The sequence below is a fragment of the Lysobacter sp. GQ73 genome (assembly GCF_059758755.1).
This window is the reverse complement of the sequence record NZ_JCAXEE010000002.1, coordinates 860,803-916,043: the sequence shown is the minus strand read 5'-3', so window position 1 is coordinate 916,043 and position 55,241 is coordinate 860,803. Positions and strand designations below refer to the sequence as shown.

At 69.2% G+C, this 55,241-nt stretch carries 53 protein-coding genes, 2 pseudogenes and 1 riboswitch (2 of these 56 only partly in view); of the genes and pseudogenes, 31 read left to right on the top strand and 24 right to left on the bottom strand.

Features of this window, described 5'->3' with window-relative positions; genetic code table 11:
* The 9 genes from AC6CH2_RS08820 to AC6CH2_RS08780 form a co-directional block, all read left to right on the top strand.
* Positions 1-89: the 3' end of a DesA family fatty acid desaturase gene (locus AC6CH2_RS08820; protein ID WP_498268906.1), read on the top strand. 1,117 nt of this gene lie to the left of the window's left edge; the window shows 89 of its 1,206 coding nt (coding positions 1,118-1,206); its start codon lies beyond the left edge, outside the window; it ends in the stop codon at positions 87-89.
* A gap of 217 nt (positions 90-306) precedes the next feature.
* On the top strand, positions 307-456 hold the full coding sequence (locus AC6CH2_RS08815) for a hypothetical protein (RefSeq protein ID WP_498268905.1): 150 nt from the start codon (positions 307-309) through the stop codon (positions 454-456).
* A 51-nt stretch (positions 457-507) separates the two neighbouring features.
* Positions 508-678 (top strand): hypothetical protein, encoded by a 171-nt coding sequence (locus AC6CH2_RS08810; protein WP_435397349.1) that lies wholly within the window; start codon positions 508-510, stop codon positions 676-678.
* Between the two features lie 12 nt (positions 679-690).
* Positions 691-864, top strand: coding sequence for a hypothetical protein (locus AC6CH2_RS08805; protein ID WP_435397348.1), 174 nt, complete (start codon positions 691-693; stop codon positions 862-864).
* A gap of 269 nt (positions 865-1,133) precedes the next feature.
* Positions 1,134-1,472, top strand: coding sequence for a hypothetical protein (locus tag AC6CH2_RS08800; protein WP_498268904.1), 339 nt, complete (start codon positions 1,134-1,136; stop codon positions 1,470-1,472).
* 160 nt (positions 1,473-1,632) lie between these two features.
* Entirely contained in the window at positions 1,633-2,451 is an 819-nt protein-coding gene (locus AC6CH2_RS08795; RefSeq protein WP_498268903.1) for a kanamycin nucleotidyltransferase C-terminal domain-containing protein, read from the top strand.
* A gap of 160 nt (positions 2,452-2,611) precedes the next feature.
* A complete protein-coding gene (locus AC6CH2_RS08790; protein WP_498268902.1) occupies positions 2,612-3,610 on the top strand; it encodes a hypothetical protein in 999 nt (332 codons plus the stop codon).
* The gene (locus AC6CH2_RS08785) at positions 3,607-4,356 is read left to right on the top strand and encodes an ABC transporter ATP-binding protein (protein ID WP_498268901.1); all 750 of its coding nucleotides are present in this window, start codon (positions 3,607-3,609) and stop codon (positions 4,354-4,356) included. Before AC6CH2_RS08790 ends, AC6CH2_RS08785 begins: the two co-directional genes overlap by 4 nt.
* Before the next feature lie 730 nt (positions 4,357-5,086).
* Positions 5,087-5,193: riboswitch (glycine riboswitch) on the top strand.
* A 159-nt stretch (positions 5,194-5,352) separates the two neighbouring features.
* Positions 5,353-5,958 carry a trimeric intracellular cation channel family protein gene (locus AC6CH2_RS08780; RefSeq protein ID WP_435396534.1) on the top strand — a complete coding sequence of 202 codons (606 nt, stop codon included), beginning with the start codon at positions 5,353-5,355 and terminating at the stop codon, positions 5,956-5,958.
* Between the two features lie 18 nt (positions 5,959-5,976).
* Here AC6CH2_RS08780 and AC6CH2_RS08775 read toward each other — a convergent pair whose 3' ends face one another.
* The 3 genes from AC6CH2_RS08775 to AC6CH2_RS08765 all read right to left on the bottom strand — a co-directional run bounded on the left by AC6CH2_RS08775 (position 5,977) and on the right by AC6CH2_RS08765 (position 10,164).
* Positions 5,977-6,549 carry a uracil-DNA glycosylase family protein gene (locus AC6CH2_RS08775; protein ID WP_498268900.1) on the bottom strand — a complete coding sequence of 191 codons (573 nt, stop codon included), beginning with the start codon at positions 6,547-6,549 and terminating at the stop codon, positions 5,977-5,979.
* Between the two features lie 347 nt (positions 6,550-6,896).
* Positions 6,897-8,561, bottom strand: coding sequence for an MFS transporter (locus tag AC6CH2_RS08770; protein ID WP_498268899.1), 1,665 nt, complete (start codon positions 8,559-8,561; stop codon positions 6,897-6,899).
* A gap of 190 nt (positions 8,562-8,751) precedes the next feature.
* Positions 8,752-10,164, bottom strand: coding sequence for a DcaP family trimeric outer membrane transporter (locus AC6CH2_RS08765; protein ID WP_498268898.1), 1,413 nt, complete (start codon positions 10,162-10,164; stop codon positions 8,752-8,754).
* Positions 10,165-10,492: 328 nt separating this feature from the next.
* On the opposite strand from AC6CH2_RS08765, the gene acs reads away from it, so the two are divergent.
* Complete coding sequence (acs, locus tag AC6CH2_RS08760) at positions 10,493-12,445, top strand: acetate--CoA ligase (RefSeq protein WP_498268897.1); 1,953 nt, start codon at positions 10,493-10,495, stop codon at positions 12,443-12,445.
* Positions 12,446-12,769: 324 nt separating this feature from the next.
* Here the strand turns inward: acs and AC6CH2_RS08755 are convergent, their stop codons facing one another.
* Positions 12,770-13,150: an endonuclease domain-containing protein gene (locus tag AC6CH2_RS08755; RefSeq protein WP_498269107.1), complete on the bottom strand. Its 381-nt coding sequence runs from the start codon at positions 13,148-13,150 to the stop codon at positions 12,770-12,772.
* Positions 13,151-13,266: 116 nt separating this feature from the next.
* Here AC6CH2_RS08755 and AC6CH2_RS08750 point away from each other — a divergent pair, with 116 nt between their 5' ends.
* The 5 genes and pseudogenes from AC6CH2_RS08750 to AC6CH2_RS08730 all read left to right on the top strand — a co-directional run bounded on the left by AC6CH2_RS08750 (position 13,267) and on the right by AC6CH2_RS08730 (position 16,010).
* The gene (locus AC6CH2_RS08750) at positions 13,267-13,935 is read left to right on the top strand and encodes a response regulator transcription factor (RefSeq protein WP_031370625.1); all 669 of its coding nucleotides are present in this window, start codon (positions 13,267-13,269) and stop codon (positions 13,933-13,935) included.
* A gap of 61 nt (positions 13,936-13,996) precedes the next feature.
* Positions 13,997-14,461: an SRPBCC family protein gene (locus AC6CH2_RS08745; protein WP_498268896.1), complete on the top strand. Its 465-nt coding sequence runs from the start codon at positions 13,997-13,999 to the stop codon at positions 14,459-14,461.
* Between the two features lie 111 nt (positions 14,462-14,572).
* Positions 14,573-15,073: a hypothetical protein gene (locus AC6CH2_RS08740; RefSeq protein ID WP_498268895.1), complete on the top strand. Its 501-nt coding sequence runs from the start codon at positions 14,573-14,575 to the stop codon at positions 15,071-15,073.
* Positions 15,074-15,210: 137 nt separating this feature from the next.
* Positions 15,211-15,393 (top strand): annotated as a pseudogene (locus AC6CH2_RS08735) (oxidoreductase); the annotation flags it as partial.
* Positions 15,394-15,461: 68 nt separating this feature from the next.
* Positions 15,462-16,010, top strand: coding sequence for an SDR family oxidoreductase (locus AC6CH2_RS08730; protein ID WP_498269106.1), 549 nt, complete (start codon positions 15,462-15,464; stop codon positions 16,008-16,010).
* A gap of 12 nt (positions 16,011-16,022) precedes the next feature.
* Here AC6CH2_RS08730 and AC6CH2_RS08725 read toward each other — a convergent pair whose 3' ends face one another.
* The 3 genes from AC6CH2_RS08725 to AC6CH2_RS08715 form a co-directional block, all read right to left on the bottom strand.
* Positions 16,023-16,310, bottom strand: coding sequence for a hypothetical protein (locus tag AC6CH2_RS08725; RefSeq protein WP_498268894.1), 288 nt, complete (start codon positions 16,308-16,310; stop codon positions 16,023-16,025).
* Between the two features lie 354 nt (positions 16,311-16,664).
* A complete protein-coding gene (locus AC6CH2_RS08720; protein WP_498268893.1) occupies positions 16,665-16,976 on the bottom strand; it encodes a hypothetical protein in 312 nt (103 codons plus the stop codon).
* A gap of 125 nt (positions 16,977-17,101) precedes the next feature.
* Positions 17,102-19,588 carry a S8 family serine peptidase gene (locus AC6CH2_RS08715; RefSeq protein ID WP_498268892.1) on the bottom strand — a complete coding sequence of 829 codons (2,487 nt, stop codon included), beginning with the start codon at positions 19,586-19,588 and terminating at the stop codon, positions 17,102-17,104.
* A 299-nt stretch (positions 19,589-19,887) separates the two neighbouring features.
* On the opposite strand from AC6CH2_RS08715, the gene AC6CH2_RS08710 reads away from it, so the two are divergent.
* From AC6CH2_RS08710 to AC6CH2_RS08690, 5 genes are all read left to right on the top strand, one after another.
* On the top strand, positions 19,888-20,727 hold the full coding sequence (locus tag AC6CH2_RS08710; protein WP_498268891.1) for a DUF6689 family protein: 840 nt from the start codon (positions 19,888-19,890) through the stop codon (positions 20,725-20,727).
* A 71-nt stretch (positions 20,728-20,798) separates the two neighbouring features.
* The gene (locus tag AC6CH2_RS08705; RefSeq protein ID WP_498268890.1) at positions 20,799-21,683 is read left to right on the top strand and encodes a GAF domain-containing protein; all 885 of its coding nucleotides are present in this window, start codon (positions 20,799-20,801) and stop codon (positions 21,681-21,683) included.
* Complete coding sequence (locus AC6CH2_RS08700; RefSeq protein ID WP_498268889.1) at positions 21,680-25,015, top strand: protein kinase domain-containing protein; 3,336 nt, start codon at positions 21,680-21,682, stop codon at positions 25,013-25,015. The genes AC6CH2_RS08705 and AC6CH2_RS08700 overlap by 4 nt, the downstream gene beginning before the upstream one ends.
* Complete coding sequence (locus AC6CH2_RS08695) at positions 25,012-25,755, top strand: sensor histidine kinase (protein WP_498268888.1); 744 nt, start codon at positions 25,012-25,014, stop codon at positions 25,753-25,755. The genes AC6CH2_RS08700 and AC6CH2_RS08695 overlap by 4 nt, the downstream gene beginning before the upstream one ends.
* A gap of 38 nt (positions 25,756-25,793) precedes the next feature.
* A complete protein-coding gene (locus tag AC6CH2_RS08690) occupies positions 25,794-26,444 on the top strand; it encodes a response regulator (protein ID WP_498268887.1) in 651 nt (216 codons plus the stop codon).
* Positions 26,445-26,782: 338 nt separating this feature from the next.
* Here the strand turns inward: AC6CH2_RS08690 and AC6CH2_RS08685 are convergent, their stop codons facing one another.
* Positions 26,783-28,342 (bottom strand): amidase, encoded by a 1,560-nt coding sequence (locus AC6CH2_RS08685; protein WP_498268886.1) that lies wholly within the window; start codon positions 28,340-28,342, stop codon positions 26,783-26,785.
* Positions 28,343-28,563: 221 nt separating this feature from the next.
* Here AC6CH2_RS08685 and AC6CH2_RS08680 point away from each other — a divergent pair, with 221 nt between their 5' ends.
* Positions 28,564-28,983 carry an H-NS histone family protein gene (locus AC6CH2_RS08680; protein WP_498268885.1) on the top strand — a complete coding sequence of 140 codons (420 nt, stop codon included), beginning with the start codon at positions 28,564-28,566 and terminating at the stop codon, positions 28,981-28,983.
* 46 nt (positions 28,984-29,029) lie between these two features.
* Here the strand turns inward: AC6CH2_RS08680 and AC6CH2_RS08675 are convergent, their stop codons facing one another.
* Positions 29,030-29,875 (bottom strand): LysR family transcriptional regulator, encoded by an 846-nt coding sequence (locus AC6CH2_RS08675; protein WP_498268884.1) that lies wholly within the window; start codon positions 29,873-29,875, stop codon positions 29,030-29,032.
* 105 nt (positions 29,876-29,980) lie between these two features.
* Here AC6CH2_RS08675 and AC6CH2_RS08670 point away from each other — a divergent pair, with 105 nt between their 5' ends.
* Together AC6CH2_RS08670 and AC6CH2_RS08665 are read left to right on the top strand one after the other, a co-directional pair.
* Positions 29,981-30,475, top strand: a complete 495-nt coding sequence (locus AC6CH2_RS08670) for a lipocalin-like domain-containing protein (RefSeq protein ID WP_498268883.1) — start codon at positions 29,981-29,983, stop codon at positions 30,473-30,475.
* Positions 30,457-30,879, top strand: a complete 423-nt coding sequence (locus AC6CH2_RS08665) for a 5-carboxymethyl-2-hydroxymuconate Delta-isomerase (RefSeq protein WP_498268882.1) — start codon at positions 30,457-30,459, stop codon at positions 30,877-30,879. The genes AC6CH2_RS08670 and AC6CH2_RS08665 overlap by 19 nt, the downstream gene beginning before the upstream one ends.
* Before the next feature lie 95 nt (positions 30,880-30,974).
* On the opposite strand, the gene AC6CH2_RS08660 is transcribed toward AC6CH2_RS08665, so the two are convergent.
* Entirely contained in the window at positions 30,975-31,535 is a 561-nt protein-coding gene (locus tag AC6CH2_RS08660; protein WP_498268881.1) for a GNAT family N-acetyltransferase, read from the bottom strand.
* Between the two features lie 272 nt (positions 31,536-31,807).
* On the bottom strand, positions 31,808-32,698 hold the full coding sequence (locus AC6CH2_RS08655; RefSeq protein WP_498268880.1) for an AraC family transcriptional regulator: 891 nt from the start codon (positions 32,696-32,698) through the stop codon (positions 31,808-31,810).
* 135 nt (positions 32,699-32,833) lie between these two features.
* On the opposite strand from AC6CH2_RS08655, the gene AC6CH2_RS08650 reads away from it, so the two are divergent.
* The gene (locus AC6CH2_RS08650; RefSeq protein WP_498268879.1) at positions 32,834-33,589 is read left to right on the top strand and encodes an SDR family NAD(P)-dependent oxidoreductase; all 756 of its coding nucleotides are present in this window, start codon (positions 32,834-32,836) and stop codon (positions 33,587-33,589) included.
* Here AC6CH2_RS08650 and AC6CH2_RS08645 read toward each other — a convergent pair.
* Positions 33,577-37,086, bottom strand: a complete 3,510-nt coding sequence (locus AC6CH2_RS08645; RefSeq protein WP_498269105.1) for a NahK/ErcS family hybrid sensor histidine kinase/response regulator — start codon at positions 37,084-37,086, stop codon at positions 33,577-33,579. The genes AC6CH2_RS08650 and AC6CH2_RS08645 overlap by 13 nt on opposite strands.
* A 396-nt stretch (positions 37,087-37,482) precedes the next feature.
* Here AC6CH2_RS08645 and AC6CH2_RS08640 point away from each other — a divergent pair, with 396 nt between their 5' ends.
* On the top strand, positions 37,483-39,072 hold the full coding sequence (locus AC6CH2_RS08640) for a proprotein convertase P-domain-containing protein (RefSeq protein ID WP_498268878.1): 1,590 nt from the start codon (positions 37,483-37,485) through the stop codon (positions 39,070-39,072).
* Positions 39,073-39,495: 423 nt separating this feature from the next.
* Complete coding sequence (locus tag AC6CH2_RS08635) at positions 39,496-40,734, top strand: trypsin-like serine peptidase (protein ID WP_498268877.1); 1,239 nt, start codon at positions 39,496-39,498, stop codon at positions 40,732-40,734.
* 339 nt (positions 40,735-41,073) lie between these two features.
* On the opposite strand, the gene rpmG is transcribed toward AC6CH2_RS08635, so the two are convergent.
* From rpmG to AC6CH2_RS08585, 10 genes and pseudogenes are all read right to left on the bottom strand, one after another.
* A complete protein-coding gene (gene rpmG / locus AC6CH2_RS08630) occupies positions 41,074-41,238 on the bottom strand; it encodes a 50S ribosomal protein L33 (protein WP_031370656.1) in 165 nt (54 codons plus the stop codon).
* 13 nt (positions 41,239-41,251) lie between these two features.
* Positions 41,252-41,488 (bottom strand): 50S ribosomal protein L28, encoded by a 237-nt coding sequence (gene rpmB, locus AC6CH2_RS08625; protein WP_057916198.1) that lies wholly within the window; start codon positions 41,486-41,488, stop codon positions 41,252-41,254.
* Positions 41,489-41,916: 428 nt separating this feature from the next.
* Positions 41,917-42,252, bottom strand: a complete 336-nt coding sequence (locus AC6CH2_RS08620) for a lipid-A-disaccharide synthase N-terminal domain-containing protein (RefSeq protein ID WP_435395354.1) — start codon at positions 42,250-42,252, stop codon at positions 41,917-41,919.
* Between the two features lie 8 nt (positions 42,253-42,260).
* On the bottom strand, positions 42,261-43,001 hold the full coding sequence (locus AC6CH2_RS08615) for a glycosyltransferase family 2 protein (protein ID WP_435395353.1): 741 nt from the start codon (positions 42,999-43,001) through the stop codon (positions 42,261-42,263).
* A gap of 289 nt (positions 43,002-43,290) precedes the next feature.
* A complete protein-coding gene (locus AC6CH2_RS08610; RefSeq protein ID WP_498268876.1) occupies positions 43,291-44,256 on the bottom strand; it encodes an NAD-dependent epimerase/dehydratase family protein in 966 nt (321 codons plus the stop codon).
* Positions 44,257-44,371: 115 nt separating this feature from the next.
* Positions 44,372-44,803 carry a hypothetical protein gene (locus AC6CH2_RS08605; protein ID WP_498268875.1) on the bottom strand — a complete coding sequence of 144 codons (432 nt, stop codon included), beginning with the start codon at positions 44,801-44,803 and terminating at the stop codon, positions 44,372-44,374.
* Positions 44,804-45,140: 337 nt separating this feature from the next.
* Complete coding sequence (locus AC6CH2_RS08600; RefSeq protein ID WP_498268874.1) at positions 45,141-46,058, bottom strand: ParB/RepB/Spo0J family partition protein; 918 nt, start codon at positions 46,056-46,058, stop codon at positions 45,141-45,143.
* On the bottom strand, positions 46,055-46,873 hold the full coding sequence (locus AC6CH2_RS08595; protein WP_498268873.1) for a ParA family protein: 819 nt from the start codon (positions 46,871-46,873) through the stop codon (positions 46,055-46,057). Before AC6CH2_RS08595 ends, AC6CH2_RS08600 begins: the two co-directional genes overlap by 4 nt.
* A 490-nt stretch (positions 46,874-47,363) precedes the next feature.
* A pseudogene (gene rsmG, locus AC6CH2_RS08590) lies at positions 47,364-48,014 on the bottom strand (16S rRNA (guanine(527)-N(7))-methyltransferase RsmG); the annotation flags it as partial.
* Positions 48,015-48,205: 191 nt separating this feature from the next.
* Entirely contained in the window at positions 48,206-48,817 is a 612-nt protein-coding gene (locus AC6CH2_RS08585; protein ID WP_498268872.1) for a 4'-phosphopantetheinyl transferase family protein, read from the bottom strand.
* Positions 48,818-49,022: 205 nt separating this feature from the next.
* Between AC6CH2_RS08585 and AC6CH2_RS08580 the strand changes: the two genes are divergently transcribed.
* Both AC6CH2_RS08580 and AC6CH2_RS08575 read left to right on the top strand, forming a co-directional pair.
* Positions 49,023-50,408 carry an AMP-binding protein gene (locus AC6CH2_RS08580; protein WP_498268871.1) on the top strand — a complete coding sequence of 462 codons (1,386 nt, stop codon included), beginning with the start codon at positions 49,023-49,025 and terminating at the stop codon, positions 50,406-50,408.
* 328 nt (positions 50,409-50,736) lie between these two features.
* Positions 50,737-51,012, top strand: a complete 276-nt coding sequence (locus AC6CH2_RS08575; RefSeq protein ID WP_435395346.1) for a GlsB/YeaQ/YmgE family stress response membrane protein — start codon at positions 50,737-50,739, stop codon at positions 51,010-51,012.
* Between the two features lie 247 nt (positions 51,013-51,259).
* Here the strand turns inward: AC6CH2_RS08575 and xth are convergent, their stop codons facing one another.
* Positions 51,260-52,027 carry an exodeoxyribonuclease III gene (gene xth, locus AC6CH2_RS08570; RefSeq protein ID WP_435395345.1) on the bottom strand — a complete coding sequence of 256 codons (768 nt, stop codon included), beginning with the start codon at positions 52,025-52,027 and terminating at the stop codon, positions 51,260-51,262.
* A 111-nt stretch (positions 52,028-52,138) separates the two neighbouring features.
* Positions 52,139-53,566, bottom strand: coding sequence for a coniferyl aldehyde dehydrogenase (locus AC6CH2_RS08565; RefSeq protein ID WP_498268870.1), 1,428 nt, complete (start codon positions 53,564-53,566; stop codon positions 52,139-52,141).
* Between the two features lie 173 nt (positions 53,567-53,739).
* On the opposite strand from AC6CH2_RS08565, the gene AC6CH2_RS08560 reads away from it, so the two are divergent.
* The 3 genes from AC6CH2_RS08560 to AC6CH2_RS08550 form a co-directional block, all read left to right on the top strand.
* Positions 53,740-54,282: a gamma carbonic anhydrase family protein gene (locus AC6CH2_RS08560; protein WP_498268869.1), complete on the top strand. Its 543-nt coding sequence runs from the start codon at positions 53,740-53,742 to the stop codon at positions 54,280-54,282.
* An 81-nt stretch (positions 54,283-54,363) separates the two neighbouring features.
* A complete protein-coding gene (locus AC6CH2_RS08555; RefSeq protein ID WP_498268868.1) occupies positions 54,364-54,867 on the top strand; it encodes an RDD family protein in 504 nt (167 codons plus the stop codon).
* Positions 54,867-55,241: the 5' portion of an RDD family protein gene (locus AC6CH2_RS08550; protein WP_498268867.1), read on the top strand. 309 nt of this gene lie beyond the right edge of the window; the window shows 375 of its 684 coding nt (coding positions 1-375); the start codon lies at positions 54,867-54,869; its stop codon lies off the right edge, out of view. The genes AC6CH2_RS08555 and AC6CH2_RS08550 overlap by 1 nt, the downstream gene beginning before the upstream one ends.

Genomic DNA, 55,241 nt, shown 5'->3' with positions numbered 1-55,241 from the left:
GCGTCGACGCCGAGGCCAGCGGCATCCAGCAGCTGCAGGCGTTCTCCGCGCGCATGAAGGGCTACGCCCTGGCGCCGGCGCGCCACTGACCGAAGCCGGTTCGCCGGCCTGTCGTTACAGCAGAACCCGCGCAGCGATGCGCGGGTTTTTTCATGCCGGCGTGCGACGGCTCGACCGACGGCCCGCGCGGCGCCCGCCTCAAGACCGCGACGCCGATCAGCATTTGCCGGCCGGCGAGGGTGTAGCGTGCTGGGCAATGGAGTCGCCGCGCCGGACCGCGTCCCGCGCTGCATAAGGAGATGCCGCATGCGCAGGGACATCGCTGCCCGAATCACCGCAGCCGCAATCATCGCCGCCGACCGTGCGCCGTTTCCGATTCCCTTCAACCTGCCCGCCCGTGCCGTCTTGCGCGGCGCGCGAGCGATGTCGTTCCAAGGACGAACCCGCCATCCGTGAACGCGTCGCGCCAGGGATGGGGCCGCGCTTCAAGCACAGGAGACAGAACAGATGAAGGTATTCCGTAGCAAGCGCATCAAGCTGCTCATGCTGGCCTCGTTGTTCGCTGCCGGCATCGGCTTCGGCGTGGCCCAGGCCGACAGCCCCTACCGCGAAGGCTGCCCGCCGAAAGTCGGCTGCAAGTACGGCGGCCAGCGCATCGGCTGCTGCCTGCTTCCCTGAGGAATCGGGCGCATGAAGACCCTGCGTGGCACCCGCACGAGATACCTGGCGATCGCGGCGCTGTTCGCCGCGTCGGTCGGGTTCGGCGCGGCCCAGGCCGACAACCGCTACGCCGAGGGCTGCGCGCCCAAGGCCGGTTGCCAGTTCGGCGGCACTCGCTTCGCCTGCTGCATGGACGATTCCTGATCTCAGCCGCCGATAGGCGTGCGTGAGCGGCTTCGCGCCGCGCGCACCGGGTGGCCGGCGTCGCCTTCGCGCGGCGCCGGCGCCCGATCCGGAACTTTCCGGATACCGCCGCTCCCAATTCAGACCGATCCGGGGCAGCCGGTCGGCAACGTCGGCGTTCGCCGCCCTGCGCGTTGGTCGCCGCTCCGTGCCCGGACTTGCCTGGCGCTGCCGCGCGCGTCAGGCTGCGCGGCAAAGCCGCCGCTCCCGGCGTCATCCGGTTCCCGCGCATGCGCCGATGGTTCGCGATCGCCTTGTGTTTTCCGCTGCTGAGCGCGGCCCAGCCGGTCGCCTCGACCGGCGACTATCTCTCGCGCATGGACGGCGACCAGGACGGCAGGATCTCGCTGCTGGAATACCAGGACTGGCTCAGCTACGCCTTCGACGCGATGGACGCCAACCGCGACGGTCTGCTCGATGCGCAGGAGCAGCCCGCGAGCGGCCGCGGCGCGCGCGCCGCCTTGTCGCGCGAGCAGCATCGGCTCACCCTGGCCGAGCGTTTCGGCAAACAGGACCGCAACCGCGATGGCTGGCTCGACGCGCGCGAACTCGCCTCGCCGCCGCAGTGACCCCCCATCCCGCGCCCATGCGGATCGCCGATTCGGTGGAGGCGTGCAGGCCGATGCGATGCGCTCCGGCCGATTTTCCGCAGTCCCGTTCTCCGCAGTCCGTCGCAATGCCCGGATCGCGCAATTGCCGCGCCCGCGCCGCGCGTGATACCTAGTCGCGATGAATTACGCATTGCCCCGCGGCGAACTCGATACCTTGTTCGCCGGCCCCCAGTCGGTCACCTCCGAACAACGCCGCGAACTGGCCGAACTGATCGTCGAACGCTTGCGCCAGGTCCACGGCGAGCGCCTGCTCGCGGTCGCCCTGTACGGCTCCACCGCGCGCGAAGGCGACGGTCCGTACTCGGATCTCGAACTGTGGGCGGTGCTCGACGACGATGCGCTCGGCGCCGATTACGACGACACCCTGGAGTGGGTGCACGGTCGCGGCAAGGCCGAGCTCAACCTGATGTCGCGCACCGCCATCGAGGCCTATGCGCGCGAAGTCGACGAAGGCTGGGCGCTCAGCCACGGCCAGTTCGTCCATGCGCGCGCGCTGTGGATCGCGCCCGATCATGGCGCCCTGGTCGAAACCTTGCGCTCGCTCGCCGCGCACCCGAACGATGCCGCGGTCGACGCGGCCCTGGCCGAGATCGTCGTCGGCGAGTTGTACGAGCTGGTCGGCAAGTTGCGCAATCGCTACGCGCGCAAGCCGATGGCGCTGATCGCGTGCGAGTTCGCCCAGCACCTGGCCTGCCTGATCGGCCTGGCCGAGCGGCACGTGTTCGCATCGAGCGGGACCATGTTCGACGAGGCCGCCGACCTGCCCGGGCCGGACGGCGCGGCGCAGTTGTTCGGTCTCGTCGCACAGGGCGACCTGCGCGACGAAGTGGTGTTGACCCTGGCGATGGAACGGGTCTGGGCCGGCCTGGAGGAATGGGCGCATGCGGCCTCGTTGAACGAGGCGCTGGAAGCGCGCTGCGCTGCCTCGGAGCGCTGAACGCGGCCGATCCGGTACAGTCCGCATCGTCGACGGGACCGCCGCGGGCGGATTGGGCGCGTCCGCATCGGCGCGACGCGCGCATCGCCGCCCGGATCCTGCGCAGTGCCGTCGACCATCCGACTCCGGGTTCGCGATCGACCGACGAGGGCCTCGTGCCATGGGCCGACTGCTGCACCCCTGGTTCGCCGAAGCGCGTCTCGTCGCCGCGCGCGGCGGCGCCTGGCGGCGCGGCCGGGCCCTGCTCGCGACAGCGGCCGCCGCGATCGCCGTACCGGTGTCGCTGCGCGGCTGGGGCGGCGATGCCGCGGCGCTGGCCGAGGCTCTGCCGCGCTTGATCGAGCGTTTGCCGCTGCCGTTCGGCCTGCTCGCGATCGCCCTCGCCTACGCGGTCGCTCGCGGAAGGTCGATCGCCCTCGACGATTACCTGCGCCTGGGCTGGTGGGCGGCGGCGCCGATCGAGCCGGCGCGGGCGACGCGCAGCCTGGTCCTGTTGGCCGGCCTGGCGACCTTGGCGGCGATGGCGTTCGCCGCCGCGGTGTTGGCCGCCTGCGGCGGCGAGCCCGCCAGTCTGCGCGCCGCGTACTGGATCGTCGACGGCGGGCTCGCGTTCGGCGCCGTGCTCGGATTGTTCGCGGCGCTGCGCCATCGCCGTCATCCTCATCACCGCCTGCGCGAAGGTGCGCGCCAGCCGCTGTTCGGCCTGGCCTGGCTCGACGATGCGCGGCTGCCGCACCTCAGCGACTGGCAGCGGCGCGAAGGCGTGCTGCGTTGGCGGCGTGGCGGCCACGCCTGGATGATCGGCGCGGTGCTGTTCGGCCTGCCGAGTTCCACCGGCCTCGGCAGCGGCCTCGGCGTGCTGCTGATCGCCATCGCGCTGGCCTGGTTCAGCCTGATCCTGCAGGCCTGCGTCGCGGCGACCCTCGAGGCCGATGCCCTGCTGGCGAGCACCCCGCGCGCGCCGCGCCGGCTGGCGTGGGCGGCCTGGCGCTATCCGGCCTTCGCCTTCGTCTGCGCGGTGGCGTTCGCAGGCGGCGGCGCCGCGCTGTTGGGCCTGAGCTGGCGCGCCGCGCCGGTGTTGTTCTCGATCCTGCTGGTTCTTTCGGCGCCGGCCTGGCTCGCGCTGCGTCCCGTCTTACATCGGTATCTGTCGCGATGACCGTCCTGCTCGAACTCGAAGGCCTGCAGCACCGCTACGACGAGCACGCCGTGCTGCACGGCATCGACCTGCGCCTGCACGCCGGCGAATTCGCCGCCCTGATCGGGCCGAACGGTTCCGGCAAGACCACCTTGCTGCACTGCCTGGCCGGCCTGCAGCGGGCGAGCGCCGGACGGGTGCTGATCGGCGGTCACGACCTCGCTCGCGAACCGCTGCAGGCGCGGCGCCGGCTCGGCTTCGCGGTCGACCCGGCGCGGCTGCCGCCGTTGCTGACCGGGCGCGAATGCCTGCGCCTGTTCGCCGGCACCCGCGAGCTCGGCGAGATACCCGCGCCGACCCTGGCGCTGGCCGAGACCCTGGCATTGGCGCCGATGCTGGATCGCCGCATCGGCCAGTACTCGCTCGGCACCCGCCAGAAACTGGCGATCGCGCTGGGCCTGCTCGGCGAACCGCCGCTGCTGGTGCTCGACGAACCGCTCAACGGACTCGACCCGCTCAGCGCCTACGCACTCAAGCGCCATCTGCAGCAGCTCGCCCACGAGCATGGCACCGCGGTGTTGCTGGCGACTCATTCGCTCGACGTCGCCGAACGCTTCATCAGTCGCGCGCTGCTGCTGATGGACGGCCGCCTGCGCCGCGACTGGCAGGCCGGCGAACTCGACGCGATCCGTGCCGACCCGCGGCGATCGCTGGAGCAGTCGATGGTGGAGGCCCTGGCGGCGGAACGGCCTGCGGTTGCGGATTAGTTGGCGGTGGCGGCGCGTCGTCGTCCTCCTATGGCCGGTGACATCGTCGCACCCAAAAGCGGCTGCGTCGCGACCGGGGCCGGGGTAGGGGCGGCGCGAGCCGCGACCGCGACACTGCAAACGATCGCGCAGCGACCCACGCCGACCGAACCGGCACGACGATTCTTCCTTCGAGAGGGGGAAAGGGGAGTTGATTTGGCCACGCAGCTCAACGCTTATCGGCCGGTTTCATCATCATCGCCTTCCGCCAGGAGCGTCGTAGACGCCATGGCGCGGTCGCGGCTTGCGCCGCTCCTACCCAAGAGCGGCTGCGTCGCGACCGGGGCCGGGGTAGGAGCGGCGCGAGTCGCGACTGCGGTACTGCAAACGATCGCGCAGCGATCCAAACCGAACGAACCGACAAGACGATTCTTCCTTCGAGAGGGGGGGATTTGATTTGGCCACGCAGCTCAACGCTTATCGGCCGGTCTCAACATCATCGCCTTCCGCCAGTAACGTCGTAGACGTCACTGCGCGGTCGCGGCTCGCGCCGCTCCTACCCAGGAGCCCAAGAGCTCAAGAGCCCACGAGCCCGGACGGGCATGACCGAGCGGCTCATCGGAGCGGCGATGGGCTGCTACCATGCCCACCGTTGCAGAAGAGTGGCGCCGGCCGATGGCCGCTGCCCGCCGAAGGCGCAGGCTCCCATAATCGCTCAGGCTCGGCCCTCGCGGCCGGAACACTGCAACGAACACGCCGATCTGGAGAGAGGCCGCGACGCGGCCCACCGAAGGGGCAAGCGGCCGCTGTCGCGACAGCGCGCCGCCCAAACTCTCAGGTAAAAGGACAGCGGGAGCGGCACCGCGGCCTTCGGGCCACGGAGACAGGCAGACGGGTGCGGCCCATGGCCGCGCGCGCATGCCGTGCCGCCCGGCCGCTGCGTGCTCGCCGCAGCGGCGCGTTCGCGTCTTCGTGCCCGGCCGCGGTTCATTCGTGCCCCTCCGACGGAGAACCGCCGTGTTGCTGCAACTGATCTATCTCATCGCCATCAGCGCAGAAGCCATGACCGGCGCGCTCGCCGCCGGCAAGCGGCGCATGGACTTGTTCGGCGTGGTCATCATCGCCAGCGTCACCGCGCTTGGCGGCGGTTCGCTGCGCGACATCGTGCTCGGCCACTATCCGCTCGGCTGGGTGCGTCATCCCGAGTACCTCGGCTACACCATCGGCGCGGCGATCGCGGCGACTTTCCTGGCCAAGAAACTGCACCGCTTGCGTCGCGCCTTCCTCTGGCTCGATGCGCTCGGCCTGATCGCCTTCACCCTGATCGGCTGCTCGGTCGCGCGCGAAGGCGGGCACGCGCCGGCCATCGTCGTCATCGCCGGCATGTTGACCGGGGCCTTCGGCGGCGTGCTGCGCGACGTGCTGTGCAACGAGATCCCGCTGGTGTTCCAGCGCGAGCTGTACGCGGTGATCTCGCTGCTGACCGGCGTGGCCTATCTGGCGATGCTGCGCTTCGGCGTCGCCGAGAACCTCAGCGTGCTGCTGTGTCTTGGCGGCGGCTTCGCCTTGCGTTTGTTGGCGATCCGCTACGAATGGGAGATGCCGAAGTTCGTCCACCCCTGAGCGCCGCCGGCGGTGCGATCACGAGGTCTCGCCGAGCACCTCGGCGACGCGTCGGCGCAGCGCCGGCAACAGTTCGGCCGCGAACCAGGGATGGCGCTTGAGCCAGGCCTGGTTGCGCGGGCTCGGGTGCGGCAAGGCCACCGCCTGCGGCCACTGCGCGCGCCAAGCCTCGACCGCCTCGGTCAGGGTCGCGCCGGCCTTGGGCAGATGCCACAGCTGCGCGTAGCGGCCGACCGCCAGGGTCAGGCGTACAGCGCGCAGCTGCGGCAACAGTCGGCGGTGCCAGGTCGCCGCGCATTCCGGCCGCGGCGGCAGGTCGCCCGAGGCGCCGGTGCCCGGATAGCAAAACCCCATCGGCACGATCGCCACCCGCGTTTCGTCGTAGAACGTGGCGCGGTCCAGCCCGAGCCAGTCGCGCAAGCGCTCGCCGCTCGCATCGTCGAACGGAATCCCGGAAGCATGCACCTTGCGTCCCGGCGCTTGCCCGGCGATCAACAACCTCGCCCGCGGGTCCGCCTGCACCACCGGCCGAGGCCCGTGCGGCAGGTGCGCAGCGCATAGGGTGCAGGCGCGGATCGCTTGAATCAGCATGGGCTCGGGACTCGGGACTCGGGACTCGGGACTCGGGACTCGGGACTCGGGACTCGGGACTCGGTATTCGGTATTCGGAAGGCTAAAGCAAAAGCGCCGAGCGTGGCATGCAGCATCTGCTTGAACGATTCAGGCCTTTAGATGGATTGCAGTGACGAGTATTGCGGCAACCGGTTGATAAGACAGGACGAGGCCGATGCACCTCACGCGATTCGAATCCATGCTCTCCGAGTCCCGAGTCCCGAGTCCCGAGTCCCGGCTCTTCGGGCCCCAAGCCCCGAACCCAACGCAAAAGCAAAACGCCGGCCCCAAGGCCGGCGTTCGCTCGAAACATCGACGCAACTCACTCACGCCGTGATATCGCGATCCTTGGTTTCCGGCAGGAACAGCGCGCCGATCACCACCGTCATCGAGGCGACGATGATCGGATACCACAGGCCGCTGTAGATGTCGCCGGTGGCGGCGACGATGGCGAAGGCGGTGAACGGCAGGAAGCCGCCGAACCAGCCGTTGCCGATGTGGTAGGGCAAGGACATCGAGGTGTAGCGGATGCGCGTCGGGAACAGTTCGACCAGCCAGGCGGCGATCGGGCCGTAGACCATCGTGACCAGCAGCACCAGGAAGGTCAGCAGCGCGATCACCATCGGCTTGTTGATCTGCGCCGGGTCGGCCTTGGCCGGATAGCCCGCGGTCTGCAGCGCGTCGGTCAATTGCTTGCCGAAGGCGTCCGACTGGGTCTTGAACGTGGCGCTGTCGAGCGACTCGCCCTCGAAGCTGCTCAGGCTGGTGCCGCCGATGCTGACCGTGGCCACGCTGCCGGCCGGGCCGACTGCGTTGACGTAGGGAATGCCCTTCTTGGCCAGCGCCGACTTGATGATGTCGCAGGACTGCTTGAAGGTCGCCTTGCCGACCGGGTCGAACTGGAACGCGCAGCGGTCCGGATCGGCGGTGACGGTGACCGGCGAGGCGGCGACCGCGGCTTCCAGCGCCGGGTTGACGTTATGGGTCAGCGCCTTGAACACCGGGAAGTAGGTGAACACCGCGATCAGGCAGCCGGCCAGTACGATCTTCTTGCGGCCGATCTTGTCCGACAGCCAGCCGAACAGGATGAAGCCGCCGGTGGCCAGGGCCAGGGCGATGGCGATGAAGATGTCGGCCTGGTTCGGGTCCATGCCGAGGGTCTTGGTCAGGAAGAACAGCGAGTAGAACTGACCGCCGTACCACACCACGGCCTGGCCGGCGGTGGCGCCGAGCAGGGCCAGCAGGGCGATCTTGCCGTTCTTGGAGAAGAAGCTCTCGGTGATCGGTGCCTTGGAGGTCTTGCCCTCGGCTTTCATCTGCTGGAACAGCGGCGATTCGGCCAGTTGCAGGCGGATCCACACCGACACGCCGAGCAGCAGCACCGACACCCAGAACGGAATGCGCCAGCCCCAGGACTCGAAGTCTTCCTTGCCGAGGTAGTTGCGGCAGGCCCAGATCACCAGCAGCGACATGAACAGTCCGAGCGTCGCGGTGGTCTGGATGAAGCTGGTGTACAAGCCGCGCTTGCCGTTGGGCGCGTGCTCGGCGACATAGGTCGCCGCGCCGCCGTACTCGCCGCCGAGCGCCAGGCCCTGCAACAGGCGCAGGGTGATCAGGATGATCGGCGCGGCGATGCCCATGGTGGCGTAGCTGGGCAGCACGCCGACCAGGAAGGTCGCCAGGCCCATGATCACGATGGTGACGAGGAAGGTGTACTTGCGCCCGATCATGTCGCCGAGGCGGCCGAACACCAGCGCGCCGAACGGCCGCACCGCGAAGCCGGCGGCGAAGGCGAGCAGGGCGAAGATGAACTGACTGGTCTCGTTCAGGCCGCCGAAGAACTGCTTGCCGATGATCACGGCGAGCGAACCGTAGAGGTAGAAGTCGTACCACTCGAACACGGTGCCGAGGCTGGACGCGAAGATGACCTTCTTGTGGCCCTTGGTCAGCGGCGCACTGGGCGTCGCCGGGTTTGCGGTGATGCTGGACATGTCTGTTCCCCCGAACAGTGGAGAGGAGCGGGCCGGGGCCCGCCGGGGCGATTGGATGTTGCGATGAATCCTTGCTTCGCGATCTCCGCGACGGCGGGGTTCCAGGGACCTTCGGCGCTTGCGCACGGGAGCCCCGGATCCCGCTCTCGCGGGCACGACGATGGCGCGACGCGAACGCCGCGCCGTGCGGTCAGAAGCTGTACTTGACGTGGGTCTGCAGGCGGTTGATCTCGCCGCGGTCGCCGCTTTCGATCTCGCGCTGGCCCCAGATGTACTCGGCACCCACGTCGAGTTTCGGGATCGGGGTATAGATCAGGTTGATGTGGGCCGATTGCGCCGACTTGGTGATGCCCAGGCCGGTCAATGCGGTCTCGTTGTCGTACTGCGCGCGCGAATAGAACAGATTGCCGCGCAGCTTCGGGGTGAACACGTGGCGCCAGCCGACGAAGCCCGAGACCAGGTCGATGTTCTCCAGGTCGCCGCTGGCGTCGAGCACCGCGTCGTTGTTGAGCGCCAGGCCGACGTAACGGCCGATGCCGCTGCCGGCGGTGACCATGTAGCGCAGGTCGTCCTTGGCGCCGAGGTTCCACTTGCCCGACAGGCTCAGGCCGTAGCCGGAGTTGCTGTCGTTGGCGCGGCCGGACTGGTACTTGAGCTGGCGCGCCAGCGCGCCGACGCTGAAGTGGCCCCAGTCGCCCTTGGCGGTGTAGCGCGCGGTCACGTCCGGCACCGCGCCGTCGTCGCCGGCGACCTGGGCCATGTTGCCGCGGAACGGCGTGTACACGGTTTCCGGGTTTTCGATCGAGAACGACCACGGCCCGCTGGTGTAGCGCAACTGCGCCTGGCGCACGAACACCGTGCCCTCGGTGGGGCCGAGGAAGTCGACCGTGTCCGGCAGCGCCGCGGTGTCCTGGAAGTTCGACCAGGCCTGGCCGGCCATCCACTTGTTCCAGGTCACGTAGGCCTGGCGCAGGGTCAGCGCATAAGTGTTGGTGGCGACCTCGTTGCCGGTGAAGGCGGTGGTGCCGCCGCCGAACAGGTCGAATTCCAGATAGCCCTTGAGCTTGTCGCCGCTCTCCAGGTCGGTATCGGCGGCGAACCAGAAGCGCGAGAAGTTCGCGCCCATGTCGGTGTCGCTGCCGCCTTCGCGGGTGGCCGCGCCGCCGACCGGGATCGCCTTGGGCACGTAGAACAGGCGTCCTACCGAGCCGTCGGCGATGTCGCCGTCGTTGGTCTGAGTGACCGAGGCGTCGAGCTTGATGAAGCCGCCGTAGCTGAAACGGGTGCCGGGGTTGCCGGCGGTCGAGATCGGCGTGCTCTGGATGCCCGGCTTGGCAGCCGTCGCCGCGGTCGCGGTCGGCGCGGCGGCCTGCGCGGCCTTGACCTCGGTGACCTGGGTCTGCACCTGCTGCTGTTGCGAGACCAGTTGCTGGACCATGCGCTCGAGTTCGGCGACGCGGGTTTCGAGTTCTTTTTCCTTCGCCGTCTGCGCGAAGGCCAGTCCGGGCAGCGCCAGGGCGACCAGCAAGGCCGTGGCCAGGGGCCGCCGTCGCATTGCCGCGCGCTGCGGTGCCGTGCGCGTGAACACACTAGTGAACGTCATGATTCCCTCCCGAGGAACGCCGCGCGGTACGTGCGGCTGCGGCCAGCCTGCGCGCCGCCGCGACGGCTTCACCATTCGCCATTGGTCGTAACGCCGCGATTCAGTTCCCCATTTGCGACCGAGTTACGACCAAGGTCTAAACCGCCGCGGCCGCGGCGGTCGCGACGGATGCGGCACACTGGGCGACCTCGCGCGCCCGCGCGCAAGCCCCGCTCGCCGCGACGCGGATCCGGACCGACCGGGAACGATCGCGGCATAGGCGTCGCGCGCCGGGTCGGCTATAACGAAGCCCGCGCCTCGACACTGCCAGCCCACGGAGCCCCCACTCATGACCCACCCCGTCACCGTCTATCCGACCGACGCGGACTTCGCTGCGAAGTCGCGCTACCGGCGCGAAGACTACGAGCGTCTCTACGCCGAATCGGTCGCCGACCCCGACGCGTTCTGGGGCGGCGTGGCCAAGCGCCTGGACTGGTTCAAGGCGCCGACCAAGATCAAGAACGTCAGCTACGACCTGGCCGACTTCCGCATCCATTGGTACGAAGACGGCGAGCTCAACGCGAGCGTCAACTGCCTCGACCGCCACCTGGCCGAGCGCGGCGACAAGACCGCGCTGCTGTTCGAGCACGACGATCCGAACCTGCCGGCTGAGCACATCACGTATCGCGAGCTGCATGTGCGCGTGTGCCGCCTGGCCAATGCGCTGCGCAACCTCGGCGTCAGGAAGGGCGACCGCATCACCATCTACCTGCCGATGATTCCCGAGGCGGTGGTGGCGATGCTCGCCTGCGCGCGGGTCGGCGCGATCCACTCGGTGGTGTTCGGCGGCTTCGCCCCGAACTCGATCGCCGACCGCGTCGCCGACTGCGCCAGCAAGCTGGTGATCACCGCCGACGAAGGTCTGCGCGGCGGCAAGAAGATTCCGCTCAAGGCCAACGTCGATGCGGCCCTGAAGCTGCCCGGCACCAACTCGGTCGAAACCGTGCTGGTGGTGCGCCACACCGGCGCAGCGGTCGACATGCAGATGCCGCGCGACCGCTGGTACGACGCCGTGGTCGAAGGCCAGCCGGAGACCTGCGAGCCCGAACGCATGAACGCGGAAGATCCGTTGTTCATCCTTTACACCTCCGGCAGCACCGGCAAGCCCAAGGGCGTGCTGCACACCACCGGCGGCTACCTGGTCTATGCCAGCTTCACCCACGAAGCGGTGTTCGATTTGCGCGAGGACGACATCTACTGGTGCACCGCCGACGTCGGCTGGGTCACCGGCCACAGCTACATCGTCTACGGCCCGCTCGCCAACGGCGCCACCGCGCTGGTGTTCGAGGGCGTGCCGAACTACCCGGACGTGTCGCGTTTCTGGAACGTGATCGACAAACACCAGGTGAGCGTGTTCTACACCGCGCCGACCGCGATCCGCGCGCTGATGCGCGACGGCGACGAACCGGTCAAGAAGACCTCGCGCGCCTCGCTGCGCTTGCTCGGCACGGTCGGCGAGCCGATCAACCCCGAAGCCTGGCGTTGGTATTACGAAGTGGTCGGCGACTCGCGCTGCCCGATCGTCGACACCTGGTGGCAGACTGAGACCGGCGGCATCCTGATCACTCCGCTGGCCGGTGCGATCGACCTCAAGCCCGGTTCGGCGAGCAAGCCCTTCTTCGGCGTGCAGCCGGCCCTGGTCGACGCCAACGGCGGCGAACTCGAAGGCGAAGCCGAGGGCAACCTGGTGCTGAAGGACTCGTGGCCGGGCCAGATGCGCACGGTCTACGGCGACCACCCGCGCTTCATCGAGACTTATTTCAAGACCTATCCGGGCAACTACTTCACCGGCGACGGTTGCCGCCGCGATGCCGACGGCTATTACTGGATCACCGGCCGCGTCGACGACGTCATCAACGTCAGCGGCCACCGCATCGGCACCGCCGAAGTCGAGAGCGCCCTGGTTTCGCATCCCAAGGTCGCCGAAGCGGCCGTGGTCGGCTTCCCGCACGACCTCAAGGGCCAGGGCATCTACGCCTACGTGACCCTGATCGCCGGCGAAGCGCAGAACGACGAACTGCGCAAGGAACTGGTGGCCTGGGTACGCAAGGAAATCGGCCCGATCGCCACGCCCGATCATCTGCAATGGGCGCCCGGCCTGCCGAAGACCCGTTCGGGCAAGATCATGCGCCGCATCCTGCGCAAGATCGCCGAGAACGCCCCGGACCAGCTCGGCGACACCAGCACCCTGGCCGACCCCTCGGTGGTCGAGAGCCTGGTGAGCGAGCGACTGGGACGATAAGAGCGTCACTGCCTGGCTGGCACGGCTGTTATCGCGGTCGTGCTGGTTGCGGTGGGGCGGTTGTAGTAACAACAGCAACAGCAACAGCAACAGCAACAGCAACAGCAAATCCCCCCAGCCCCCTTTTTCAAAGGGGGGATTCGGTAGGAAGGTTATTCATGGGCTGGGTGATTCGTGAGCGAGGCTACGAATGGCCTTGCTTGGACAGTTCAAGCTCCACTTCAAGCTCCACTTCAAGCGTCGGCTCAAGCTGGCATTGGTATACCCGTGCTGTTGCTGTTCCCCCCTTTGAAAAAGGGGGGGCGGGGGGATTTGCTTCGGCTGTCAGCTTTCAACGCGGCTTAGTCTCAGACGCTCCAGCACCACCCGATGTATCTCCTCCATCACCGCAGCCGTTTCCCTGAGCACCTGCAGGTTGTCGAAGCGGATCACCTTCAGCCCGAGCATCTCCAACGCGACCGTCCTTCTTGCATCCGCCGCCAGGCCAGACTCGGTCATGTGCTGCGCGCCATCGACTTCGACGATCAGCGCCGCCGCCGGCGCATAGAAGTCGACCACATAACGCAGCAACGGCTTCTGCCGGTAGAACTGCACGCCGAGTATCTGCTTGCGCCGCAACAGCCACCACAACCGCTGTTCGGCGGCGCTGGCGTCGCCTCGCAGGCGGCGCGCGGGCGTTTTGAGACCGGGTTCATACGAATGCATACCCACATTTCACCCGCCTTCACCCATCGTCCAATAGCGGACGAACCCCCTGTACGACGTAAGATTCCTGCCATGTACGTCGTCCGCAGCGCCCTTCCCCCGACCAGGCCCGCCCCATGCCGACCCTGCTGATCGCCGACGACCACCCGCTGTTCCGCGAGGCCTTGCGCGGCGCGGTGGCGCGGGTGCTGCCGGATGCGGCCCTGCGCGAGGCCGACAGCGTCGACGCGCTGTATGCGCTGGTCGAGGCCGAATCCGATGCCGACCTGCTGCTGCTGGATCTCAACATGCCCGGCGCGCAAGGCTTCAGCGCGCTGGTGCATCTGCGCGCGCTGCATCCGCAGCTGCCGATCGTGGTGGTGTCGGCGCGCGAGGAGCCGGCGACGATGCGCCGCGCGCTCGATCACGGCGCGGTCGGCTTCATCCCCAAGTCCGCCGACGCGGCGACGCTCGGCGCGGCGCTGACCACGGTGCTCGACGGCGACCGCTGGGCGCCGGCGGCGGCCTTCGCCGCGCCGGCCGCGAACGCCGACGAGCACGAAGCCGCGCAGCGCCTGCGCGACCTCACCCCGCAGCAGTTCCGGGTCCTGCAGATGCTCGGCGCCGGGCTGCTCAACAAACAGATCGGCTACGAACTCGGCGTCTCCGAAGCGACGGTCAAGGCCCACGTCACCGCGATCCTGCGCAAGCTCGGCGCCAACAACCGCACCCAGGCGGTGCTGATCGCCGGACGCCTTGCGCTCGACCCCAGCGCGATCGTGCCGCCGCCGGAAGAAGTAGAGTAAGCGAGTCGGCCACGCAACCCGCGTCGCGCGCGCTGCCCCCACCGATCTGAAACGGCCGCCGATGGACCCAGGCCCGAACTTCCCCGATCCGGTCACCAAGACGATCCAGATCCAGGCCGCTCCCGCGACGGTCTGGCAGGCGCTGACCGATCCCGCGCGCATGGCGGCATGGATGTCGGAAGAACCGCTCGAAGTCGTCACCGACTGGAGCGCCGGCGGCCCGATCCTGCTCCGCGGCCTGCTGCACGGGCGGTTGCGCTTCGAAAACCGCGGTGTCGTGCGCGTATTCGAACGCGAGCGCGCACTCGAATACACCCATTGGAGTTCGCTGTCGCGGCGAACGCTCGCCGACCTGCCCGAGAACCACGTCGGGATTGGACTGCTGCTGCATCCGGACGGCGGCGGCACCCGACTCGAGCTGAGGCTGAGCAATCTCGGTCACTACGCGATCTACGGTCATCTGAACTTCTATTGGGAAGTCAGCTTGGCCGTGCTCAAGCGCTACTGCGAAACCGGGGAAGCCTAAGGGTTCGCCGTTCGTCGGCGCACAGCGGGCCGCCGCGATCGGTCGTTGATCGGACTGCGTCCTGGTCGGCATAGTCGTCGTGCTCGCACCGCCCGCCCGGAGGACACCCGCATGCAGCATCGTACCCGGTGGTTATCGTTCGCGGCCATTCTGGCGTTCGCCTCGCCGGCCGCCGCGCGGGACAGCGATTGCGATTTCGACCAGGCCTATCTGGCCAAGCGCATGCAGCAGGTCGCCGCGCGCCACGGCGGCCGGCTCGACGCGAGCGGCAACGCCGTATGGATGCTGAGCAACGGCGAAACGGTCATCGTCGCCAGCGGCGGCTGCGTGCATTACGGCACCACGGTGAGCCTGATCTATGCGCCGGGCTTTGCCGCCCCTTCGCGGGAAGTCGCGATCGAGCGCCTGCTCGCCGCGATATCGAAGTACTGGCAGCCCGGCGCGGCACGGCGCCTGCAGGCCGCGCTGCGCGCCGGCGTGTATGAGACGCGGACCTTGGACGACGGCAGCGCCGAGCAGATCGGCGCACTCGACCCCGGCGCGGGGTTCTCGTTCGAATACCGCCTGATCCTCGGCGAGCGCGAGGCGCGGATCGGCTGGGAAGAAGCCTGATCGGCGAAACCGCGAGCCGCGCACAAACTTGTCAACCGCGTTGCGCGGGTGTTAGCTGGCCGCCTCAAACATCGCCGAGCAGTCGCAGTCGGCCGCGCAGGCGTCACGCCACAGCATGCGGTCCGAACGCAGGCGCAATGAAGCGGGAGCTAGAAGGCAAGGTCGCGGTGATCCACGGCGGTGGCGGCGCCATCGGCGGTGCGGTGGCGCGCGCGTTCGCGCACCAGGGCGCGGGCCTGTTTCTCGCCGGCCGCAGCCGGACGCGCCTCGATGCGGCGGTCGCCGACATCGTCGGCGCCGGCGGCGTCGCCGAAAGCGCGCTGGTCGATGCGCTCGATGCGGATGCGGTCGAGCGCCATGCCGAGGCGGTCGCGGCGAAGCCGGCGCCATCGACATCGTGTTCAACGCGGTGGCCTTCGTGCACCTGCAGGGCGTACCGTGCGCCGAATTGCCGCTGGCCGATTTCGAGTATCCGGTGCATTCGTACCTCCGCTCGAACTACCTCACCGCGCGGGCGGCGGCGCGTCACATGGGCGAGTGCGGCGGCGTCATCCTGAGCCTGGTCACCCCGGCCGCGCGCATGACCGGGCGCGGTTATCTCGGCCATTGCGTCGCCTGCGCCGGCGTCGAAGCGATCTCGCGCCATCTCGCCGGGGGATTCGGCGGACGCGGCATCCGCACGGTCTGCCTGCGTTCGCATGCGATCCCCGAAGCGCTGGAGGCCGGCTCGCACAGCCGCGAGGTGTTCCAGCCGCTCGCCGACCAGGCCGGCATCTCGGTCGAGGCGATGCCGCGGGGGGCGGCCGAGAGCACCTTGCTCAAGCGCCTGCCGACGTTGGCCGAGATCGCCGGCAGCGAGGTGTATGCCGCTTCCGATCGCGCGGCGGCGACGACCGGCGGCATCCTCAATCTCACCGGCGGTTTCCTGGTGGATTGAGGCGCGAGCGACTCAGGGCTCGTCGCGTTGCGCGTCCGGCGCCCACACCACGCCGAGCGCGCGGATGCCGAAGCCGGACACGCGCTGTACCTCGCGCCATGGGTCGAGCGAGGTGTCGAACTCGATGATCTCGTAGGACCGGCCGCAAGTGCGCCAATCCGCGCACGGCGCGATGTTCGGTGCCTGATCCCAGGGAATGCCCGACAGCCGCCGCAACTCCACCCACGCCTCGGCCAGCGAGCCGTGCTGGCTCAGCGGTTCGGCGTGATCGGTGTCTTCGATGATGAAGCGCGTCGCCATGCTGTCGATGCGTTACCCGGAAAGAGGGACTGCGGGGCGAAGCCGGCGTTCGGGCCGGCCTTCCCCAAGACCGGCGATCCCGCGGCATCGTAGCCGGGCTCATGCCTCAGGACAAATCGCCGCGGCGGCGAAGCTGCGCGAACCGCAAGCGCGATGCAGGATCAACCGCGACGGCGGGGACGCGGGCGCGAAAACCCGGATCGCGATCACAGCCGGACGCAGCGCTTCGGCGATCGTGGAAGAGACACGGCTAAACGGCTCCTGCGCCGGCCATGACGGCTCGGCGCGAACGAAGGCGCGTATCGCGAGGCGTGCGCATCGAGAGCACGCACGAGTTCGCCGTCGCGACGGCCGCTAGGGCAGGGTGAACTTGCGCATCGCGCGCAGCGGCCACAGCGAGGTGAAGCGCGCGCCGCCGACCAGGCGATGCGCGGCCGACATGCCCTGCAACAGGCCCAGGCGTTCCAGCACGTCTTTCGCGCGGCGGAACGAATGGCGAGGGTCGGCGGTCAGCATGAACAGATTGATCTCTTTCGCGCTGACGTCGTACCCCTCCAGCTCGACCGTGTCGCCCAGCGCCGCCTTCAGATCGGCCTCGATCGTCGCCAGGAAGGCTTCGTCGGCCAGCGACTTGCGCCAGAACTTGATGATGAGTTGATGTTCCATTCCGCCGATTGTAGGCGCAACCGCGATCGCTGCGATCCGTGCGCGTCGCGATGCCGATGCGCGGGCCGAAAAACAGCGGCCCGGTTTCCCGGGCCGCTGGTCGAACCAGCCTGTTTGCCTGCCGCTCAGTCCTCCGCGCTTTGATAGGCGACGAGATAGCGGCCGGCAGCGACGGCGAAGGCCGCGCGGGTCACCGTCTTGCCGGGGTCGAAGTAGGCGTGCAGGGTCGGCTGCAGATCGAACGGGCCCTGGACGACGGCGAAGCGCGCGTTGATCAGCCCGCGGTCGAGGGCGAGCTGCACGTAACCGCGCAGGCTGGCCGGGATCGACGCCGCATCGTCCACCGGGATGCGCTTGCCGTCGTAGAACGCGGTCAGCTGGCCGTTGAACGCGCGCGCTTCGCCTTGCAGGGCCAGGCTCTGTACCAGCGAATAGGCCAGGCTGACCCGGCTGACGCTGTCGTTCGGCCGGAACGCGCCGTTGAGCGTGCCCATCACGCCGTCCTGCGACTGGCTCAGGTCGCGCAGCGCGCCGCCGTTGGCGACCGCGGACTCGGCGTAGGCATAACGCGCATCGCCCGGCGCGAGGTCGCTGAAGCTGGAGCGGCCGTTGAACGGCAGGTGCTGGCGCACGCTCTGGCCCATCAACAGGTACTGCGCCAGTTCGCTGCGCTTGAGCGTGGCATCGGGGCGGAATTGCTGGTCCGAGTAACCGTCGACCAGTCGGTGGGCCACGGCGAACTCGATCGCCGAGCGCGCCGGATGCGTGGCGACGTCGGCCATGCCGGTGTAGCCGCCGCTCTTGAGGAAGCTGATCTCGCCCTCGACCGTGCCGGGCAGACCGTAACCGTTGGTGACCTTGGCCGGGTCGAGGTTGGTGCCCGACACCGAACCGACGCCGCGCACGCTGACCTTCCACACGCCGGGCTTGCCGGGCGCGCCGGTGGTGACGGTGTCGCCGAGCACCGGCAGGGCGATCGAGGAGCCGTACTTGATCCCGTCCGGGTCGGTCAGCACCACCGCCAGGGTGTTCTCGCCGATGGTGGCGCGCGCCGCGACCCAGGCGATGTCGCTGCCGACGGTGAAGCTTTGCTCCTCGACCGCGCCGACCGGCGCGAAGTCGACCGAGAACGGCAGGTTCGGTACGCCGCCGGACAGGATCGCATTGGCGTTGAACGCGCGCAGCGGGTTGACCGTGGCGCCGAAGCCGTAACGCAGCGCGGCCGCCTCGGCCACCGCGGTGTAGGCGTTGACGTGGCCGGCGCCGGCTTCCCAGGCCAGGCGCCCGGTCATGTTGGTCGAGGTGCGTTCGAGGATGTCCTTGATCTGCGCCGGGGTCAGGTTCGGGTTGGCTTCCAGCATCAGCGCGACGATGCCGGCGACGTGCGGCGTCGCCATCGAGGTGCCGCTCATGTGGGTGTAGTGGGCGAGGTAGGCCGGCGCCAGGGTCTCGGCGTCGTGCTGCGCTTCGGTCGCCGGCAGGGCGCCGGTGAGCGCGCGGGTGGACACGATGTCGACACCCGGGGCGACGAGGGTCGGCTGGTTGACGTAGGTCCACTGGCGGCCGTCGGGCATGCTGAAGCGGCCGCTTTCGCCGCGCTTGCCGCGCGAGGAGAAACCGGTCAGCACGCCGTCCTTTTCGCCGGCGCCGACCGAGATCACCCACGGCGCCTGCGCATAGGGGTTGTGGGTGTCTTCGCCGGGGCCGTCGTTGCCGGCGGCGAACACGCTGACGATGCCGCGCTTGTACAACTCGTAGGTCGACACGTTGACCGGGTTGAGCGGATCGAAAGCGCCGCTGCTGCCCCAGGAGTTGCTGGTCACGCGGATCGGATGCTCGAAGCTGAACTGCTTGGTCGCGGCGTAGTCGAGGCCGCCGACCGCGTCGAGGATCAACAGCACCGCGCCGGAGCCGTAACCGACCAGGGCCGCGCCCGGCGCCACGCCGCGGTACAGGCCGTTGGAGCGGGCGCCGTTGCCGCCGATGGTGCCGGCGCAATGGGTGCCGTGGCCGGAGCCGAGATCGGTGTTGATCACGCCTTCGGTGTAGGAGATCGGCAGCATCGAGTCGAGCGAGTTGAGGTTGGTGGTGCCGAAGGTGTTCTCGACCACGTGCTCGCGGAACTTCAGGTCGTCGTGGGTGGCGTCGATGCCGGAGTCGTTGACCACCACGGTGATGCCGGCGCCGCTGAACGGCACTGCGCGCACGTAGTCGCCCGGGTTGTTTACGGTACGGGCGGCGCCGGTGATCTCGCGTGCTTCCTTGTTGAAATACCGCAGCGGCGCGTTCCAGTAGATCGAGGCCACGTCGTCGCGCTGGGCCAGGGCGCGGATCTCCGCCGGCGTCGCCAGCGCGCCGGCGATCGGCAGGGTCCGCATGGTCACGCCCCGGTCGATGCCGAGCGCGCGCAACGCCGCGACCTGGGCCGGAGTCACCGGGCTCGACTGCTTGTAGCTGACCACCACCTGCAGCGGCTCGGTGCCGGCGACGGCGGCCATGCGCTTGAGCAACTGCGGGTCGAGATGGGCGTCGGCCAGGGCGACGCCGCTGGCGAGTACGCCGGCGGCGATGGCGCAGATGCGGAAGGTCTTGCGGGGAATTCGCGATGACATGGTCGAATGGCTCCGGAAACGCCCAGGACGTGAGGCGTCTACCGAGTATTCGCAGCCGCCGGCGGCGATCCATCGGGACTTCCCCCCAATCGGCTGGGGAGAAACCCTCAGGCCCCGGTATGGGTTTCGGGGAGCGTCTTTATGTGGGGAACGCGGAAAACCCCCAGTCAGCCCGGCAGCGGGGGACTGCTCGGCCGGTCGCCCGGCACCGCGCCCGGCGCTGAGTGGAATCCCCTAGAGACACACATCACATTTCGGTTTAGCCTGCCGTTTCGCATGGCCGTACGCCGGAGTGAGCGATGGGGAAGTTCGCGTTCGCGTGGAGGCTGCTGGCCGTCGCCGCTCTGTCCGTATCCAGCGCCGCCGTCTCGGCGCAATCGCTGCCGGTCTCCGTCGACGCCTCCGGCACCACCGCCACGATCGTGGTCGGCGACCCCGCCCTGCCGCTCGCCGATCTGACCCTGAGCTTCGACGATGCCAGCGGCCTGCAGGCCTCCAGCCTCGGGGTCAGCGCGCAACTGGTCAGCCTCAGCGACAGCGCCCTGCTCGCGCGCCTGCCGGGCCTCGGCCTGACCCCGCTCGATCCGGCCTTCCCGGTGCTGATCACCATCGAGCCGCCGGTCCTCGGCGGGCTCAGCTTCCATCGCAGCGTGCGGGTCGAAGTGCATACCCACGCGCTGAGCTACAGCGCGGGCAGTTCCTATCGCTTGTTTAAGGCGCCGCTCGGCGGCAGCTTCCGCGATATCTCCGACGAAATCGCCCCGGGCAGCGTGCGCGCGCGCGGCACCACCGGCGGCTTCTCGCAGTTCCTGGTGCTGCCCGACCTGCGCCCCACCGGCAGCGTGATCGCGCAGAAGATCGCCTGGCTGCGGGGCCGCGTCGACCTGCTGCCGCCGGCCGAGCAGCCGAGCTTCGATGCCTGGCTCGACACCGTCGCCAGCGCGGTCGCCGCGGGGCAATACGCCGATGCGATTACCGCGCTCGATGCGTTCCGCGCCCGCGCGGTCGCCCGCGCCGGCAGCCCGATCGCCGACCGGTGGCGCGCCGCCCGCGACCTCGACAACCAGGCCGGCGAATTGATCGCCGGGGCGGCGACCTTGAAGTTCAGCGTCGCCTACCTGCGCGACTTCGGCCAGTAAGCACATTGCAGCATCGGCGGGTCGCGCCGCGCCGCCTGCCTTTCCTGCATCGGCGAGGCTAAGATGGGCCGATGCAGGCGCGCCTGATCGCCTATCCGCCAGATCATGCCGCGGTCGTCCGCTCGTTGCGACCGGGCGATACGCTGAGCATCGGCCGTGCGCCCGATTGCGGCCTGGTCATCCAGCACCCGTCGATTTCGCGTCGCCACGCCGAACTGTGCGGCGATGCACAAGGCTGGCGCCTGCGCGACCTCGGCAGCAAGAACGGCAGCTTCGCCGACGGCCTCGCGGTCGACGAACTGGTCATGAGCGAGCCGTACTGGCTGCGCTTCGGCGACGTCCATTGCGAGTTCGCCCCGCTCAGCGCCGCCGAGATCGCCGCCGGCGACCACGGCCAGTCGCTGCGGCGCGCCGCCGCCACCGCGCACACGATGCGCCTGCAGGGCCTGACCCGGCTCGACGATCTGCTCGACGGCAGCCTGCGCGCGGTGCTCGAACTGGCCCAATGCGAGCGCGGTTTCGTCCTGTTCGAGGCCGGCGACGGCTACCGCGTCCACAGCAGCCTGGCGCTCGACCCGGGCCGGCTCGGCGCCCGCGAATTTTCCGGCAGCGTCGGCGCGGTGCGGCGGGCCCTGCAGCAACGCCGCGCGGTGGTCGCCAACGACGTCGGCAGCGACGCCTGGCTGGCCACGCGCGCCTCGGTGGTCGCGGCCGGCATCAATGCGCTGGTATGCCTGCCGCTGCTCGACGGCGACCAGACCCTCGGCGTGCTCTACGCCGACCGAGTGCGCCCGGGGCCGGCCATCACCACCCTCGACCTGGAACTGCTCGAAGCCTTCGCCGAAGGCGCGGCGGTGTGGATCGCGGTGCGCCGCACCAGCGAATGGCTCGAGGCCCAGCCGGCCGCGCCGCAGTGGGAGCGCATCGTCGCCGCCCACCTCGGGGAGGCCGGATGAGCGCCGCGGGCGGTTCCGACCAGGACGCGACCGCCACCGGTCTCTACCGACATGCCGACCTGGCGCCCGGCAGCGTATTGGCCGGGCGCTTCCGCATCGAATCGATGCTCGGGGTCGGCGGCATGGGCGTGGTCTATCGCGCCACCGACCTCGCCCTGGACATCCAGGTCGCGTTGAAATTGCTGCGCCCGGAATTGATGCACCGCCCGGACGCGTTCGAGCGCTTTCGCCAGGAACTGTTGCTGGCGCGACAGGTGTCGAGCCCCCACGTCGTGCGGATCCACGATCTGGCCCAGCACGAAGGCCGCTGGCTGATCAGCATGGATTTCGTCGACGGCGAATCGCTCGACCGCCGCCTCGACCGCGACGGGCCGTTCGCCGTCGACACCGTCCTTCGCATCGCCCGCCAACTCGCCGAAGGCCTCGGCGCCGCCCACGCCAAGGGCGTGGTGCATCGCGACCTCAAGCCGGCCAACGTGCTGCTGGACGCGCAGGGCGATGCCTACATCAGCGACTTCGGCGTGGCGCGTTCGCTTGCGAGCAGCGGCCTGACCCAGTCCGGCGCGGTGATCGGCACGCCGGACTACCTGTCGCCGGAACAGGCGCGCGGCGAGGCGCTCGATGCGCGCAGCGATCTGTATGCGCTCGGCCTGATCCTCTACGAAATGCTGACCGGCAAGCTGCCGTTCGCCGGCGGCACGGTCAGCGAGGTGCTGGCACAGCGCATGCTGCGCACGCCGCCGCCGGTGACCTCGCTGCGCACCGAACTGCCGGCCTGGATCGCGCGCCTGGTCGACAAGCTGCTGCGGCCGCAACCGGCGCACCGCTTCAAGGATGCGGCCGCAGTGATCGCGGCACTCGATGCGAAAGCAGTGCCGCGCGACGGCTATCGCGAAGGCGGCCGCGCCGCGCGCATGCGCTGGCTGGCCGCGGCTGCGGTGCTGGTCGCGCTCGCCGGCGCGGGCGTCTGGTGGTGGCAGCGCGACAGCGCGCCGGTGCAACCGGCCTCGGCGCCGCTCGACCGGCTGCTGGTCCTGCCGATCCGCTACGGCGGCGACGACGCCCTGGCGCCGCGCTTGCTCGGCCTGGGCTCGCACCTGCGCGATGCGCTCGCCGCTTCGCCCGGCGTCGCCGTGGTCGACGAAGAGCGCACCGTGCAGGCGCTGCGGCAACTCGACCCGACCGGCGACGCGGTGCCCGACCTCGCCGCGCTGCGCCGGCTCGCCGCGGCGCGGCGGGTGCTGCAGCCGCGCCTGATCGAACGCGACGGCCGCTGGCGCGTCGACGCCGAGTTGCGCGTCGGCGACGCGCCGGCGCAGAGCCTCGCCGGGCCGCTGGCCGCCGAGCCGGGCGCGGCCTTGCAGGCCTGGGCGGCGAAGCCGGACACCGTGCGCGCGTTGGCCTTGCCGGCGGCGATCGCGCTGGCCTTGCCCGACACCGGCAAGGCGCTCGATGCCTACGGCGCCGGCCTGCTGGCGCGTCGCGAAGGCCGCTTGGCCGACGCGTTGAACCAGTTCGGCCTCGCCGCCGCCGCCGCGCCCGACTACGCCATGGCCTGGCTCGCGCAGGGCGAAGCCGCCATCGCCATCGGCGAGCAGGACGCCGCCTTCGAAGCGATCGAACGCGGTCAGGCCGTGGCCGGCATCGGCGAACGCCTGCGCCGCCGGCTCGACGCCGAACACGCGCTGCTGCAAGGCGACCCGCCCAAGGCGGTCGCGGCCTGGCGCGAATGGCTGGCCAAGACCCCGGACGACAGTTACGCCGAACTCAATATCGCCCGCGGCCTCGGTGCCGGCGGCGATTTCAAGGCCGCGGTGGCGGCTTTGTTGGGCCTCGCCGAGCGCGACGGCGGCGACCCGCGGGTGTGGTTCGAGCTGGGCAAGTTTTCGATCCTGCAGGGACAGGCGCGACGTGCGGTCGACGAGTATTTGGTGCGCGCGCTGGTGCTGTTCAAGCGCAGCCGCAACCTCGGCGGGGAGGCCGAAACCGTCAACGCGCTCGGCGTCGGCTACGGCCGTCTCGGCCAGTCGGCCGACGCCGCCGAGCAATACCGCAAGGCGGTGGATCTGCGGCGCGCGCTCGGCAACCGCCGCGGCGTCGCGACCAGCCTGCGCAACCTCGCCAACGTGCTCGCCACCTCCGGCAAGTTCGACGAGGCCGCCGCCGCGTTGGCGCAGGCGCGCGCGCTGCATGTCGAACTCGACGATCGCGCCGGCTTGGCCGCGGTCGAGAACGAACTCGGCCTGCTCGCCGAGGAGCGCGGCGATTACCCCGGCGCGCTCGAGGCCTTCCGCCGCGCCCTGCAGGCCTGGCGCGAAGTCGAGGACCCGCACGGCACCGCGCAGGCGCTCAACAACATCGGCTTCGCCGACTATCAGCTCGGCGCCTACGACGACGCCCAGGTGTACTGGCAACAGGCCGCCGAAGCCTATGCCGCGCTGGGCGAGCAGACCGGGCGCATCCGCACCGAACAGAACCTCGGCCTGCTCGCGACCGCGCGCGGCCAGTGGGGCGAGGCGCGCCGACTGTTGCAGCATTCGCTGAGCGCGGCCGAGCAGCAGCAGATGCTGGAAGAGGCCGCAGTGAGCCGGCGCAATCTCGCCGAGCTGGAACTGCTGCAAGGCCACTACGGCGAGGCGATCGCCCAGGCGCGCCAGGCCGGCGAATTGTTCCGGCAACGCGAAGACGTACGCGGCCAGGTCGACGTCGACCTGTTGCGGGTGCAGGCCCTGATCGAGGCGCACGCCTGGGACGAGGCGCGGCGCCTGCTGGACGAACAACGCCAGCCGCTCGCCCAGGCTTCCAGCGAGCAGCGCGCGATCGCCCATCTGCTGCAGGCGCAGTTGGCGATGCGCGAAGGCCGCGCGGCACAGGCCGCGCCGGCCCTGCGTCAGGCGCGCCAGCTCGCCGAAGCCTCGGGCGTGCGTCAGCTGCAATTGCAGATCGCGCTGGAGCAGGCCCGCAACGAAAGCGCCGACCGCGCGCTGGCGCGTGGGCTCGACCGCGCCAGTGCCGGCCTCGGCCACGCCGGCCTGCGTCTGGCCTGGCTCGAGCTGGCGATGCGGAACGCGTTGTCGGCCGGCGATCCCGCCGCCGCCGTCGCGCACTACCGCGAGGCCGTGCAGCGCCTGCGCGACGGCGATTTCCATCGCGCCCTGGCGCTGCACCGGCTCGGCGCGCGCGCCTACGCCGCGGTCGGAGACATCGCCGGCGAACGCAGCGCACGCAACAAGGCCGATGCCGCATTGAAAATCTTGCGCGACGGATTGCCGCAGGCCCTGCGCGCCGGCTTCGACCGCGTCGAGTCGACGCCGGGCGAGGAAACCTCATGAACCGATCCGATCCCACCGAGCCGGACCTGTCGCTGGATCGCATCCGCGATCAATACCGCAGCCTGCTGCAGCGCCTGGAAGCCAACGAACGCGAGTTCCGCCGGCTTGGCCGCTCGGTGTGGCGCGTGCAGGAAGACGAACGCCGCCGCCTCGCGCGCGAACTGCACGACGGCATCGGCCAGAACCTGACCGCGCTCAAGCACCGCCTGGTCCAACTCGGTGAGGGCTTGTCCGACGAGCAGCGCACGCGCCTGCAAGCGGCGATCGCGCTATGCGCCGACACGCTCGAAGACACCCGCGAACTTTCGCGCCTGCTGCGTCCGCCGATCCTCGACGACCTCGGCCTGGAACCGGCGCTGCGCTGGCTGGCGCGAAGCCAGAGCGAAGCCAGCGGCATGGAGATCGCGATCGAGATCGAAGACCTGCCGGCGCTCGAGGGCGACCTGCAGACCCTGCTGTTCCGCGTCGCCCAGGAAGCGCTCCACAATGCAGCCAAACACGCGCAGGCACGCAGTGTGCTTTTGCGCCTCGTCGCGCGCGGCGGCCTGCTGCAGCTGCAAGTCGTCGACGACGGTTGCGGTTACGACCCCGATGCGGTCGCCGCATCCGGCGGCTGTGGCCTGGGCGGCATGCGCGAACGCTTGCGCCTGTACGACGGCAGGCTCGAAATTCACTCCGTGCTGGGCGAAGGCACGCGTTTGCGCGCGGTGCTGCCGTTGCCGCCCGTCGCCGACACTTGAGACTTGACGGCGGCGAAGCCGGCGCGCACCTTGCCCGCATGACGAGCTTCACCATTCGCGTTCTGATCGCAGACGACCACACTCTCGTGCGCGAGAGTCTGGTGAGCCTGTTGCAGGCCGACGGCGCGATCGAAGTCGTGGCCCAGGCCGCCGACGGCCTGGAAACCGTCGCCCGCGCGATCGCCACCCGCCCCGACATCGTCGTCGCCGACATCTCGATGCCCAGCCTCAACGGCATCGAAGTCGTGCGCCGTTTGCGCGAGGCCGTGCCCGACGCCCGCGTGCTGGTGCTGACCATGCATCAGGAAGAAGAATACGTATTGCAGGCGGTGCGCGCCGGCGCGTCCGGCTACCTGGTCAAGGACAGCGCCGCCTCGGAACTGCTGGCCGCCGTGCGCAGCCTGCATGCCGGCCGCACCTATTTCGGCCCGCAGGCGGCCAAGGCCATGGCCGAACAGATGCGCCACCCCGAGCGCACCGTCGAAGACCCCTACGGCCGCTTGACCCCACGCGAACGCGAAGTGTTCCATCTGATCGCCGAGGGCCTGACCACCAAGGAAATCGCCCGCAAGCTCGACATCAGCGCCAAGACCGCCGAGAACCACCGCGCCCGCGTGCTCGACAAACTCGACGTGCGCAACACCGCCGAACTGGTGCGCTATGCGCTGCGCAAAGGCCTGCTCGACTGAACGTGCTCCGCGGCACACCGAGCACCGCAATTTTGCGTATCGCGACGAGACTTCAGCACGCCCAGGGTAGGAGCGGCGCAAGCCGCGACCGCGCCCCTTCCGCCTCGCGGCGAAACTCGCAGTCCCACGGTAGGAGCGGCGTAAGCCGCGACCGCGTCCCCTCACGTCGCTTCGTTACCGCGACACACCGCCCCATTGCTCATGCAGTACCGCGATACCGCAGGATCGAAACTAGGCGGCGCGTAGGAGATTGCTGCGCTATCGGATGACTGAACTCACAGCGGATCGTCTTCCGACAAGGTCGAGGGCCGGCAGGAGGCAGGCATCGGGCCTTGGCGCTAAGCCCCATAGCCAGGCGGCGCCTGGAAACCGCCAAGCTCCTGTGCGATCAGCCGGGCCACTTCGATGGTGGTTCGATCGCCATATTCCGGGCCGATGATCTGCAGGCCGATCGGCAGCCCGGCGGCCGACAGTCCACTCGGAAACGCTGTGCTCGGCAAATAGGCGGCGGTCGCAAGGCCGATCCAGAAGTAATGCTCGTAGTGCGAAGTCGATGTGTCGTCGACGGCGAGCACTCTTTCGGGCTTGGGGCGATGGTCGTGTGCGTAGGCCGTTGTCGCCGAGACCGGGCATATCACTACATCCCACTCGTCGAAAAAGGCGCGCCATCGCAGTCGGTCATTGGTGCGCGCTTCATCGTGGTCGGACCAGCTTCGATGATCCAGTACGCGGGCACGTGTCAGCATCGCCAACGGCGAGTCGTCGTCCGCATCGAGCTCCGCGGCCAGACGTCGGTTCATGAAATGGTATTCGTCGGGAAGGCCGACGAGCCCGGTCGAGGCCAACAGGTTCAGATAAGTGTGGTGCGATTGCCTTGGAGAGATCTCAGGACGCGCCAGATCCGAGACTATCGCCCCCGCGCGAGCGAGAACCTCTCCGACCTCCTGCACGCGATCGGATGTCTCGACCGAGGTGGGGGCGAAATCCTCCCGCGGCCAAATCGCAACGCGCAGGCCACGTAAAGTGCGTGCCTTCGGTGGCGGAAGCATCAGTCTCCAGCCCGGCGAGCGGAACCGGTCGGGACCCGCTACGACGTCCAGCGCCAGTTCCAGGTCTTCGGCGCTTCGTCCCATCGGCCCGACGACATTGAGGTCCGGCGCGGATACGACCCCAAGGGGGTTGTGACCGAGCGTGGGAACGATGCCATACGTGGGCTTGTGTCCATACACGCCGCAGAAGTGGGACGGGTTTCGGATCGACCCGCCGATATCGGAGGCGAATTCCAGGCCGGTCAAACCGGCCGCCAGCGCCGCGGCCGACCCGCCGGAAGACCCGCCCGGCGACCGCTGCGTATCCCAGGGGTTGTTGGTGATTCCATAAAGGTCGTTGTAACTCTGCCAGTCGCCGAGTCGCAGCGGGACGTTGGTTTTCCCGATGAAATGGGCGCCGGCCGCCTTCAGCCGCTCGACCACCGTGGCGTCGTTCGTGGCGAGGTGGTGCCGCTGCTCCGGCACGCCCCAGGTCGTCGGCAACCCGGTAACGTCGAAGGCTTCCTTGATCGTCATCGGGACGCCGTGCAACGGTCCCAACCGGTGTCCCCGGGCAAGCGACTCGTCCGCCGACCTTGCCGCTTCCAAGGCGCGTTCGAAATCCCTCACCACGACGGCATTCAACGCCTTATCGAATCGCTCGATGCGCTCGATGCGCTCGATGTAGTGCTGAGTGAGCTCGAACGAGCTGATTTGTTTTCGCTGAATCAGCTGCGCCAGGTCGGTCGCCGACGAAAACGCCAACCCTCCAATCGCGAGGCCATTCTGCGCGGGTGCGTGCGAAGGATCGCAGGGAGCTGCGGCGCCGCCCGACGCCCCAAGAAGGTCGCGCCTGGAAATCGGAGTCATGATGGCCCTGCCTGTAGGTCGGCGTCTTCGATCGAGGGCGTTTCCGCCTTGATTCTCGCTTGCTTATCCTGCTCCGGCGAATTCTAACGGGAACACCAGCAGCCGCAATGGGCCGCAACACACTCAAGATCCTGGCCCTGGAAACCGGACCGGAGCGCATTTTCCAGGGCTATCGGCTTGTGGCTTGACAGGCCGATGGCTATGGCCGGACCCTTTGCGGCATGAATATCGATATCGAAAAGCTCAGCCTGTCGGAACTGACGTCCCTTCTGACCGCCGCCGAGCGGCGGAAACAGTTGCTATCCAGTCGTCGTCCGATGGCCCAAGTGCGTAAAAAGGTGATCGCACTTGCCGTTGAGCATGGTTACACGATCGACGAGCTTTATGGGGATCGGCCGGTCGCCGAGGCGGCTCCCAAGAAGCGCTCGCCGCGTCGGAAGACCGGCAAAGTGGCGGCCAAGTACCGCGATCCGGACAACAAGCGCAACACCTGGTCGGGGCGTGGACGGATGCCGCGTTGGCTGGCACAGAAGACCAAGCACGGCCGCAGCGTCGCCGATTTCCTGATCCCCGGTTTGGCCAGGCCCACCGCGCGCAAGAGCAGTTCGATCGGGCAGAAGACGCTCGTCAAGCAAGGCTGACGCGTCGTTCGCGACGCTTGAAGAAGCTTGTGCGTGCTGAGCCCCTTCACTGAAAGGCCAGCGCGAGCACGCGCAGTGCATCGCGCGTTCGCCGGTCGTTGAGGTTGCTGTAGAGCATCACATCTTGCGAGCGAATCGGCGGCAGCGACAACGGCCCGCCGACGTCGACCGTGCCCGGCGGCGCCGCGCGCCGCGCCAGCAGCGCCACCGCGAGGCCGGCGACGGCGGCGGCGCCGAGGATCGCGGCGCCTTTGCCGACGAAAACTTCGCGCCATTCGACGCCGGCCCGGTCGAGCGCGCGTACCGCTTCGATGCGGATGCGGCAGGACTCGCCTTGGGTCGCCAGCGGCAGCGGTTGGCCGGCTCGCGGCTCCCAGCCGGCCGCCGCGAACCACGAAAAGGATTCCGCGGACACGATCTTGCCTCGCTTGCCGCGGTCCTCGGGACGCAGCACCAGCACGGCATCGAGTTCCCCCCGCTCCTGGGCTTGCATGAGGTCCTGGGTGCCGCCGATGCGAATCTCGACCAGCAGACTCGGATCGTGGTCGCGCATCTGGCGTAGCAGCAGCGGAAGTTCGCTGCCGACCAGTTGTTGATTGATGCCGATCGCCAGCCGGCGCGGTTCGGTCTCGAAGGCCGCGATCGCGCGGTCGTGAGACGACACCAGTTCGCGCGCCACGCCGAGAAAGGCCAGCCCTTCGGCCGACAGGCGGACATGCCGCGGCGTGCGTTCGAGCAGGCGGCGGCCGAGCTGCCCTTCCAGGCGTTGCAGCTTGAGGCTGACCGCGGACTGGGTCGTGCCCAGTACGTCGGCCGCGCGGGTGAAGCTCTGCAGGTCGGCCGCCAGCAAAAAGGCCCTGACCGCGTCCACGTCCATCGCCTTCGTCTGCATGGATTCGATTTTGAAATGACAGATACCCTTTTAGATGCGTTTCTCATATCGATCAAGCGGCCTAGCATGGACCCGTCGATTCCGACCCATAAAGGACTCACCGCGATGAAATCATTGTCCGGCGTATTCGCCGTCATGCTGGCGGGGCTGGCCGTCCGCGACGCGCCGCAGCCGGCAAGCGTCTTTCCTCTGCAAGGCACCTGGACCCTGGTCGCGGCGGACAAGCGCCTGCCGGACGGGAAGACCGTGCGCGACTACGGCGAGCACCCGAAGGGCCGGCTCGTCGTCGACGCCGAGGGACGATACTCGCTGCAGATCTTCAAGTCCGAGCGTCCGCGTTTCGCCAGCGACAGCAAGGCCGACGCCAGCGCCGACGAATTCAGGTCTGCGGTCATGGGCAGCAGCACCCACTACGGCAGCTTGGCGATCGACGAACGCGCGGGCGTGCTGGCGTTCTCGATCGAAGGCTCGTCCTTCCCGAACTGGGAAGGCACGACCCAGAAGCGCCGGTACCGGTTGGACGGCGCCGAGCTGCGCTACCAGGTGCCGCCGCGGGCGGATGGGAGCATCCCGTTGTCGGTATGGCGCCGGCTCGATTAAGCCCTGCCGTGTTCGGAGGCGTTCGCGCCCCGATTCACTCATCCACCGATGGAGCCGGCATGCCGCACTTCGTAATCGACTGTTCCGGACAGCTGCTTCGGATTCACAGCGAAGAATCGATCCTCGCTCGGGTGCATCGAGTGGCGAACGCTTCGGGCCTGTTCGAAGAATCGGACATCAAGGTCCGTATCCGCCCCTACGCCATCCACGCGGTCGGCGGCGGGCGCGAAGATTTCATTCACGCCTTCGCCTGGATCATGCAGGGGCGCAGCATCGAGCAGCGCGTCGCCTTGGCGCAGGCCATCGTCGCCGAGCTCGCCGGGATGTTCCCGCAACTTCCGCGCATTGCCGCGAACATCGCCGAGTTCGAACAGGCGACCTACTTCAATCGCGACATGTTGTAGCTCGCCGGCCGGCCGGCCGGCACCGGCACCGGCACCGGCACCGGCGCGATGGCGGCGTCTTGCGTCGGCCGGGAGAGGCTTCGAGACCGGTCCGCTCAGGGTTCCGGAATGACTGCGGCAGCGAACGGCGCGAGCACCGTCCAGCCGAGGTTCGCATACAGGCCGCGGCCGTCTTCGGTCGCGACCAGGAGCGGCCGGCTGGCGGAGGATCGCTTCGCGCTGCCCAGCGCGATCATTACTGCGACGCCGAGGCCTTTGCGGCGGTGGTCCGGCGCGGTTTCGATGCGATCGTAGACGAAGGCGTCTGCGGTTTCCGCCGCGCATCCGGTCGCGGCCAGCTCGCCGTTCGGCGCGATGACGCTGGCCCGGTTGACCGGGCCGGTTCGATGCAGCTCGATCCGGTATCCATCCGCCAGGGGCTTGGCGTCGAGGTGCGCCGTGGCCGTCGTCATCAGATAGTTCGCGGGCTGGATCTCCCAGCGGGCCGGCAGCGCGCTTCGCAACTCCCCGTCGGTGCCGCACAGCTTCAGGTAGTGCCGGGGCGCGGTGATCTCGCGGGCGATTTCGCCCAGGCCCTCGCACAGCCGCGGGAACACCCAGCGCTTGGTTTCCTTTTCCGAGTGAGTGTCGACACGAAAGCCGCCGCGGTCGTGCACGGGAGCCGGAGCGCCGCGGGCGATGGAATGCGCGGCTTGCCAGGCGAGCAGGAGTTGCGGGTCGATGCGGGATTCGGTCATGGCGGGTGTCGGTGGGGCTCGTTGGGGGGCAGCTCCGGCGAGCGCGGATGCAGTGTCGTCGGCTATCGGCGGCCCCGTGGCCTGCGACTAGAGCATCGTCTTGTCTCAGCAGCCAAGACGATAGTGATTCGGGCAAGACGAAGAGGGCGAATCTCTGGGACGATTCGCCCGCGCATAGCCGGCGGCGCCCCTCAGGTCGCCGTCCGCGCCCGATGCTTCGCCGTCCGCGTATCGCGCACCGGCGGCAGGCCGAATACGCGGCCGTATTCGCGAGTGAATTGCGGGACGCTTTCGTAGCCGACCGCGAACGCGGCGCTGCTGGCGCTGACGCCCTCCGACAGCATCAGCCGCCGGGCCTCGATCAGGCGCAGCTGCTTCTGGAACTGCAGCGGCGACAGCGAGGTGACTTCGCGGAAACGTTGGTAGAACGAGGACGGGCTCATGCCGGCGGCCGCGGCGAGGCGTTCGACCGGCAGCGATTGGGCGAACTCGGCGCGCAGCACGGTCACCGCGCGCGCGATGCGCTGGGCGTTGCCGTTGGGCCAGCCCAGGCGACGGATCGCGGCGCCGTGCCGGCCCAGCAGCAGCCAGTAATGCAGTTCGCGCAGCAACTGGGTCTGCAGCACCGGTATCGCCGCGGGGCGGTCGAGCAGCCGCATCAGGCGCAAGGCCGCATCGGCGACTTCGCTGTCGGTCGGCTCGACCCGCACCGGGAAGCGGTCGGCGCTGGGCGCCGCCTGCATTTCCGTGGCCAGGTCCGCGATGACCGCGGCGTCGAGTTCCATCACGAAGGACAGGTAGGGCGCGGCGGCGCTGGCCTGGGTGATCTGGCTGACGGTCGGCACGTCGGCGGCGATCAGCAGCGAATCGCCGGCGCCGAAGGCGAAGCTCTGGGAGCCCATGGCGACCTGCTTGCTGCCTTGCAGGACCAGGCAGACCAGCGGCCGCGAGATTTCGTGGAGCAGGCCGCTGGGCGCGGTGGCGCGGATCGCGGCCAGGCCGGGGATCGGGGTGCGGGCCAGGCCGGCCGAATCGGCGTAGGCCTGGGCGTAATGGGCGAGGGTATCGAGAAGAGTGGTCACGGAGGCGAGCCTACTGCGTCGCTGCGACGGCACGGGCCAGCCTGGAGGATCAGGCAAACAACGCCGAGATTCCAGCAACCGGCGGCGGGACGCGAGTCCGATAGTGGCGCCCTCATTCGTCCCAGGAGCCGTCCCATGAACCAGATCGCCCTCGTCACCGGCGCCAGCCGCGGGCTCGGCCGCAACACCGCGCTCAACATCGCCCGCCAGGGCGGCGACGTCGTCCTCACCTACCAGCGCCGGGCCGAGGACGCAGCCGCGGTGGTCGCCGAGATCCAGGCGATGGGACGCAAGGCGGTGGCCTTGCCGCTCGACACCGGCGACATCGATGCATTTGCGCCGCTCGTGCAAAGCTTGCGCTCGGTGTTGCAGGCCACTTGGCAACGCGAGACCTTCGATCACCTGGTCAACAATGCCGGCCACGGCGACTATGCGCCGTTCGAGCAGACCACGCAGGCGCAGTTCGACCGCCTGGTCGACGTCCACTTCAAGGGCGTGTTCTTCCTGACCCAGGCCTTGCTGCCGCTGATCGCCGACGGCGGCCGCATCGTCAACCTGTCGACCGGGCTGACCCGCTTCTCGGCGCCGGGCTGGTCGGCGTATGCGGCGGCGAAGGGCGCGGTCGAGGTGCTGACCTTGTATCTGGCGAAGGAACTCGGCAGCCGCGGCATCGCGGTCAACACGGTGGCGCCGGGCGCGATCGAGACCGACTTCTTCGGCGGCGCGGTGCGCGACACGCCGGAGTTCAACCGCCACTTCGCGCAGATGACCGCGCTCGGCCGGGTCGGCCTGCCCGACGACATCGGCCCGATGATCGCCGGCCTGCTGTCCGAGCAGAACCGCTGGGTCAACGCGCAGCGGATCGAGGTCTCGGGCGGTCAGGCGATCTGAGGCGGCGGCCGCAGCCTGACCTGCGCGGCCTGCTTCTGCGCGGCCAGGAACGCGCGCAGCGAAGCCGGCTTGATCGGCTTGGTCAGCACCCGGCAGCCGCGTTCGCGCGCGGCGAGTTTGAGCGCATCGCTGCCGTCGCCGGTCAGCAGTGCGGCCGGCAACGCGACGCCGAGACGTTCGCGCAGGGCGTCGATGGTGGCGAGGCCGTCGAGGCGGTCGTGGAGGTGGTAGTCGACCAGGGCGACGTCGGGGGTTTGATCGAGCAGCGCCAGCGCATCGTCGACGGTCGCCGCCAGCAGCGCGGTGGCGCCCCAGCGGTCGAGCAGGGCGCGCATGCCGTCTAGGATCTCGCGGTCGTTGTCGATGCACAGCACGCGCAGGCCGGACAGCGAATCGGCCGCCGCCGAATTCGCCGGTTCGGCGACCGGCTGGGCGCGCTGCGCCTGGCCGCGCGGCACGGTGATCGAGAACACGCTGCCGCGGCGGATCTGCGAGCGCACCCGCAAGGGATGGTCGAGGGTGCGGGCGATGCGCTGGCAGATCGACAGGCCCAGGCCGAGGCCGCGTTCGCCGCCGCTGCCGGGCTGATCGAAGCGGCGGAACTCGTCGAAGATCTGTTCGAGGTGATGCTCGGGAATGCCCGGGCCGGTATCCCAGACCTGCAGTTCGATCCGGCCCGGTTGCGAGGGGTCGCGATGCGGGCGCAGGCGCGCGGCCAGCAGCACGCCGCCTTCGCGGGTGTAGCGCAAGGCGTTGGCGAGGAAGTTCTGCAGCGCGCGGCGCAGCAGGCGGCGGTCGCTGCGCACCGGCATCGAGGCCTGGGCCAGTCGCACCCGCAGTTCCAGGCCGCGGCCGGCCGCGCTCGGCGCGTATTGCGCGGCGAGTTCGCGCAGCAGTTCGCCGGCGTCGAAGTCGGTCAACTCCGGGCGCAACGCGCCGGCGTCGAGGCGCGAGATGTCGAGCAAGCCGTCGAGCAGGTCTTCGGCGGCGCGCAGCGAGGCGTCGACTCGTTCGGCCAGGCGCCGTTGCTCGCCTATGTCGTCGCTTTCGCGCAGGGCGGTGGTGAACAGGCGCGCGGCGTTGAGCGGCTGCAGCACGTCGTGGCTGACCGCGGCCAGAAAGCGGGTCTTGGACTGCTGCGCCGATTCGGCTTCCTGGGTGCGTTGCTCGACGCGTTGTTCGAGAGTCTCGTTGGCTTCGCGCAGCGCCTGTTCGGCGCGCTTGTAGTCGGTGACGTCGCTGTAGCTGGTGACGTAGCCGCCGCCGATCAGCGGGCGGCCGACCATCTCGATGACCTGGCCGTTGGCGCGCACGCGCTCGAACACGTGCGGCGCGCCGGCGCGCAGGTGGGCCAGGCGGCGGCCGACCAGTTCCTCGATGGTCTGTTCGTCGAGCGGGCCGGTGCCCATCTCGCCGCGCTCGGCGTTCCAGCGCAGCAGGTCGCCGACCGGGCGGCCGACGTAGAGCATGCCGTCGGGGTAGTCGAAGAGTTCCTGGTAGCGCCGGTTCCAGGCGACCAGGCGCATTTCCGGATCGACCACGCTGACGCCCTGGCTGATGTTCTCCAACGTGGTCGACAGCACCTGGCGGTTGAAGCGCAGTTCCTGGTTGGCCTCGTCGAGCAGGGCGACCACTTCGCCGAGTTCCATGCCCGAGCCGCGCAGGGCGCTGGTCAGGGTCAGGCGCGCCGAGGCCGCACCGATCGCCGCGGCCAGCAGGCGTTCAGTGAACTGGGCCAGGGCGCGGTCGGCCGGCTGCAGCGGCAGCCATTCGCGGCCTTGCTGGTGGGCGTAGTCCTCGAACGCGCGGCGCGCATGACGCTCGCCGACGATGCGTTCGGCCAGCGCGAGCAGTTCGCCGCTGCGCACGCTGCCGGCCCAGCCGCCGGGACCGAGCGCGGGGCGGCGCACGTAGGGGTCGAGGAAGGGCGCGGCGAGCAGTTGATCCTGCAGGCGCGGGCGCTGCCGCACCGAGATGAACAAGAACGCGCCGATGTTGAACAGCAGCGACCAGAAGGTGCCGTGGGTCAGCGGGTCCCAGCCGACCAGGCCGAACAATTGCTCCGGGCGCAGCCAGACGATGTCGAGCGGGCCGGTCGCCAGCCAGTCGCCGGCGATCCAGCCGCCGCGCGCGAGCGCCGGCAGCAGCAGGGTGTAGATCCACACCACGGTGCCGGCGAACAGGCCCGAGAACGCGCCCGAGCGGCTGGCGCCGCGCCAGTACAGGCCGCCGATCAGCGCCGGGGCGAATTGCGCGACCGCGGCGAAGGCGAGCAGGCCGTGCTGGGCCAGACCGTTCGCGCCGAGCGAGCCGCGGTGATAGGCATACGCCATCAGCGCCAGCATCACGATGGTGATGCGCCGCACCCACAGCACCTGCCGGTCGATGCCCTGGCTTTCGTTCAAGGCGCCGCTGCGCAGCAGCAGCGGCACGACCAGGTCGTTGCTGACCATGGTCGACAGCGCGACGCTGGAGACGATGACCATGCCGGTCGCGGCCGAGAAACCGCCGATGTAGACCATCAATGCCAGCGCCTGCTGGTCGAACTGCAGCGGCAGCGCCAGCACGTAGGTGTCGGGCGAGATGCCGCTGCCGGCGAGCACGGCCTGGCCGGTCAGGGTGATCGGCACCACCAGCACCGTGATCAGCGCCAGATAGCCGCCGAACAGCCAGCGCGCCGCGCGCAGGTCGTTCGGGTCCTGGCACTCGACCACGGCGACGTGGAACTGGCGCGGCAGGCAGATGATCGCGGTGAACGCGAGCAAGGTCTGGGTGATGAAGCCGGCCGGCAGGCCCGGCTGGGTCACCACCTGGGCGGCCTGCTGGATCCGCTGCGGGAAGTTGCCGAGGCCGGGCAGGTGGACCAGCGCGAACACGCCGATGGCGATGAAGGCGATCAGCTTGACCAGCGACTCCAGCGCGACCGCGAGCACCATGCCGTGATGGTGTTCGGTGGCGTCGATCTGGCGGGTGCCGAACAGGATCGCGAACACCGCCAGCATCATCGCCACGTAGAACGCCGGGTCGGCGAGCAGGCCGCCGTCGGACGGAACACCGGCCAGCACCTCCACGCTCATCGCCACCGCCTTGAACTGCAGCGCGACGTAGGGCACCGCGGCGGTCAGCGCGACCGCGGCGACCAGCGCGGCCAGGCCGGGCGCGCGGCCGTAGCGCGAAGACAGGAAGTCGGCGATCGAGACGATCCGGTGTTCGCCGGAGATCAGCACCAGGCGTTCGAGGATGCGCCAGCCGAACGCCAGCATCAGCAGCGGGCCGAGGTAGATCGGCAGGAAGCCCAGGCCGGTGCGCGCGGCGGTGCCGACCGCGCCGTAGAAGGTCCACGACGAGCAGTACACGGCGAGCGCGAGCGAGTACACCGCGGTGCGCAGCCAGCGCGCGCGCGGCGTGCGTTCGCGCTGGTCGCCGTAGTAGGCGACCGCGAACAGCAGGCCGACGTAGCCGGCCGATACCAGCAGCAGAATCCAGCCTGGGACCAAGGGCGCGGGTTCGGAATCGGTGAAGTCGGTCGAGTGTACGGCCTGGGCGCGCGGGCCGGACCTGGGGCGGGCTTCGACTTTGGCCGCGGGCGGCATGGAGGGCGCGGCGGCGCCCGGGTCGGTGCTGCCCGGCGGGAGCCGGGCGGGCCGCGCCGCACCGCCGGCACGCTCGCGCTGAGGCCGCGGTCAAGATTCGGCGATACGGCCGTGGACGGAACCACTGCGATCACGGTTTCGGCCGGGGCGATCTGAGAGCGTGCTGCGGCGCCGGCGCTCGCCGTGCGCTCCGACTCGTCACCCCCGGCGTCTGCACCGCGACGCTGTGCCGCCCCATCGGCGGCCGACCGCCGTTGCGACTGCTTTGCGCGCCATCGCCGCTCCAGGAGGGACACCGCAATGAAGTCCGGAACCACGAAAACCTTCGCACCCACCTTGCTCGCCGTCGCCCTGACCACGGGCCTGGTCTGGTCCTACGCCCCGCAGGCCGCCGCCGGCGCCGCGCCCGCGCCGCTCAAGATCGCCGAGCAGCGCAGCACCGACCTGCGCCTCGGCGCCGGCGGCAAGGCCGCGTTCGAACCGGTCGAGATCCGCACGCCCGATGCGGCCTTCATCAAGGTGCACTTCGACCGTTTCTCGCTGCCCGAAGGGGTGATGCTCGAAGTCGCCAGTCCCGACGGCCGCGAGGTCTATCGTTACGGCAACACCCAGCGCGACCGCCATACCGTCGCCAAAGACCTCGGTCAGGACGGCCGCCAGAGCTTCTCGGCGATGTCGATCGGCGGCCCGGTCGCGGTGCTGCGCCTGGTCGGCACGCCGCGCGAGCCGTGGAACTCCGGGCACGGCGTCGTGGTGACGCGTTATCTGGAAGGCTATCCCGAGGCGATGCTCGGCGAATTGCAGGACGCCGATCTGCTCGGCGGCCAGGTCGGCACCAAGTCGATCTGCGGCGTCGACGACAAGAGGGCCGCGGCCTGCTACGCGAGCAGCGACGCCACCGCTTTCGATCGCTCGCGCCCGGTCGCGCGCATGCTCAGCAGCGGCGGCAGCCTGTGCACGGCGTGGCGCGTCGGTCCCGACAACCGCATGTTCACCAACAACCACTGCATCAACACCGCCGCGGCGGTGGCCGGCGCCGAGTTCTGGTTCAACTATCAGCTCAGCAGTTGCGGCGGCAGCCAGGGCACGGTGACCAAGGTCGCCGGCGACCAGATGCTGCGCACCGACGCCACCCTCGACTACACGCTGTTCACGGTCAAGAACTTCGCGACCATCTCGAGCTTCGGTTATCTCGGCCTCGACGTGCGCGCGGCGACCGCGGGCGAGGGCTTGTTCATCTCCGGCCATCCGGGCGGACGCATGAAGGAACTCAGCGTGGTCGACGACCGCAACGGCGGCGGCAGCTGCCGCGTCGATTCGGCCAACGTCAACGGCAACGGCACCAACACCGACATCGGTTATTACTGCGACACCGAAGGCGGCAGCTCGGGCTCGCCGGTGATCGCGCGCTCGACCCGCAAGGCCATCGCCCTGCACCACTTCGGCGGCTGCCTGAACTCCGGCGCGAAGTTCTCGTTGATCTGGCCGCAAGTTTCGACCCACTTCGGCGGCGTAGTGCCGGACGGCGACACCGGCGGCCCGACGCCGGGCCCGCGCTTCGAGAATGCCACCGACTATGCGATCAACGACAACGCCACCGTCGACAGCCCGCTGACCGTGAGCGGCGTCGCAGGCAATGCCCCGGCGACCTTGAAGGTCGAGGTCGCGATCGTGCACACCTATCAGGGCGACCTGAAGGTCGACCTGGTCGCGCCCGACGGCAGCCTCTACAACCTGCACAACCGCAGCGGCGGCAGCGCCGACAACATCAACGCGACCTATACGGTGAATGCGTCGAGCGAAGTCGCCAACGGCGTGTGGAAGCTGCGCGTCAACGACAACGCCGCGCAGGACGTCGGCAAGATCGACCGTTGGGCCCTGCAGTTCTGACGACGCGGTTCGACGAGGCGCGGCCCGCACACGGGCCGCGCTTCGCGTTCACGAAGGCGATACGATCTCTTCGCGGTTCGGTTCCTGCGGGTAGGAGCGCGCAAGCCGCGACCGCGGGATGGCCGGTCGCGTCGCCATCCTGAGGCAGCGTGGTCGCGGCTGGCCTCAAAGCGCGGCGCACTCGAAGAAATCCGCGCCATCCGCCGCCGCGCACGCGTTCAGCTCCTGCGCACACACCCGCTGCGCGCTCGATTCAAGTTCCGCACATCCGCGCCGCGAATCCGATCGCGGTCACGTTTGCGGGCGATTTCGAGCTTGCTTGAAGCATTTGTGCGGCGCTCGCGCTGTGCAAGCTCGTGCGCGGCGCATGCGCGGCGTTCGCAGTCGCGTAGAGAGCGCCGGATCGGAATCTTAGGAGACGACATGACCATCGCAAGGATTTCGCCGCAGGCTTTCGGCCTGTTGATCGGCGCCTGCCTGTTGACCGCCACCGCCTTCGCCGCCGAGCCTCGCCCGGCGCCGCTGACCGCCGGCCAGACCCGCGCCGTCGACTTGCGCCTCGGGCCGCATTCGGGCCTGTCCAAATCGGCGTGGTCGCGTCCGGTGCGGATCAGCACGCCCGATGCGGCCTTCATCAAGGTGCACTTCGAACACTTCGATCTCCCCGCCGGCGTGACCCTGCAGGTGTCGAACCCGCAGGGCACCGAGGTCTATCGCTATCGCCAGGGCGACCTGGGTCGCCACACCGTCGATGCCGCGCTCGGCGAGGACGGCATGACCCGGTTCGGTGCGATGTCGATCGCCGGCAACACCGCGGTGCTGCGCCTGACCGGCACGCCGACCGAGCCGTGGGCGCCGCGCCACGGCGTGCGCGTGAGCCGTTACGACGAAGGCTTGCCGCAAGCGTTGATGGGCGAGTTGAACGATGCCGGCCTGCTCGGCGGCGACATCTCGGCCAAGTCGATCTGCGGGGTCAAGGACAGCCGCCCGGTCGCCTGTTATGCCGGCACCGACGCCACCGCGGTCGCGCGCTCCAAGCCGGTCGCGCTGATCCTGCTCAACGGCACTAAGTGGTGCACCGCCTGGCGCGTGGGCGCCGACAACCGCATCTTCACCAACAACCACTGCCTCGACAGCGCCGCCGACGTGGCCGCGTCCGAGTACTGGTTCAACTATCAGGCCACCACCTGCACCGGCACCACCAGCGGCACGTTGACCAAGGTCGCCGGCGACAAGTTGCTCAAGACCGACCAGACCCTGGACTACAGCCTGCTGACGGTGAAGAACTTCGCCGCGATCTCCGGCTTCGGCTATCTCGGCCTCGACGTGCGCAAGCCGGTGCTTGGCGAAGAGATCTACATCAGCGGTCATCCCGCCACCCGCATGAAGGAGTTGTCGGTCGTCAGCGATCGCGACGGCGGCGGCCGCTGCAAGGTCATCGACGCCGATGCCGATGGTTACGGCACCAACACCGATGCGGGCTACTACTGCGACACCGAAGGCGGCAACTCCGGCTCGCCGGTGCTGGCGCGCTCCTCGCACAAGGTCGTCGCGCTGCACCACTTCGGCGGCAACTGCAATCTGCAGGCGCCGAACCGAGGCGTGAAGATGCAGCTGATCTGGCCGCAGGTGAAGACCTTCTTCAACAACGTGGTGCCCTGACGCGAGCCGTCGCGAGGCCGCGGTTCGCGCGGCCTCGCGGCGCCGTGGCTTGGGGGAATCGCCAAGCTCGATCCACCCTCGCGATACCCCCTGCTGTCATTCCGCGAAAGCGGGGATGCAGGGCTTTATCCAGGCATGAGCGTCCGCGACCATTCGATCCCGAATCCCGAATCCCGAATCCCGAATCCCGAATCCCGAATCCCGAGCCCCGAGCCCCGAGCCCGGAAAAGAAAAAACCCGCCACGGGGCGGGTTCGTTCTGAAGGCTCTGGATCTCCGCTTTCGCGGGGATGATGCAATGGCCAAGGCGTTTCGCGCGAAGCGCGAACGCGCCAGTGCATCACTTGATCTTGCCTTCCTTGTAGATCACGTGCTTGCGGACGACGGGGTCGTACTTCTTGACCTCCATCTTCGCCGGGGTGTTCTTCTTGTTCTTGTCGGTCGTGTAGAAGTGACCGGTGTTCGCCGTCGAGATCAGGCGGATCTTGTCGCGCTTGGAAGCCATGGGTCAGTCCTCCTCAGATCTTTTCGCCGCGGGCGCGGAGCTCGGCGAGAACGGAATCGATGCCGTTCTTGTCGATGGTGCGCAGGGCATGGGCGGAAACACGCAGCTTCACCCAACGGTTCTCACTGGCGACCCAGAAACGGCGCTCGTGCAGGTTGGGGAGGAAACGGCGGCGGGTCTTGTTCATGGCATGCGAGACGTTGTTGCCAGTCGTCGTTCGCTTGCCCGTTACTTGGCATACGCGGGACATTACGCACCTCGAAAAGGTCTGTGCTTCCCTTGGCCAGGGAGGCGGCGGCCCCGATGCCGGCATTCGAACGAATGCACGCACCACGCGACACGGGTCAGGATTGAAAACCGCTGCACCGTGGCGGGCCGGAATCGCGTTTCCGGGTCCGCCCGGACACCCCTAGGGGCAAGCCGGACGCAGCGAGCCGCGCATTATGCCGGCAAATTCAAGCCGGAACAAGCACTTGGGCCGGCCAGGGCGAAGCCGCGGCAGTCCGGGGGTAGGAGCGGCGCAAGCCGCGACCGCGGGGCGGCAGGTCGGGACGTAACGGGCCGGGAGAAGTCCGACGAGCACGGGGCACCGCCGTGGCGCGGTAGGCGTAGGGCGCAGGCGCGGCTGGCGCTGCCCCTACCCTGAGAACGCTGAAGTCGCAGTCCAGTTTGAGACAGCTAGTGGCCGTTGCGGTCGCGATGCCAGCCGCGATGCTTGATGTCCAGGTACAGGCTGTAGGCGGCGGTGAAGGCCGGGAACAGGTTCTGGATCACCCCGACCGAGTCCTGCTTCTGCGAGAACACGAAATAGCTCAGGGTCATGACGCTGCCGACGAGGCTCATGTACCAGAACGCGCGCGGGATCACCGGCTTGCCCTGGCGCTTGCTGGCGATGAACTGGACCAGCCAGCGGCCGCCGAACATGAAGGCGCCGACCAGGCCGATCAGCTTCCACGGCGACATGTGCAGCCCGGTCCAGGCCAGCCAGGCGATCGGGGAGTTCATGAAGTCCATGGCGCGCCTCAGCGTTCGACGATGGCGGTGACCTTGGCCCGGCGGATCAGCCAGGCGACGCCGCGCAGGTCGGCGATGCCGACCAGGGCGCGGTTGAGGTTGTTGTACTTGGATACGCCGGTGCTGCGGGCACGGTGGTTGACCGGCACGCTCACGGTCTTCCAGCCGGCGCGCTGGAACAGCGCCGGCAGGTAGCGGTGCATGTGATTGAAGTACGGCAGTTCGAGGAAGGCGGCGCGCTCGAACAGCTTGATCCCGCAGCCGGTGTCGGGGGTGTCGTCGCGCAGCATGCGGCTGCGGATCGCGTTGGCCCACTTGGAGGCCCAACGCTTGCTGCCGGAGTCCTGGCGGTTGACCCGCCAGCCGGCGAACAGCTTCACCTCGGGCGCCGATTCGGCGCGCTTGGCCAGCAGCTTGGGGATGTCGGCCGGATCGTTCTGGCCGTCGCCGTCGAGGGTCGCGATCCAGGCGCCGCGCGCGGCCTTGACGCCGTTGCGCACCGCGGTGCTCTGCCCGCTCTGGGTGACGTGATGCAGCACGCGCAGCTCGGGCACGCCGGCCTTCAGCGCTTCCAGCGCGGCCAGGGTGCCGTCGCGCGAATGATCGTCGACGTAGACGATCTCGAAATCGCCGCCGTCCGACGGCGCGCGGCCGCGCAGCGCGGTGGTGATTTCCTGGATCAGCGGGGCGACGTTGTCCTGTTCGTTGAACACCGGTACGACGACGGACAGTTGTGGGCTTTGCGTCATTGCTTGGAACTCGCGATGGATTCGATGCGATTGCGCCCTGGGGCTGGCAGGTCGGGGCGGACGCGCTGCGGGCGAGTGCAGGCGCGACCGCCGATACGCGACGGCGCCTCAGGCCGCCCTACGCCGCCGGGCGCCCGGTGTTCCGGGCCGACGCCCCGAGAGACAGGAACTGCAGGGCAGGTGGGGGTGGTCGGCTCCGGCCGCAAGCGCGAGGGAGCCAGGATAGTGTGTCATCGCCGCGGCGAAGCGGAGCTTCACATGGTCCGGCGCGGGCGCCGGTCCGGCAGGCTCAGGCCCGCTCGCCGAAGTAGTCGCGGCACCAACCGACCACCCGCGGCAGGCCGAGCTCGATCGAGGTGCTCGGCTCGAAGCCGAACGCGGCATGGGCGCGGCGGGTATCGGCCATGGTTTCGACCATGTCGCCCGGCTGCATCGGCTTGTAGACCTTTTCGGCGCTGCGGCCGGCGGCCTGCTCGATCACCGCGATGAAGCGTTCGAGCTCGACCGGGGTGTGGTTGCCCAGGTTGAACACGCGGTGCGGCGGGTCTTGCTCGGACGGGTGGGCGAGCGCGCCGAGCACGCCGGCGACGATGTCGTCGATGTAGGTGAAGTCGCGGCGCATCCTGCCGTGGTTGAACACCTCGATCGGGCGCCCGGCCAGGACCGCGCGCGAGAACAGCAACGGCGCCATGTCGGGCCGGCCCCAGGGGCCGTAGACGGTGAAGAAGCGCAGGCCGGTCGAGCGCAGACCGTAGAGGTGGGCATAGGTATGCGCCATCAGCTCGTTGGCGGCCTTGGTCGCGGCGTACAGCGAGCGCGGCCGGTCGATACGCTGGTCTTCCGAAAACGGCGGCGTGGCCGAATCGCCGTATACCGACGAGGAACTGGCATAGACCAAGTGCTGCACTTCGCGGTGCCGGCACAGCTCGAGCAGGTTGACGAAGCCGGCCAGGTTGCTGTCGACGTAGGCGTGCGGATGGGTCAGCGAATAGCGCACGCCGGCCTGGGCGGCGAGGTGGATCACCCGCTCGGGCCGCACCTCGTCGAACAGCGCGGCCAAACCGTCGCGATCGCCGAGATCGAGGGCGCGGATGTCGACGTCCGGGCACAGCGCGGCGACGCGGTCGCGCTTGAGCCGGGGGTCGTAGTAGTCGTTGTAGTTGTCGAGGCCGACCACCGCCTGGCCTTGCGCGCGCAGGGCGCGGCAGACGTTGGCGCCGATGAAGCCGGCTGCGCCGGTGACGAGGAGGGTCATGGGAACTGCAACGCGGTGGAGAAGAGGTAGCTTGCCGGACTATCGATGAACCGATGTCGGAGGAAGGTCGTAACGCCCGCGGCGGAGGACGCCGAGGGCGCTGCGACGGCGCCGCTTACTGGACCGCGACCTGGCGCGACAGGCCGAAGGCTTCGTCGAGCTGTTGCTGGCTGCTCGCGTCGATCCAGACGTACACCTTGACCTTGCTCTTGGGCTTGGCGCCCGGCAGGTTGATCACGGTTTCGCGCGAATACGGACGGGCGTTGTTGATCGTCGGCTTCTTGTACCAGGTGACCGCCTGGGTACCGACCGTGCCCTTCTCGGCGCGCGCCTTCTTGTTCGGCTTGAAGCTGCGCTGGCCCAGGTACACGCCCAGGCCCGAGCCGGAGCCGAGGCTCGACGGCAGCTCGAGGTAGCAGATGGTGTAGTTGGCGCCTTGGCGTTCGCCCCATTTCAGGCTGGGGTCGCTGAGTTCGGGGCAGTTGCCCGACTGGGCGAAGGCCAGGGCCGGTGCCAGCAGCAAGGTGGCGGCGGCAATCCATTTCATACGAATCTCCTTTCGGTGGTGTCGGATCGGTGGTCGGACGAAGGGCGATCGAACGACGGCGATGCGTCCGGCCAGGATGGACGGAGCATTTTAGTGGATCGATCCGGCCCTGCCGCCGTAAAGCGTCACAGGACGGCCCCGGCTCGTCCCCGCAGGCTATGCCGGACGAATCGAGTCCGTGCTCGACTCCCGCCCCCGGCGGCCTCCGGCGAGGACCGGCAGGCCGGCGGTGAGGGGTCGAGGATAGCGGCGGCGGATGACCGCCGCGTGCCTGCCGGCGCCGCGTGGGCGGGTCGCGGCGATCGCGATGCGCCTGTGGGTGCCCGCTCGGCCGGCCTCAGGCCTCGACCTTGCCGCGCAGCCGCTCCAGCACGCCCTCGAGCGAATCCAGGTCGGTGTAATGAATGACCAGGCGGCCCTTGCCGCCGCGGCCGTGCAGCACGTTGACCTTGGTGCTCAGCGATTCGGACAGTTCGCGTTCGAGGGTGACGATGTCGGCCTGCGGCTTGGCCTTGGCCGGCTTGGGCTTGCCCGACACCGGCACCTTGCCGGCGGCGAGCTGCTGCACCCGGTGTTCGACGTCGCGCACCGACCACTGGTTCTCGGCGGCCTGGCGGGCCAGCGCGATCGCCGCCTGCGGGGCCAGCGTGAGCAGGGCGCGCGCATGGCCCATCTCGAGGGCGCGGGTCTCGACCAGGATGCGGATCTCGCTCGGCAGTTCGAGCAGGCGCAGCAGGTTGGACACCGCCGCGCGCGAACGGCCGACCGCTTCGGCGGCCTGGGCGTGGGTGAGGTCGAATTCGTCGATCAGCCGTTGCAGCGCAGTGGCTTCTTCGAGCGGGTTGAGGTCTTCGCGCTGGATGTTCTCGATCAGCGCCATCGCGACCACGGTGCGGTCGTCGACTTCGCGGATCACCACCGGGATCACCTCGAGCCCGGCCAGGCGCGAGGCGCGCCAGCGGCGTTCGCCGGCGATGATCTCGTAGGTCTTGCCGCCCCTCTCGCCGATCTCGCGCACCACGATGGGCTGGATCACGCCCTGGGCCTTGATCGATTCGGCCAGCTCGGCGAGTTTGTCCTCGTCCCAGTGCTTGCGCGGCTGGTACTTGCCCGGGCTCAGCGAATCGACCGGCAGGTTGCGCAACAGGTCGCCGGGCTGGGCCTCGACCAGGGCCGGCGCTTCGGCGGCGGCCTTGGGGCCGAGCAAGGCTTCGAGGCCGCGGCCCAGGCCGCGCTTCTTGGCAGGGTGACTCATGCCGGGGTCTCCGCAGTGACGGCCTGCGCGGCGGCCTTGGCGGCCTGGTCGCGTTCGCGCTGGCGGCGCAGCACTTCGCCGGCCAGGCCCATGTAGGCGATGCCGCCGCGGCTGGCCTTGTCGTAGCCGACGATGCTCTGGCCGTGGCTCGGCGCCTCGGCCAGGCGCACGTTGCGCGGCACGATGGTCCGGAACACGCGGTCGCCGAAGTGGTTGGTGAGTTCGGCCGAAACCGCGTTGGCCAGGTTGTTGCGCACGTCGAACATGGTGCGCAACACGCCTTCGATTTCGAGTGAAGGATTGAGGTTGGCCTTGAGCGCCTCGATCGTGTCGACCAGCGCGCTGAGGCCTTCGAGCGCGTAGTACTCGCATTGCATCGGCACGATGATCGAGTCGGCCGCGGTCAACGCGTTCAGGGTCAGCAGCGACAGCGCCGGAGGGCAGTCGATGATGATGAAGTCGTAGCTGCCGCGCAGCGGCGCCAGTGCGCGCTTGAGCCGCTGCTCGCGCGCGTCCTGGCCCATCAGGGTGATCTCGGCCGCGGTCAGATCGATGTTGCCGGGCAGCAGGTCGAAGTCCTCGGGTGCCCGCACGATGGTCGCCGCGGCGTCGGCTTCGCCGAGCAGGACATCGCAGATCGAGTCCTCGAGCTGGCGCTTGTCGACGCCGCTGCCCATGGTCGCGTTGCCCTGCGGGTCCAGGTCGACGAGCAGGACGCGCTTGGGCGTGCGCGCGAGCGCGGCGGCCAGATTGACCGCGGTGGTGGTCTTGCCGACCCCGCCTTTCTGGTTGGCGACGGCGATGATGCGGGCCATGCGGCTCGTCCCCTGCTGTAACGATGAGATGACATGAAGGAGGACGGCGCCTGGCGCCGGCCGGACTGGGGATTATGCCCCAGTCTTAAGCCGGGACTCGGGACTCGGGGTTCGGGACTCGCCGGTCGGGACGGGGGACTCGGGACTCGCGGATCGGGACTGGGACTTGCCGGCCCCTGCCGATCTCCCGCGGTTAAGCCGATCCGCCAGGTCGCGCTGCCTTTGCTTGAACCGGGTTCCGAGCCCCGAACCTCGGGGTGTCGACGGCGCTCTGCCGTTAAGGCGCCTTCGCCAGGTCGCACTGCCCCTGCTTCACCCGAGTCCCCAGTCCCGAGTCCCCGCTGGCGAGTCCCGAGTCCCGGCCGACGAACCTGGGGAGTGTGGACGGCGCGCCCTGCGGTTAAGGCGACTCGCCAGGTCGCGCTGCCTTTGCTTGATCCGAGTCCCCAGTCCCGAGTCCCGAGTCCCGGCTGCCGAGTCCCGGCTCGCGTCGAGCGACCACCACCATATGCCGCTCGGCGGCCAGGCCGGGCACCCGCATCGGTTCGACCGAGCGCACGCTCCAGCCGGACGGCAGGGCGGCGATCTCCTCGTCCGGGCGCACGCCTTTCATCGCCAGCAGCACGCCGTCGGGCTTGAGCAGGTGACCGCCGAGTTCGAGGATCAGCGGCAGAGTCGCCAGGGCGCGCGCGGTGATCGCGTCGTAGGCGCCGGGCTCGGCGAAGGCCTCGATCCGCGACTCGGCCACGCGCGCGTCCTTCAGGCCCAGCTGGCGCAAGGCCTCGCGCATGAAGCGGGCCTTCTTGCCGTTGCTCTCGACCAGGGTCACGCGCAGGCCCGGCTTGACGATGGCCAGCGGGATGCCGGGCAGGCCGGCGCCGGTGCCCAGGTCGGCCAGGGCGCCGCCGCGGCCGGCGAGCGCGTCGACGTAGGGATGCATGGCCAGCGAATCGAGCAGGTGCTTGGCGACCATCTCGTGCGGGTCGCGCACCGCGGTCAGGTTGTAGGTGCGGTTCCAGCGCGCGAGCAGGGCCATGTAGTCCAGCAGCGGCGCCGACAGGGCCGGATCGAGGGCGAGCGCCGACAGGCCGGCTTCGAGCTCGCTGCGCAGCCCGGGCGGTAAGGAGACGGGGGTATTCATCGGCGACAGTATCGCCGATGGGCCGGGCCGGGCGCAGCCAAGGGGCGGCGGCGAAGCTCCCCGAAGCCGCGCCTGCGAAGGGCAGGCCTGCAAAGGGTAGGAGCGGCGCAAGCCGCGACCGCGAAACCGCGGCGGCGAAACCCCGAGGTCCGCATCCGTATCTGGGCGCAGCGCGCGAAAACCCGCGCCGCTTACTCCGCCAGCGGCCGCCACGCCAGCGCGCCCAGGTACCCGGGGGCCGGCTCGATCTCGCGCAGATGCCATTGCTCGGCCCGGCCCAGGGCCGGATCGCATTCGACCAATTGCAACCGGTCGTCGCGTTCCTCGAAACGCAGCTTGTCCAGGCCGAACGACAGGCCGTGGCCGTGCGCCTTGAGCACCGCCTCCTTCGCGCACCACAGGCGCAGGAAGGCGCGGTCGCGGTCGGGGTGCGCCCGCAGCCAGTCGGACTCGCGATCGGTGAAGAAGCGCGCCGACACTTCCAGCGCGCGCGGTCGCCGTTGCAGCCGCTCCAGGTCGACGCCGACCTGCGCCCGATGGGCCAGCGCGACCAACAGGCGCTCGCCGCTGTGGCTCCAATTGCAGTCGTAGCGCTGGTGCGGCGGGTCCAGGTGCGGGCGTTGGCGGCCGTCGCGGGTCAGCGACAGGCGGGGGTCGCCGAGCTGCCTCGCCAGCCATTCGCGCGCCTCCGGCTCGGCCGGCTGTCCGTGCCGATGGGCCAGCCAGGTCCAGCGCAGCTCATGGCCGTCGGAGCGCTCGGTATACGTATCGAGGGGCGAAGACGAATGGCCGGACAGGGACATGAACAGGTGGGCTTTGGCCTGCGGCAGGCCGCTCAGCGTAAGCTAAACCCCGGGGTACGGGTTCATGGCGGCGGCACGGCGCGGGGGCGCGGTGCGGTCGCGCTGCCACGCGGCGACGGTCCGGAACGGACCCTCAGCTGGCGATCAGGCGGGCCCGGGCAAGTTGCGCTATTGGAAACGGCCGTGCGGCCGCGGGAAATCATTGATGTCAGCGGTTATCGATCCGAGCCTCGTTGCGTTCAGCCAGGATCCTGCGTCGCCCGGCGGCGAGTCGTTCGCGCTCGTCGCGGGCGCGCCCGGGCGTGCCCTGGCCTTCGGTGCCGGCGGCGCGATCGACCGTGCCGGTTTCGAGGCCGAGGTGCGCGCGCTCGCCGCGACCCTGCCGGCGGCCCAGTACGCGGTCAACTTGTGCGAAAACCGCTACCGCTTCCTGGTCGCGCTGTGCGCGGTGGCCTTGCGCGGGCAAGCCAATCTGCTGCCGCCGTCGCGCGCGCCGGCGGTGGTCGACGACGTGCTCGCGCGTTATTCCGACAGCTACTGCATCGGCGATCTCGCCCTGGATCCGCTGCCGCCGCGTTATCTGCGCCTGCCGGCCGAACTGCCGCGCGAGGCCGGCGACGCGCTGTCGGCGCAGGCCGCGGCCTTGCTCGCGATCGGCTTCACTTCCGGCAGCACCGGCCAGCCCAAGCCCAACGCCAAGACCTGGCAAGCCTTCCGCACCAGCACCGCGCAGAACCTGATCGCGCTCGGCGACCTGTTGCGCGCCGACGAGGTCACCTACCTGGTCGCGACGGTGCCGCCGCAGCACATGTACGGCATGGAGATGTCGGTGCTGCTGCCTTTGCTCGGCCCGATCGCGGTGCACGCCGATCGGCCGTTTTTCCCGGGCGATGTCGCGCGCGCGCTCGGCGACGCGCCGACTCCGCCGTTGCTGGTGACCACGCCGGTGCATCTGCGCGCGCTGGTCGAGTCCGGCGTCGAACTGCCGCCGCTGGCGGGCATCGTCTCGGCGACCGCGCCGCTGCCGGCCGAACTCGCGGTCGCGGCCGAAACCCGCTACGGCTGCGAGGTGCGCGAAGTGTTCGGCTCGACCGAGACCTGCGTGTTCGCCCGCCGCCGCACCGCGCACGAAGCGGCGTGGACGCCGTTGCCGGGCGTGCGCATATGCCCGCAACCCGACGGCACCGCGATCCATGCGCCGCACCTGCCCGAGCCGGTGGTGCTCGCCGATCTGATGGAAGTCGAAGCCGACGGGCGCTTCGTATTGCGCGGCCGCAGCGCCGACCTGCTGGAGATCGCCGGCAAGCGCGCCTCGCTCGGCGATCTCACCCGCAAGTTGCTCGCGGTCGAGGGCGTGGTCGACGGAGTGATGCTGCAACTCGAGACGGCCGACGCCTTCGGTGTGCGCCGCATCGCCGCGCTGGCGGTCGCGCCGACGCTCGACGAAGCCGCGATCCTGCAGGCGCTGCGGCAAAGCATCGATCCGGTGTTCCTGCCGCGTCCGCTGCGCCGCGTCGACGCCTTGCCGCGCAACGAAACCGGCAAACTGCCGCGCCACGCGGTCGAGGCGATGCTGCGCGAGAGCGAGTAAGCGCGGCGCAAGTCGCCACGGCACGAGTACGAAACCGAAGTCCTTCATGCCGGCTTCGCATCGATGACGCCGAACCGGTGCCGGCCATCGGCGGATCGCGACGTTCATCGGGAGAAACGAAACGCAGGCGCAACGCCCGCGTGAATCCGAGCCAGGCGCAGTGTGCTTTATGCCTGCCAGCGCAGCATTTTCTTCACATTCCTAAGCGCGGTTTCTGACACGACCGTCACGTGGGCCGATTCATGCTTGCCCTGCCCCCGAACGAGGCACAGTGATCGCATTACGGTCATGTCGCCTTGGGCTCATCAGAATCGCTAGGAGAACGCACATGCTCGGTATCATCATTTGGCTGATTGTAGGCGGCGTCATCGGTTGGATCGCCAGCATGATCATGAGGACCGATGGTCAGCAGGGCATCTTCCTCAACATCATCGTCGGCATCGTCGGCGCGTTCCTCGGCGGTTGGCTGGGCGGCGTGCTCGGGATCGGCGGCGGCACCATCAACAGCGGCGCGTTCAGCCTGTCCGGTTTGCTGCTGTCGCTGGTCGGCGCGATCGTCCTGCTCGCGATCGTCAACCTGTTCCGCCGCGGACGCGTGCGCTAAGCGCTGCCGTTTACCGCAACAGAAAAAGCCCGGCTTCGGCCGGGCTTTTTTTGTTGCGGGACTCGGGACTCGGGACTGGGGACTCGGTAACAGCGTTGAAGCGATGCTTGCATCAAGCCACAAGCTTTTTATGCTCTTTCCCGAGTCCCGAGTCCCGAGTCCCGAGTCCCGAGTCCCGAGTCCCGAGTCCCGAGTCCCGAGTCCCGAGTCCCGAGTCCCGAGTCCCGAGTCCCGAGTCCCGAGTCCCTCAAACCACCTCCACCCAGGCCGGGGCGTGGTCGCTCGGGCGGTCCCAGGTGCGCGGTTCGCGGTCGATGCCGGCGGCGACGCAGCGGGCGCGCAGCGATTCGGAGACCAGGGTCAGGTCGATGCGCAGGCCGAGGTTGCGGCGGAAACCGGCCTGGCGGTAATCCCACCACGAGAACTGGCCTTCTTCCTGGCTGTGCAGGCGATAGGCGTCGTGCAGGCCAAGCGCCTGCAGGCGCTGCAGGGCTTCGCGCTCGGCGGTCGAGGTCAGGATGTGGTGTTCGTTCCACACCGCCGGGTCGTGGGTGTCGCGCGCTTCCGGCGCGATGTTGAAATCGCCGAGCACGATCAGGTCGGGATAGCGGGCGAGCTCGCTCTGCACCCAGGCGTGCACGGCGTCGAGCCAGCGCAGCTTGTAGGCGTATTTGTCGGTGCCGACGTCCTGGCCGTTGACCACGTACAGATTGACGATGCGCAGCCCGCCGACGGTCGCGGCGATGACACGCTTTTGCTCGTCGTCGAAACCGGGGATGCCGACTTGCACGTCGCTCGCGCTTTCGCGCGAGAGGATGGCGACCCCGTTGTAGGTCTTCTGCCCGGCGAACACGCTGCGGTAGCCGGCGCCGGCCAGTGCGGTGTCCGGGAAGCGCGCGTCCTCGAGCTTGGTTTCCTGCAGCGCGACGATGTCGGGAGCGAACGTGCCGAGCCACTGTTCCAGATGCGGCAGGCGCACGTTAAGCGAATTGACGTTCCAGCTGACGATTTTCATGGCGGCAAGTGTAGCCGCTCGGTGCCGGTCCGGGCGTTGCCGGCACCGCCGTTGCCGTCGCGCCGCGGTCGAGGCGGGCGCGGCGAGGGCCGCCGGAAACAAGCGCTGCGTTTACTTCGCCAGCCAGCGGATCATCGCATCGATCTTGCCGCGGTACGGCGGCTTGAGCAGGTCGCTCGCGGCGAGGCGGCGCTGGTGGAACACCGGCAGCAATTTGCTGAAGGCGTCGAAGCCGTTGCGGCCGTGGATCGCGCCGATGCCGCTCGGGCCGATGCCGCCGAACGGCAGGTCGTGGGCGCCGAAATGCAGCAGGGTGTCGTTGACGGTGACGCCGCCGGCCAGGGTCTGGGCGAGGATGCGCTCGATCTGGGCGCGGTCGTGGCCGAACGGGTACAGCGCCAGCGGCCGGTCGAGCGCGTTGATGCGGGCGATGGCCTCGTCGAGGCTGCGGTAGGACAGCACCGGCAGGATCGGCCCGAAGATCTCGTGCTGCATGACCTCGGCGTCGGCGCCGGGGTCGATCACCAGCGCCGGCGGGAAAATCCGCTCGGCCACGCGCTGCTCGCGCGGCACGCTGCCGGCGAAGGGTTCGACCACTTCCAGGCCGCGCGCGCGGGCGTCGTCGAGATAGCCCGACAAGCGCGCGTACTGGCTGGCGTTGATGATGCGGGTGTAGTCCTGCGGCGCGACCAGGTCGCCGTAGCGTTCCTTCAATTGCTCGAGCAGGGCGGCGACCAGTTCGTCGCGGCGCGCCGCGTCGACCAGGACGTAGTCGACGCCGATGCAGGTCTGGCCGGCGTTGAACCACTTGCCGCTGGCGATGCGCGCGGCGGCGCGCTCGATCGGGTAGTCGGCGCAGATCAACGCGGGCGCCTTGCCGCCGAGTTCCAGGGTCACCGGGGTCAGATTCGGCGCGGCCGCGGCCATGACCTTGCGCCCGACCGCGGTCGAGCCGGTGAACAGCAAGTGGTCGAACGGCAGCGCCGAGAACGCCGCGCCGATCTCCGGGCCGCCGAGCGCGACCGCGACGCGGTCGTCGGGAAAGACCTCGGCCAGCAACTCGCGCAGGAACTGGGCGGTGCGCGGGGTATGTTCGGAGGGTTTCAGATAGACGTGATTGCCGGCGGCGATCGCCGAGACCAGCGGCACCAGGGCCAGGTTCACCGGGTAGTTCCACGGCGAGAGGATGCCGACCACGCCGACCGGTTCGGGGCGGATCTCGGCGCGCGCCGGCCAGAAGCGCCAGCCGACCGCGGCCCGGCGCGGGCGCATCCAGCGGCGCAGGTGGCCCAGGGCGTGGTCGATCTCGGCCAGGGTGATCATCGCTTCCGAGAGCAGATTCTCGTGGCTGGAGCGGTGGCCGAAATCGGCGCGGATCGCCGCATCCATCGCCGCGCCGCGGGCGCGGAAGGCGTCGCGCAGACGCAGCAGGTCGGCGCGGCGTTGCGCGTAGTCGGGCTTGCGCGCCTGCCAGGCGGCGCGCAGGCGCTCGCGGGTGGGGGCGAGTTCGGTCGGGGCAGTCGTGGCGATCGTATCCATACGCCGCAGTCTAGTCGGGTTCGGGCGCCCGGCGCGCGGGCGCCAGGGGACAACCGAGGGGGGAGGATCGGCCGTTGCGTTCAAGACAGCGCCTCGCTCGCCGTCACCGTACCGTCCGTGGCGGTTGCGCGCCCGCGGCGTCTTGGGTCGGCGCGAGCGCCTACAATGCCCGCATGAGCCTACGTCCCTATCTCGACAAGTTTCCCACCCTCGGCGCGCGCGTCTACGTCGACCCGGCCGCGACCGTGATCGGCGAGGTCGAGCTCGGCGACGACGTCTCGATCTGGCCCAACTGCGTGGTCCGCGGCGACGTCAATTCGATCTCGATCGGCGCGCGCACCAACGTCCAGGACGGCACCATCGTCCACGTCACCCACGAAGGTCCGTTCACCCGGCCCGGCGGCCTGCCGACGGTCATCGCCAACGACGTCACCATCGGCCACGGCGCCATCGTCCATGCCTGCACGGTCGACGAGTTCGCCCTGATCGGCATGGGCGCCAAGCTGCTCGACGGCGCACGCGTGTCGCGCTATGGCTTCGTCGCCGCCGGCGCGGTGCTGTCGCCGGGCAAGATCGTCGGCGAGGGCGAGCTGTGGGTCGGCAACCCGGCCCGCCTCGCGCGCCGCCTCAGCGACCGCGAGATCGAACAGCTGCAATACAGCGCACAGCACTATGTGCGGCTCAAGGATCGCTACCTGGACATGCTGTCGGGCTAGTCGCGGCCGGGCTAGTCAGGGCCGATGGCCGCGTTTACAGTCGCGGCAGGGGAAAGCAGGACTCAGGGAGTCAGGGGTTACATGGAAGAAACGCAGAATCCGTACGCCGCGCCGAACATGCCGGCGCTGCCGAATGCCGAGTGGCAACAAACCGTCCGCGCCGACCGCGGCATGCGCCTGGTCGCCCGCCTGATCGACGGCGGGCTGTCCTTGGCGTGTTTCCTGCCGATGTTCATCGCCGTCGCGATCGATCCGGAAAGCAAGGAACCCTCGGCGATCCAGATGGCCATGATGGGCCTGAGCGTCCTGCTCTTGCTCGGCCTGTTCGTCTACAACCTCGTCCTGCTCAACCAGAGCGGCCAGACCCTCGGCAAGCGATGGATCGGCATCAAGATCGTGCGCACCGACGGCACCCCGGCCTCGCTCGGCCGGATCCTCGGCCTGCGCATGTTCCTGATCGCCCTGATCGAGGCGGTTCCCTGTCTCGGCGGTGTGTTCGCGCTGGTCAACGTGCTGTGGATCTTCGGCGAGGACAGCCTGTGCCTGCATGACCTGATGGCGGATACGAAGGTCATTAACGCCTGATGCTCGACACCTACCGCCAGGTGGTGACGCCGGAGGGCGTGGCCCTGCACCTGCGCGCGGCCGGACCGGTACCGCGGGCGCTGGCCTGGATCATCGACCTGGCCTTGCGCGCGGTCATCTACGTGGCCCTGTTCCGCGCTCTGGTCGGCCTGTTCGGCGAGGCCGGCAACGCCATCCTGGGCCTGGCGGTATTCGTGATGACCTGGTTCTACCAGGTGCTGTTCGAGGTGCTCATGCAAGGGCGTACGCCCGGCAAGTGGGCGCTGGGCCTGCGCGTGGTCGCCGCCGACGGCGCCCCGGTCGGCTGGATGGCCTCGTTCACCCGCAACTTGCTGCGCGTCGTCGATGCGCTGCCGGTCTGCTACGCGGTCGGC

Coding starts and splice junctions, on each gene's coding strand:
- AC6CH2_RS08815 (WP_498268905.1), top strand. CDS start 307: ATGCGCAGGGACATCGCTGCCCGAATCACCGCAGCCGCAATCATCGCC.
- AC6CH2_RS08810 (WP_435397349.1), top strand. CDS start 508: ATGAAGGTATTCCGTAGCAAGCGCATCAAGCTGCTCATGCTGGCCTCG.
- AC6CH2_RS08805 (WP_435397348.1), top strand. CDS start 691: ATGAAGACCCTGCGTGGCACCCGCACGAGATACCTGGCGATCGCGGCG.
- AC6CH2_RS08800 (WP_498268904.1), top strand. CDS start 1,134: ATGCGCCGATGGTTCGCGATCGCCTTGTGTTTTCCGCTGCTGAGCGCG.
- AC6CH2_RS08795 (WP_498268903.1), top strand. CDS start 1,633: ATGAATTACGCATTGCCCCGCGGCGAACTCGATACCTTGTTCGCCGGC.
- AC6CH2_RS08790 (WP_498268902.1), top strand. CDS start 2,612: ATGGGCCGACTGCTGCACCCCTGGTTCGCCGAAGCGCGTCTCGTCGCC.
- AC6CH2_RS08785 (WP_498268901.1), top strand. CDS start 3,607: ATGACCGTCCTGCTCGAACTCGAAGGCCTGCAGCACCGCTACGACGAG.
- AC6CH2_RS08775 (WP_498268900.1), bottom strand. CDS start 6,549: ATGCTGATTCAAGCGATCCGCGCCTGCACCCTATGCGCTGCGCACCTG.
- AC6CH2_RS08770 (WP_498268899.1), bottom strand. CDS start 8,561: ATGTCCAGCATCACCGCAAACCCGGCGACGCCCAGTGCGCCGCTGACC.
- AC6CH2_RS08765 (WP_498268898.1), bottom strand. CDS start 10,164: ATGACGTTCACTAGTGTGTTCACGCGCACGGCACCGCAGCGCGCGGCA.
- acs (WP_498268897.1), top strand. CDS start 10,493: ATGACCCACCCCGTCACCGTCTATCCGACCGACGCGGACTTCGCTGCG.
- AC6CH2_RS08755 (WP_498269107.1), bottom strand. CDS start 13,150: ATGCATTCGTATGAACCCGGTCTCAAAACGCCCGCGCGCCGCCTGCGA.
- AC6CH2_RS08750 (WP_031370625.1), top strand. CDS start 13,267: ATGCCGACCCTGCTGATCGCCGACGACCACCCGCTGTTCCGCGAGGCC.
- AC6CH2_RS08745 (WP_498268896.1), top strand. CDS start 13,997: ATGGACCCAGGCCCGAACTTCCCCGATCCGGTCACCAAGACGATCCAG.
- AC6CH2_RS08740 (WP_498268895.1), top strand. CDS start 14,573: ATGCAGCATCGTACCCGGTGGTTATCGTTCGCGGCCATTCTGGCGTTC.
- AC6CH2_RS08725 (WP_498268894.1), bottom strand. CDS start 16,310: ATGGCGACGCGCTTCATCATCGAAGACACCGATCACGCCGAACCGCTG.
- AC6CH2_RS08720 (WP_498268893.1), bottom strand. CDS start 16,976: ATGGAACATCAACTCATCATCAAGTTCTGGCGCAAGTCGCTGGCCGAC.
- AC6CH2_RS08715 (WP_498268892.1), bottom strand. CDS start 19,588: ATGTCATCGCGAATTCCCCGCAAGACCTTCCGCATCTGCGCCATCGCC.
- AC6CH2_RS08710 (WP_498268891.1), top strand. CDS start 19,888: ATGGGGAAGTTCGCGTTCGCGTGGAGGCTGCTGGCCGTCGCCGCTCTG.
- AC6CH2_RS08705 (WP_498268890.1), top strand. CDS start 20,799: ATGCAGGCGCGCCTGATCGCCTATCCGCCAGATCATGCCGCGGTCGTC.
- AC6CH2_RS08700 (WP_498268889.1), top strand. CDS start 21,680: ATGAGCGCCGCGGGCGGTTCCGACCAGGACGCGACCGCCACCGGTCTC.
- AC6CH2_RS08695 (WP_498268888.1), top strand. CDS start 25,012: ATGAACCGATCCGATCCCACCGAGCCGGACCTGTCGCTGGATCGCATC.
- AC6CH2_RS08690 (WP_498268887.1), top strand. CDS start 25,794: ATGACGAGCTTCACCATTCGCGTTCTGATCGCAGACGACCACACTCTC.
- AC6CH2_RS08685 (WP_498268886.1), bottom strand. CDS start 28,342: ATGACTCCGATTTCCAGGCGCGACCTTCTTGGGGCGTCGGGCGGCGCC.
- AC6CH2_RS08680 (WP_498268885.1), top strand. CDS start 28,564: ATGAATATCGATATCGAAAAGCTCAGCCTGTCGGAACTGACGTCCCTT.
- AC6CH2_RS08675 (WP_498268884.1), bottom strand. CDS start 29,875: ATGCAGACGAAGGCGATGGACGTGGACGCGGTCAGGGCCTTTTTGCTG.
- AC6CH2_RS08670 (WP_498268883.1), top strand. CDS start 29,981: ATGAAATCATTGTCCGGCGTATTCGCCGTCATGCTGGCGGGGCTGGCC.
- AC6CH2_RS08665 (WP_498268882.1), top strand. CDS start 30,457: ATGGCGCCGGCTCGATTAAGCCCTGCCGTGTTCGGAGGCGTTCGCGCC.
- AC6CH2_RS08650 (WP_498268879.1), top strand. CDS start 32,834: ATGAACCAGATCGCCCTCGTCACCGGCGCCAGCCGCGGGCTCGGCCGC.
- AC6CH2_RS08640 (WP_498268878.1), top strand. CDS start 37,483: ATGAAGTCCGGAACCACGAAAACCTTCGCACCCACCTTGCTCGCCGTC.
- AC6CH2_RS08635 (WP_498268877.1), top strand. CDS start 39,496: ATGACCATCGCAAGGATTTCGCCGCAGGCTTTCGGCCTGTTGATCGGC.
- rpmG (WP_031370656.1), bottom strand. CDS start 41,238: ATGGCTTCCAAGCGCGACAAGATCCGCCTGATCTCGACGGCGAACACC.
- rpmB (WP_057916198.1), bottom strand. CDS start 41,488: ATGTCCCGCGTATGCCAAGTAACGGGCAAGCGAACGACGACTGGCAAC.
- AC6CH2_RS08620 (WP_435395354.1), bottom strand. CDS start 42,252: ATGGACTTCATGAACTCCCCGATCGCCTGGCTGGCCTGGACCGGGCTG.
- AC6CH2_RS08615 (WP_435395353.1), bottom strand. CDS start 43,001: ATGACGCAAAGCCCACAACTGTCCGTCGTCGTACCGGTGTTCAACGAA.
- AC6CH2_RS08610 (WP_498268876.1), bottom strand. CDS start 44,256: ATGACCCTCCTCGTCACCGGCGCAGCCGGCTTCATCGGCGCCAACGTC.
- AC6CH2_RS08605 (WP_498268875.1), bottom strand. CDS start 44,803: ATGAAATGGATTGCCGCCGCCACCTTGCTGCTGGCACCGGCCCTGGCC.
- AC6CH2_RS08600 (WP_498268874.1), bottom strand. CDS start 46,058: ATGAGTCACCCTGCCAAGAAGCGCGGCCTGGGCCGCGGCCTCGAAGCC.
- AC6CH2_RS08595 (WP_498268873.1), bottom strand. CDS start 46,873: ATGGCCCGCATCATCGCCGTCGCCAACCAGAAAGGCGGGGTCGGCAAG.
- AC6CH2_RS08585 (WP_498268872.1), bottom strand. CDS start 48,817: ATGTCCCTGTCCGGCCATTCGTCTTCGCCCCTCGATACGTATACCGAG.
- AC6CH2_RS08580 (WP_498268871.1), top strand. CDS start 49,023: ATGTCAGCGGTTATCGATCCGAGCCTCGTTGCGTTCAGCCAGGATCCT.
- AC6CH2_RS08575 (WP_435395346.1), top strand. CDS start 50,737: ATGCTCGGTATCATCATTTGGCTGATTGTAGGCGGCGTCATCGGTTGG.
- xth (WP_435395345.1), bottom strand. CDS start 52,027: ATGAAAATCGTCAGCTGGAACGTCAATTCGCTTAACGTGCGCCTGCCG.
- AC6CH2_RS08565 (WP_498268870.1), bottom strand. CDS start 53,566: ATGGATACGATCGCCACGACTGCCCCGACCGAACTCGCCCCCACCCGC.
- AC6CH2_RS08560 (WP_498268869.1), top strand. CDS start 53,740: ATGAGCCTACGTCCCTATCTCGACAAGTTTCCCACCCTCGGCGCGCGC.
- AC6CH2_RS08555 (WP_498268868.1), top strand. CDS start 54,364: ATGGAAGAAACGCAGAATCCGTACGCCGCGCCGAACATGCCGGCGCTG.